The sequence below is a fragment of the Nitratireductor rhodophyticola genome (genome assembly GCF_019891355.1).
Classification (GTDB): Bacteria; Pseudomonadota; Alphaproteobacteria; order Rhizobiales; family Rhizobiaceae; genus Nitratireductor; species Nitratireductor rhodophyticola.
This window is the reverse complement of record NZ_JAHSSF010000004.1, coordinates 1-56,232: the sequence shown is the minus strand read 5'-3', so window position 1 is coordinate 56,232 and position 56,232 is coordinate 1. Positions and strand designations below refer to the sequence as shown.

The 56,232-nt window shown below is 60.5% G+C and carries 50 protein-coding genes and 1 tRNA gene (1 of these 51 only partly in view); 30 read left to right on the top strand and 21 right to left on the bottom strand.

Annotated elements, in window-relative coordinates; translation table 11 throughout:
• A protein-coding gene (locus tag KUG85_RS15640; RefSeq protein WP_223005927.1) for a glycosyltransferase family 25 protein crosses the window boundary here: on the top strand, positions 1–707 show its 3' portion. Its footprint begins 97 nt before the window's first position; the window shows 707 of its 804 coding nt (coding positions 98–804); the start codon falls outside the window, past its left edge; its stop codon occupies positions 705–707.
• A 16-nt stretch (positions 708–723) separates the two neighbouring features.
• Here KUG85_RS15640 and KUG85_RS15635 read toward each other — a convergent pair whose 3' ends face one another.
• Positions 724–1,542 (bottom strand): hypothetical protein, encoded by an 819-nt coding sequence (locus KUG85_RS15635; protein WP_223005926.1) that lies wholly within the window; start codon positions 1,540–1,542, stop codon positions 724–726.
• 58 nt (positions 1,543–1,600) lie between these two features.
• On the opposite strand from KUG85_RS15635, the gene KUG85_RS15630 reads away from it, so the two are divergent.
• Positions 1,601–2,392, top strand: a complete 792-nt coding sequence (locus tag KUG85_RS15630; protein WP_223005924.1) for a glycosyltransferase family 25 protein — start codon at positions 1,601–1,603, stop codon at positions 2,390–2,392.
• Between the two features lie 14 nt (positions 2,393–2,406).
• Positions 2,407–3,162 (top strand): glycosyltransferase family 32 protein, encoded by a 756-nt coding sequence (locus KUG85_RS15625; RefSeq protein ID WP_223005923.1) that lies wholly within the window; start codon positions 2,407–2,409, stop codon positions 3,160–3,162.
• 19 nt (positions 3,163–3,181) lie between these two features.
• Here KUG85_RS15625 and KUG85_RS15620 read toward each other — a convergent pair whose 3' ends face one another.
• Entirely contained in the window at positions 3,182–3,655 is a 474-nt protein-coding gene (locus KUG85_RS15620; protein WP_223005921.1) for an Lrp/AsnC family transcriptional regulator, read from the bottom strand.
• A gap of 389 nt (positions 3,656–4,044) precedes the next feature.
• Here KUG85_RS15620 and trxB point away from each other — a divergent pair, with 389 nt between their 5' ends.
• A complete protein-coding gene (trxB, locus tag KUG85_RS15615; protein WP_223005919.1) occupies positions 4,045–5,019 on the top strand; it encodes a thioredoxin-disulfide reductase in 975 nt (324 codons plus the stop codon).
• A 77-nt stretch (positions 5,020–5,096) separates the two neighbouring features.
• Positions 5,097–5,987 carry a LysR family transcriptional regulator gene (locus KUG85_RS15610; RefSeq protein WP_025030692.1) on the top strand — a complete coding sequence of 297 codons (891 nt, stop codon included), beginning with the start codon at positions 5,097–5,099 and terminating at the stop codon, positions 5,985–5,987.
• Positions 5,988–6,272: 285 nt separating this feature from the next.
• Here the strand turns inward: KUG85_RS15610 and msrP are convergent, their stop codons facing one another.
• The 4 genes from msrP to KUG85_RS15590 all read right to left on the bottom strand — a co-directional run bounded on the left by msrP (position 6,273) and on the right by KUG85_RS15590 (position 12,489).
• Positions 6,273–7,247, bottom strand: a complete 975-nt coding sequence (gene msrP, locus KUG85_RS15605) for a protein-methionine-sulfoxide reductase catalytic subunit MsrP (RefSeq protein WP_223005918.1) — start codon at positions 7,245–7,247, stop codon at positions 6,273–6,275.
• A 130-nt stretch (positions 7,248–7,377) separates the two neighbouring features.
• Positions 7,378–9,423 (bottom strand): elongation factor G, encoded by a 2,046-nt coding sequence (locus KUG85_RS15600; RefSeq protein ID WP_223005917.1) that lies wholly within the window; start codon positions 9,421–9,423, stop codon positions 7,378–7,380.
• 207 nt (positions 9,424–9,630) lie between these two features.
• A complete protein-coding gene (locus KUG85_RS15595; protein ID WP_223005916.1) occupies positions 9,631–11,160 on the bottom strand; it encodes a putative bifunctional diguanylate cyclase/phosphodiesterase in 1,530 nt (509 codons plus the stop codon).
• 126 nt (positions 11,161–11,286) lie between these two features.
• Positions 11,287–12,489, bottom strand: coding sequence for a pyridoxal phosphate-dependent aminotransferase (locus KUG85_RS15590; protein WP_065814849.1), 1,203 nt, complete (start codon positions 12,487–12,489; stop codon positions 11,287–11,289).
• A 182-nt stretch (positions 12,490–12,671) separates the two neighbouring features.
• Between KUG85_RS15590 and KUG85_RS15585 the strand changes: the two genes are divergently transcribed.
• Positions 12,672–13,592 (top strand): EAL domain-containing protein, encoded by a 921-nt coding sequence (locus tag KUG85_RS15585; protein ID WP_223005914.1) that lies wholly within the window; start codon positions 12,672–12,674, stop codon positions 13,590–13,592.
• Positions 13,593–13,596: 4 nt separating this feature from the next.
• Positions 13,597–14,493, top strand: coding sequence for an EAL domain-containing protein (locus KUG85_RS15580; protein WP_223005913.1), 897 nt, complete (start codon positions 13,597–13,599; stop codon positions 14,491–14,493).
• Between the two features lie 40 nt (positions 14,494–14,533).
• Here KUG85_RS15580 and KUG85_RS15575 read toward each other — a convergent pair whose 3' ends face one another.
• The 3 genes from KUG85_RS15575 to KUG85_RS15565 form a co-directional block, all read right to left on the bottom strand.
• Positions 14,534–14,785: a hypothetical protein gene (locus tag KUG85_RS15575; RefSeq protein ID WP_223005911.1), complete on the bottom strand. Its 252-nt coding sequence runs from the start codon at positions 14,783–14,785 to the stop codon at positions 14,534–14,536.
• A 393-nt stretch (positions 14,786–15,178) separates the two neighbouring features.
• Positions 15,179–15,436, bottom strand: coding sequence for a hypothetical protein (locus KUG85_RS15570; RefSeq protein WP_223005909.1), 258 nt, complete (start codon positions 15,434–15,436; stop codon positions 15,179–15,181).
• 181 nt (positions 15,437–15,617) lie between these two features.
• Positions 15,618–16,172 carry a methylated-DNA--[protein]-cysteine S-methyltransferase gene (locus tag KUG85_RS15565; RefSeq protein WP_223005908.1) on the bottom strand — a complete coding sequence of 185 codons (555 nt, stop codon included), beginning with the start codon at positions 16,170–16,172 and terminating at the stop codon, positions 15,618–15,620.
• A 156-nt stretch (positions 16,173–16,328) separates the two neighbouring features.
• On the opposite strand from KUG85_RS15565, the gene KUG85_RS15560 reads away from it, so the two are divergent.
• From KUG85_RS15560 to KUG85_RS15550, 3 genes are all read left to right on the top strand, one after another.
• Entirely contained in the window at positions 16,329–16,958 is a 630-nt protein-coding gene (locus KUG85_RS15560; protein ID WP_255612925.1) for a lytic transglycosylase domain-containing protein, read from the top strand.
• A 169-nt stretch (positions 16,959–17,127) separates the two neighbouring features.
• Entirely contained in the window at positions 17,128–18,138 is a 1,011-nt protein-coding gene (locus KUG85_RS15555; protein ID WP_223005905.1) for an ATP-binding cassette domain-containing protein, read from the top strand.
• The gene (locus KUG85_RS15550) at positions 18,135–18,944 is read left to right on the top strand and encodes an ABC transporter permease (protein ID WP_065814857.1); all 810 of its coding nucleotides are present in this window, start codon (positions 18,135–18,137) and stop codon (positions 18,942–18,944) included. The genes KUG85_RS15555 and KUG85_RS15550 overlap by 4 nt, the downstream gene beginning before the upstream one ends.
• A 1,114-nt stretch (positions 18,945–20,058) precedes the next feature.
• Here the strand turns inward: KUG85_RS15550 and carB are convergent.
• Entirely contained in the window at positions 20,059–23,556 is a 3,498-nt protein-coding gene (gene carB / locus KUG85_RS15545; RefSeq protein WP_223005903.1) for a carbamoyl-phosphate synthase large subunit, read from the bottom strand.
• A 290-nt stretch (positions 23,557–23,846) separates the two neighbouring features.
• Between carB and KUG85_RS15540 the strand changes: the two genes are divergently transcribed.
• Positions 23,847–24,599 (top strand): DUF4336 domain-containing protein, encoded by a 753-nt coding sequence (locus KUG85_RS15540; protein ID WP_223005901.1) that lies wholly within the window; start codon positions 23,847–23,849, stop codon positions 24,597–24,599.
• 25 nt (positions 24,600–24,624) lie between these two features.
• Here KUG85_RS15540 and KUG85_RS15535 read toward each other — a convergent pair whose 3' ends face one another.
• Complete coding sequence (locus tag KUG85_RS15535) at positions 24,625–24,966, bottom strand: ArsR/SmtB family transcription factor (RefSeq protein ID WP_025030705.1); 342 nt, start codon at positions 24,964–24,966, stop codon at positions 24,625–24,627.
• A 172-nt stretch (positions 24,967–25,138) separates the two neighbouring features.
• Here KUG85_RS15535 and KUG85_RS15530 point away from each other — a divergent pair, with 172 nt between their 5' ends.
• The 4 genes from KUG85_RS15530 (at position 25,139) to KUG85_RS15515 (ending at position 29,612) form a co-directional block, all read left to right on the top strand.
• Positions 25,139–26,311 carry an MFS transporter gene (locus KUG85_RS15530; protein WP_223005899.1) on the top strand — a complete coding sequence of 391 codons (1,173 nt, stop codon included), beginning with the start codon at positions 25,139–25,141 and terminating at the stop codon, positions 26,309–26,311.
• A 141-nt stretch (positions 26,312–26,452) separates the two neighbouring features.
• Entirely contained in the window at positions 26,453–27,376 is a 924-nt protein-coding gene (ypfJ, locus tag KUG85_RS15525) for a KPN_02809 family neutral zinc metallopeptidase (protein WP_223005898.1), read from the top strand.
• Positions 27,377–27,421: 45 nt separating this feature from the next.
• On the top strand, positions 27,422–27,937 hold the full coding sequence (locus KUG85_RS15520) for a DUF2937 family protein (protein ID WP_223005897.1): 516 nt from the start codon (positions 27,422–27,424) through the stop codon (positions 27,935–27,937).
• Between the two features lie 163 nt (positions 27,938–28,100).
• Positions 28,101–29,612, top strand: coding sequence for a VWA domain-containing protein (locus tag KUG85_RS15515; RefSeq protein ID WP_223005895.1), 1,512 nt, complete (start codon positions 28,101–28,103; stop codon positions 29,610–29,612).
• A 53-nt stretch (positions 29,613–29,665) separates the two neighbouring features.
• Here KUG85_RS15515 and carA read toward each other — a convergent pair whose 3' ends face one another.
• Positions 29,666–30,865, bottom strand: coding sequence for a glutamine-hydrolyzing carbamoyl-phosphate synthase small subunit (gene carA / locus KUG85_RS15510; RefSeq protein ID WP_065814865.1), 1,200 nt, complete (start codon positions 30,863–30,865; stop codon positions 29,666–29,668).
• Positions 30,866–31,273: 408 nt separating this feature from the next.
• Between carA and KUG85_RS15505 the strand changes: the two genes are divergently transcribed.
• A complete protein-coding gene (locus tag KUG85_RS15505) occupies positions 31,274–31,723 on the top strand; it encodes a GatB/YqeY domain-containing protein (protein WP_065815337.1) in 450 nt (149 codons plus the stop codon).
• Between the two features lie 248 nt (positions 31,724–31,971).
• A complete protein-coding gene (locus tag KUG85_RS15500; protein WP_223005893.1) occupies positions 31,972–34,338 on the top strand; it encodes a heavy metal translocating P-type ATPase in 2,367 nt (788 codons plus the stop codon).
• 22 nt (positions 34,339–34,360) lie between these two features.
• Here KUG85_RS15500 and KUG85_RS15495 read toward each other — a convergent pair whose 3' ends face one another.
• Positions 34,361–36,742 (bottom strand): sensor domain-containing diguanylate cyclase, encoded by a 2,382-nt coding sequence (locus tag KUG85_RS15495; RefSeq protein WP_223006356.1) that lies wholly within the window; start codon positions 36,740–36,742, stop codon positions 34,361–34,363.
• Positions 36,743–36,962: 220 nt separating this feature from the next.
• On the opposite strand from KUG85_RS15495, the gene dnaG reads away from it, so the two are divergent.
• The 6 genes from dnaG to KUG85_RS15465 all read left to right on the top strand — a co-directional run bounded on the left by dnaG (position 36,963) and on the right by KUG85_RS15465 (position 43,534).
• Positions 36,963–38,900 (top strand): DNA primase, encoded by a 1,938-nt coding sequence (dnaG, locus tag KUG85_RS15490; RefSeq protein WP_223005892.1) that lies wholly within the window; start codon positions 36,963–36,965, stop codon positions 38,898–38,900.
• A gap of 359 nt (positions 38,901–39,259) precedes the next feature.
• Positions 39,260–41,257 carry an RNA polymerase sigma factor RpoD gene (gene rpoD / locus KUG85_RS15485; protein ID WP_223005890.1) on the top strand — a complete coding sequence of 666 codons (1,998 nt, stop codon included), beginning with the start codon at positions 39,260–39,262 and terminating at the stop codon, positions 41,255–41,257.
• A 189-nt stretch (positions 41,258–41,446) separates the two neighbouring features.
• The gene (locus KUG85_RS15480; protein WP_065814869.1) at positions 41,447–41,740 is read left to right on the top strand and encodes a GYD domain-containing protein; all 294 of its coding nucleotides are present in this window, start codon (positions 41,447–41,449) and stop codon (positions 41,738–41,740) included.
• Positions 41,741–41,912: 172 nt separating this feature from the next.
• Positions 41,913–42,332 (top strand): secondary thiamine-phosphate synthase enzyme YjbQ, encoded by a 420-nt coding sequence (locus KUG85_RS15475; RefSeq protein ID WP_223005888.1) that lies wholly within the window; start codon positions 41,913–41,915, stop codon positions 42,330–42,332.
• 81 nt (positions 42,333–42,413) lie between these two features.
• Positions 42,414–42,707 carry an HlyU family transcriptional regulator gene (locus tag KUG85_RS15470; RefSeq protein ID WP_065814871.1) on the top strand — a complete coding sequence of 98 codons (294 nt, stop codon included), beginning with the start codon at positions 42,414–42,416 and terminating at the stop codon, positions 42,705–42,707.
• Positions 42,708–42,823: 116 nt separating this feature from the next.
• Positions 42,824–43,534 carry a DUF599 domain-containing protein gene (locus KUG85_RS15465; protein ID WP_255606443.1) on the top strand — a complete coding sequence of 237 codons (711 nt, stop codon included), beginning with the start codon at positions 42,824–42,826 and terminating at the stop codon, positions 43,532–43,534.
• A gap of 4 nt (positions 43,535–43,538) precedes the next feature.
• Here the strand turns inward: KUG85_RS15465 and KUG85_RS15460 are convergent, their stop codons facing one another.
• A complete protein-coding gene (locus KUG85_RS15460; RefSeq protein WP_223005886.1) occupies positions 43,539–44,135 on the bottom strand; it encodes a TetR/AcrR family transcriptional regulator in 597 nt (198 codons plus the stop codon).
• Positions 44,136–44,269: 134 nt separating this feature from the next.
• Between KUG85_RS15460 and KUG85_RS15455 the strand changes: the two genes are divergently transcribed.
• A complete protein-coding gene (locus tag KUG85_RS15455; protein ID WP_223006354.1) occupies positions 44,270–44,695 on the top strand; it encodes a VOC family protein in 426 nt (141 codons plus the stop codon).
• A 62-nt stretch (positions 44,696–44,757) separates the two neighbouring features.
• Here KUG85_RS15455 and KUG85_RS15450 read toward each other — a convergent pair whose 3' ends face one another.
• The 4 genes from KUG85_RS15450 to KUG85_RS15435 form a co-directional block, all read right to left on the bottom strand.
• Positions 44,758–45,192, bottom strand: a complete 435-nt coding sequence (locus KUG85_RS15450) for an FKBP-type peptidyl-prolyl cis-trans isomerase (protein ID WP_065814874.1) — start codon at positions 45,190–45,192, stop codon at positions 44,758–44,760.
• 273 nt (positions 45,193–45,465) lie between these two features.
• Positions 45,466–45,885: a VOC family protein gene (locus KUG85_RS15445; protein ID WP_065814875.1), complete on the bottom strand. Its 420-nt coding sequence runs from the start codon at positions 45,883–45,885 to the stop codon at positions 45,466–45,468.
• Positions 45,886–45,984: 99 nt separating this feature from the next.
• Positions 45,985–47,238 (bottom strand): RNA polymerase sigma factor, encoded by a 1,254-nt coding sequence (locus KUG85_RS15440; RefSeq protein WP_223005885.1) that lies wholly within the window; start codon positions 47,236–47,238, stop codon positions 45,985–45,987.
• A complete protein-coding gene (locus KUG85_RS15435; RefSeq protein ID WP_007007493.1) occupies positions 47,235–47,621 on the bottom strand; it encodes a YciI family protein in 387 nt (128 codons plus the stop codon). Before KUG85_RS15435 ends, KUG85_RS15440 begins: the two co-directional genes overlap by 4 nt.
• A gap of 174 nt (positions 47,622–47,795) precedes the next feature.
• Between KUG85_RS15435 and KUG85_RS15430 the strand changes: the two genes are divergently transcribed.
• The gene (locus tag KUG85_RS15430) at positions 47,796–48,500 is read left to right on the top strand and encodes an orotate phosphoribosyltransferase (RefSeq protein WP_007007494.1); all 705 of its coding nucleotides are present in this window, start codon (positions 47,796–47,798) and stop codon (positions 48,498–48,500) included.
• A 75-nt stretch (positions 48,501–48,575) separates the two neighbouring features.
• Here the strand turns inward: KUG85_RS15430 and KUG85_RS15425 are convergent, their stop codons facing one another.
• Complete coding sequence (locus KUG85_RS15425; RefSeq protein ID WP_223005883.1) at positions 48,576–49,445, bottom strand: dihydrodipicolinate synthase family protein; 870 nt, start codon at positions 49,443–49,445, stop codon at positions 48,576–48,578.
• A 175-nt stretch (positions 49,446–49,620) separates the two neighbouring features.
• On the bottom strand, positions 49,621–51,621 hold the full coding sequence (locus tag KUG85_RS15420; protein ID WP_223005881.1) for an OmpA family protein: 2,001 nt from the start codon (positions 51,619–51,621) through the stop codon (positions 49,621–49,623).
• Between the two features lie 184 nt (positions 51,622–51,805).
• Between KUG85_RS15420 and KUG85_RS15415 the strand changes: the two genes are divergently transcribed.
• The 3 genes from KUG85_RS15415 (at position 51,806) to KUG85_RS15405 (ending at position 53,178) form a co-directional block, all read left to right on the top strand.
• The gene (locus KUG85_RS15415; protein ID WP_223005879.1) at positions 51,806–52,255 is read left to right on the top strand and encodes a YcgN family cysteine cluster protein; all 450 of its coding nucleotides are present in this window, start codon (positions 51,806–51,808) and stop codon (positions 52,253–52,255) included.
• Between the two features lie 52 nt (positions 52,256–52,307).
• Positions 52,308–52,724, top strand: coding sequence for a ketosteroid isomerase-related protein (locus KUG85_RS15410; protein ID WP_223005877.1), 417 nt, complete (start codon positions 52,308–52,310; stop codon positions 52,722–52,724).
• Positions 52,725–52,824: 100 nt separating this feature from the next.
• On the top strand, positions 52,825–53,178 hold the full coding sequence (locus KUG85_RS15405; protein WP_223005876.1) for a hypothetical protein: 354 nt from the start codon (positions 52,825–52,827) through the stop codon (positions 53,176–53,178).
• Positions 53,179–53,276: 98 nt separating this feature from the next.
• On the opposite strand, the gene KUG85_RS15400 is transcribed toward KUG85_RS15405, so the two are convergent.
• Positions 53,277–54,005 carry an SIMPL domain-containing protein gene (locus KUG85_RS15400; RefSeq protein ID WP_223005875.1) on the bottom strand — a complete coding sequence of 243 codons (729 nt, stop codon included), beginning with the start codon at positions 54,003–54,005 and terminating at the stop codon, positions 53,277–53,279.
• 110 nt (positions 54,006–54,115) lie between these two features.
• Here KUG85_RS15400 and KUG85_RS15395 point away from each other — a divergent pair.
• A tRNA-Ile gene (locus KUG85_RS15395) sits at positions 54,116–54,192 on the top strand.
• Positions 54,193–55,326: 1,134 nt separating this feature from the next.
• A partial coding sequence (locus KUG85_RS15390; RefSeq protein WP_223005874.1) for a prealbumin-like fold domain-containing protein occupies positions 55,327–56,232 on the top strand: 906 nt, incomplete at its 3' end.

Below are 56,232 nucleotides of genomic sequence, written 5' to 3'. Positions count from 1 at the left end.
AGGCGGTGGATGCAAAACTGCTTTCGCCGGAGCAACTCAAGGCGGGACGTACGGGGAAACCGCGTTTTTATGAATTGGGAGCGGGCGAGATCGCCTGTTTTCTTTCGCACCGCAAGTGCTGGGAGATCGCGGCGAAAAGCGAGGACGCTTATACGATCGTCTGTGAGGACGATATTTTCCTCGGCGAGAATGCAGCGGCGATTTTCGGCGACGATGGATGGATTCCCGAGGGCGCCGGTGTTGTGAGGCTGGAGGCGTGCAGGCCCAAGACGCTGATTGGAAAGGCTGCGGTCTCTACGGTTGCCGGTCGAAAGGTGCATCCGCTGCGCGTTGCGCGAGCGGGAGCCGGCGCGTATCTGATATCTCGGAGCTGCGCACAAGTATTGCACACCAATTCTCGTGTCTTCTGCGATCCAGTCGACCAATTCCTCTACAGTTCCGGATTGTTCCATAAAAAGAGTTTTGGAATTTACCAGATCGACCCGTCTCCGGCGATACAGGAAGTTTTTTTAAAGAATGACCGTGTCCTAGGAAGTTCTCTTTTTAAAGAGCGTTTGCATATCGAAAGTGGTGTAAAAAAATCATCAATTGTTCGAATTTTATTTAGAAAAATTTGTAGATTTTTTAAAAAAATAATAAAAAAAATAAAAGAAAAAATTGAAGATGTTTTTACAAATAATCGGTGGGCTCGTATCGGTTTTAGGTAGAATTATTATTTTTAAATTAAACATTAAATCGTCTAAAAAGGGTTGCTAGTGGTGAAGCACTCGGCGGACGCTGGGACTTCAAGCCTGCGCTCCTGAGAACCTCATTCCATAGATGGACGGTTTTGGTTCGTTCTGTGCAGAATTCATCCAAATTTCTTGAAGCATCATATAGAACTGGCGCTTCTCGGAAATTGATGGGGTAGAAGACGTCGCTTGGGGCTGCGAGGTCGAATGCATCATGTTTCTTTGCGAGATAGGTTATGGCTTTCGGACCGAATGATCCCCAGGGAAGGGTCGCTGGGCTGATGCTTTTGCCGAGGAAGCGATGCGCGAGGCGAAGGCGTACAGCATCACGAGTTCGGGTCCATGGAGGGATTCCTTGGCGATAGAAAAAGGCTAAAGCCTCTTCCACGATTGGATGTCCCTGCCTCGCGTAAAGAAGCGCCCCGTTTATGTGTGTATTGCTCTCCTTTCCGAACAAGATGTCCTCGAGGAGTGTGATTGGCCTCAAGCATATCATGTCGAGGTCAGCCCAAACGCCAAGGCCTTGCTGTTGCAGCTTAAACCGGAAATAATCCGAGGCTAGAGCGAACGATCCCGTTTTGTGATGGCGTAGCTCTGATATCCTCTGTCTAGGTACGACTTTTTCAGCGTTCGCCTCCTCGACGCCACTGGGAGTGTTCTTGACATGGTCATATGAATGCAGAACGACCTTGTGCCCCGCTTCGAGAAAGCTCAGCGCTGACATGATCTCTATCGGACCAAGGGCACCACCAATCCAGAGCATGTTTACCGGTGGTAGGGTTTGATTTCGGTGTGATATTTCGAGTGTCATATGGTGTGTTGCCTGCACTGGGGGCTTCGCTCTTTTTCAGACTGGCTGGTGAGAGCAAATGGTTATCTATCTGATAAATCTAAGGCGCTCTAGCGATCGTTTGGAGCGCATGAGGGAACTATGTCTGGATGCCGGCCTTGAGTTCACGCGGATGGAAGGGGTTGACGGACCAAAATTGAGCAGTGCCGATATCGCTCAAGTGGTCGTCGGTGAAAGTCGCTGGGGCAAAATAACTGCTGGAGAAGTCGGCTGTTTTTTGAGCCATCGCAAGTGTTGGAAAGCACTTGTTCAGGAAGGTTCTCAATATGCAGTTGTTCTGGAGGATGATCTCGTTCTCGGAGAGAATGCCGTTTCCGTGATGACGGATAGTAGTTGGCTCCCCGAGGACGCCGATATAGTGAAGCTTGAGGCGGCCGATGAACGTGTGTACCTGGATACCTGGGCAAGTGGAGTCATAATGGCGCGCGAAATTCGGCGACTTCGTTCGTCACATTTCTGCTCAGGTGGGTATGTCATTTCCCGATCTTGTGCTCAACATTTGCTTTCTTCGAGTGAAACATTCTCCGAACCTGTTGATGACTTTCTCTTTAACGTTTCATCTCCTCTGTTTGACAGTTTGGTTGTCTATCAACTCGCGCCAGCAATTTGTATACAACAGGCAGCGTTGTTGGCTCCAAATTCGCCTGAAAGGCTCGCATCGTGCATTGAAGGCCGAGAGAAAAAAGTTCGGAGGCGGCTTGGTACCTTCGAACGGTTTACTCTATCCCTTTCCAAAAAGCGCCGTTCGACGGTCAACCGAACTTTGTCTTTGATCGGGAGACGCGAGCGCGTGAAGGTCGGGTTTCGCTGATCATGCGTTCATCGATGCGAAGTGATCTTTCCGGCAATTGGGTAGGCCGCATATTTGCGTTCTGGTTTGGCCGGGCGGAAATGTCGGAGCGTAGGCGCGCCTGCCTTGATACATTCGGCAATTCCGAATGCCGTACGCACCTTGTTACAGCCGAAACGCTTGATAGTTTTGCGGTCCCCACGAAGCCTTTTCACCCTGCATTTCATTTTTTGTCTCCGATCCACCAATCCGATTACCTGCGCGCCTACTTCATGCATCATTTCGGCGGTGGCTACGCAGATATCAAAGCCATTTCTCACTCCTGGATTCCCGCATTTTCTGCGACCGAGAAAGGTCATGTTCTTGGCGCTGGCTATGCCGAGGTTGCCGGCGGTGTCGCCAGGATTCATCAGTCCAAAGCATTGGAGAAGCACTATTTTCTTGATCGGCGAGTTTTCAATCTCGAGATCAACATGCGCTATCGGTACCTGAAACTACGGCGTGGTGTTCTCATCGGTAACGGCGCATTCATCTTCCGGCCGGGGACCGAATTCACGCGGCGTTGGCTTTCAATTGTCGAAAGGAGGCTTGATCTTCTTCTTCCGCATCTTGAAGCCAACCCGGCACGATATCCGAAGGAGGTTCCGGGCGTGGACTATGGAGATGGGCCTTCGCGCTATCCGGTGCCGTGGAGCTTTCTTCTCGGCGATGTGCTCGCGCCGCTCACGCTGCAATATCACACGCGCATTCTGCAGGTGGTGCCTGCTCCGGATTTTCAGAACTACGAATAGCCGGTTGCTGCAAGTGCGCCTATTCGATCGCCACCAGTCCTTCGTCCTTGACCTGGCGGATGGTGAGTGCGGTGCGGACGGTGTCTACATTGGGCGCGGAGGTTAACTGCTCGATCACGAAGGTCTGGAAGGTGGTGAGGTCGGTTGCCACGCAGTGCAGCATGAAATCGGAATCGCCGGAGACCATCCATGCTCGCCGCACGATGGGCCATTGCAGTGTCCGCTGGGCGAAGGTCTTGAGCTCGGTCTCGGACTGGTAATGCAGGCCGATCAGGCAGAAGGCGACCACATCGTAGCCAAGGGCGGGCGAATTCAGAAGGGCGCGATAGCCCTTGATGATGCCGCCTTCCTCCAGCCGCTTGACGCGCCGAAGGCAGGGCGGAGCGGAAATGCCGACCCGGCGGGAAAGTTCCACATTGGTCATTTTGCCGTCGGCCTGAAGCTCGCGCAGAATTTTCCAGTCGATTGCGTCAAGATCGGCCTGTAGCGGCATGATGTTTCCCAATTCTGTTGCAAACGCGCGAGAATCTTTCACGCGCGCTGTCCGAAATTAGGGCAAGGGCTGGGCCAAGCCAAGCAATCCATTCACCGGTAAAGTGGACTATCCACCGCGTTTGGGCGCCTCTCATGCGTGGAAATGGAGGGGAGCGGCATTCGGTAGCTGTTGGAAACCTGTTCCTCGCCTTGCACTTTGGGCCTGTGAATACTTAGATCATGTCACCGTATTGTTCTTGGATGGCAGCCTAGGGATGAGCCCCTGGAGGCCGCTGTCCGATTTTGCGTTTCCGCCGGAGGGCGGTCATGGCGCCTTGAAGTTGATAGTGGCGGCAGGAAGGCGAGAGACCATCCCTGCGGTCCAGCGAGGAAGAAAGGAATTCATCCATGTCACGTCGTCACACGCCCGTTCTCATTGTCGGTTCGGGCCCTGCCGGATACACGGCAGCGATCTATGCGGCGCGCGCCATGCTGAAGCCGCTTCTCGTCGCCGGACTGGAGCAGGGCGGGCAGCTCATGATCACCACCGAGGTGGAGAACTATCCGGGCTTTGCCGACCCGATCCAGGGGCCGTGGCTGATGGAGCAGATGCGTGGCCAGGCGGAGAATGTCGGCGCGGAGATCGCCAATGATCTGATCGTCGATGTGGACCTGTCGTCACGTCCCTTCGTGCTCCGGGGGGATTCGGGCACGGAATACACCTGCGATGCGCTGATCATCGCCACCGGAGCCAAGGCGAAGTGGCTCGGTCTGCCCTCCGAGCAGACCTTCATGGGCTTTGGCGTATCGGCCTGCGCCACCTGCGACGGGTTCTTCTACCGCGGCAAGGATGTTGCCGTTGTCGGCGGCGGCAACACGGCTGTCGAGGAAGCGCTCTATCTCTCGAACCTCGCCAAATCGGTGACGCTGATCCACCGTCGCGACGAATTGCGGTCCGAGCGCATCCTGCAGGAGCGCCTGATGGCGAAGGAGAATGTAACGATCCTATGGGACACGGTGGTCGAGGAGATCACCGGCACGCCGGCCAAGCCGCCCATGCCGGCATCGGCATCGGGCGTGCGGGTGAAGAACGTGCATTCGGGCGCGGTTTCCGACCTTGCCGTCGACGGTGTCTTCGTGGCGATCGGCCATGCGCCCGCTGTCGAGTTATTTGAAGGAAAGCTCAAGCAGAAGCCCAATGGCTATCTTTGGACGCAGCCTGGTACGACGCAGACGGATGTGCCGGGCGTCTTTGCCGCGGGCGATGTGGCCGATGACATCTATCGCCAGGCCGTGACGGCAGCGGGGCTTGGCTGCATGGCGGCGCTGGAAGCGGAGAAATATCTGGCAGCCATGGAAACGAAAAAAGAAGCTGCCGAATAAACCGGGAACGATGCAGCGACAGGAATGGGTGGAAACGCCCATGACGGTAAAAGCGCCTGACAGAGGAGAACGAGGCGTTGGACTGGGACAAGCTCAGGGTTTTTCACGCCGCCGCAGAGGCCGGCTCGTTTACGCATGCCGCTGAAACGCTGCATCTCTCGCAGTCGGCAATCTCGCGCCAGGTGAGCGCGCTGGAACTGGAAGTGGGTGTGCCCCTCTTCCATCGGCATGCGCGCGGGCTGGTGCTGACCGAGCAGGGCGAGATGCTTTATCGCACGGCCCACGATGTGCTGATGCAGCTTGAAAGTGTGCGTGTGCGCCTGACCGAGGCCAAGGATCGGCCGTCCGGTCTGTTGAAGGTTTCCACCACGGTGGGGCTCGGCACGGGCTGGCTGACGGAGCGGCTGCCCGAATTCATCGAACTCTATCCGGACATCGAGCTGCAGCTCATTCTGGACAATGAGGAGCTGGACCTGACCATGCGGCAGGCCGACTGCGCGATCCGTATGCGCCAGCCGCAGCAACCCGACCTCATCCAGCGTAAGCTCTTCACGGTGCATTTCCATCTCTTCGCGTCGCCCTCCTATGTGAACAAGCATGGAAAGCCTTCGTCGATCGCGGATCTGGACAACCACCGGATCGTGACTTTCGGCGAGGCTGTGCCGCCGCATCTGAGCGATATGAACTGGCTGGAAACGGCTGGGCGACCGGAGGGGCAGAAGCGTCAGACAGCCCTGCAGATCAACAACATCCTGTCGATCAAGCTGGCGGTTCAGCGTGGTGCGGGCATCGCCATGCTGCCCGATTATGTGGTGGGTAAGAGCAATGATCTGGTTCAGCTCCTGCCGGAAACCGCCGTGCCGTCCTTCGATACCTATTTCTGCTACCCGAACGTGATGAAAAACCAGGCAAAGCTTCACGCGTTCCGCGATTTCCTTATTTCCAAATCACGGCATTGGGCATTTTGACGCAGTATTTCTCAAGAAATACCGGGTGTTATGCAAAATTGCATGGGTGAATTGCAAAAACATGTGGTTGTTATTTAGGCGGCGATTGCCCATATGAGAAGCACTCCCGGGGGCGTTCTCCTCCCATTTGCCCCCGCGAGTGTTCCCCTCTGGAGGTTTCGCCTATATGGCACTTCCAATGACTAAAGCCGGATCTCCGTGATCCGGCTCTTTTTTTATCTGCCATGGCTTTTCCTGTGAGAGCAGGATCACCGCCGGTGCCCTGTCTCATCGTTTCAGCTGAAATCAGCGATAAAGCGGTTCGCCTTCGAGCCCGCTGTAAAGACCGGCGACCTCCTCGGCGTAGCCGTTGAAGAGCTGTGTCGGCACGCGCTCGCCCGTGTGCAGAACACGTTCTTCCGCCTGGCTCCAGCGGGGATGCGGCACATCCGGGTTCACATTCGCCCAGAAGCCATATTCGCTGGCCGCGATCTCTTCCCAGAAGCTGACCGGTCGCTTTTCGGTGAAGGAAATGCGGCGGATCGACTTGATGGATTTGAAGCCGTATTTCCAGGGCAGGGCGAGCCGCAGCGGTGCGCCGAACTGCTTGGCCAGCGGTTTGCCGTAGGCGCCCGTGACCATGAATGCGAGGTCGTTTGCGGCCTCTTCCATGGTCACACCCTCCACATAGGGCCAGGGATACCAGACCTGCTTCTGTCCACCGGCAATGCCGGGATCGTTAAAGGTTTCGAAGCGGATGTAACGGGCGGACGAAAGCGGTTTCGCCATGGCAACGAGTGCTGGAAGCGGAAAGCCGGTCCACGGCACCGTCATCGACCAGGCCTCGACACAGCGATGCCGGTAGAGGCGCTCTTCGAGCGGCATGCGCTTTGCCAGATCCTCAAACGCGATGGTTGTGGGCTCCTCCACCAGACCATCGATCTCGATGTCCCAAGGGTGGGTGACGAGCGCCTGAGCGGCGCGGGCGATCTGCTTGTGGGAGCCGAACTCATAGAAATTGTTGTAGGTGCTGCTCACGTCTTCAGGCGTGAGCGGACGTTCGATCCTGTAGGCTTCATTGCGTTCCGCGGGATAAAGGGATGCCGTGCGTGCGGCGGCGTCCTCTGTCTCAGCTCTTGCCGTCCCCGGCAGGAAGCCCGCGCCGGCAATCGCACCCAGGCCAAACCCGGCAAGCACTGCGCGGCGACTGGCAAAAACGTTTTCGGGCGTCGCCATGCTTTCGGCGACGGCCCAGCGCGGGCGGCGGTGAATGGCGGGCATGGCGTTCTCCGGCTGGTTTCTGATTTCAGGTCAGGACCTGACCCCAAGGCCAGTGGTAGAACTGCCCGCCCGCGTTTCAAAATCACGGTGCTTCACGATTGCGTGGAAGCCTCCCAGCTTGACGTTTCCCTCACGCGGCCTTGCCCTGCGCGTTCATTGCGGCGTCCGCCAGACGTCCGGTCAACTCCGCCATGTGATCAAAAGTGGCGCGATAGCTGGCGACGCCGGCGGTGGCGGAGCGCAGTTCGATGATCAGGTCGCCGGTCTCGGATGCGGGAATCGTCGCCTGCACCACATCCCAGCCACTCCACCCCGGGCGCGCGTCGAAGCCGAGAATCTGGCCACGCCGCTGCGACAGGATGGCGGTGATACGGGCCGTGGCATCCGATGGCGTGTAGACCTCGATCCTGAGGACGGGCTCCAGCAGGACGGGCGAACATTCGCCGAGCCCCTCCTTCATGGCGAGACGCCCGGCAAGCTGGAAGGCCATGTCGGAGGAGTCGACGGAGTGGTAGGAGCCGTCCGCGAGATTGACGGCAAGATCGATGACCGGGAATCCGAGCGGCCCGGATTTCAGAAAGTCCCGAACGCCGGTTTCCACAGACGGTATGTACTGTTTGGGCACAACGCCGCCAGCGATCGTGTCGGTGAACTCGAAGCCGGCCCCGCGGGGCAGGGGGCGTATGTCGAGAACCACATCGCCGAACTGACCGTGACCGCCCGACTGCTTCTTGTGCCGGCCGCGTCTGGTGGTGCCCTTACGGATCGTTTCGCGGTAGGCAACGCTTGGCACGGCCGTGTCCACGGGGATCTGGTATTTGCCTTCGAGGCGTTCGCGGGTGACGCGCAGATGCATCTCGCCCTGACCGCACAAGACGGTCTCGCCGGTCTCCTGCCTCTGCTCGAGACCGAGCGAGGGGTCTTCCTCGATGAGTTTCTGCAGAGCGAGCGAGAGCTTTGCCTCGTCCTTGCGTTCGCTCGGGTGTACCGCGACCGAATAGACTGCCTGCGGGCTCTCCAGTGCGATGAGGGGCGCAAGCGGCGCTTTGGCGGTTGTCAGCGTATCACCTGTCCGGACACCTTCGAGCTTGCCGAGAGCGACGGTCTCGCCGGCCTCCGCCTTCGCCACCTTGGTTTGTTCGCGCCCGAGAAGGGTGTAGAGACCGGAGACCTTGTCGACTGTGTTGCCGCTGCGCAGTTCCGTGCCGTCCCCGATCGAGCCGCAAAGAACCCGGGAGACGGACAGCTTGCCACCGTGTGGTGTGTGGATCGTCTTCATGACCTGGAGAACGGCTTCCCCGGCATCTTTCAGGCCGAGCCGGTCGCGCGTGGCTTCAACATCCGGCGAATCGTGCCGAATCGCCTTTAAAAGCCGTAGTATGCCGTTGCCTTTCTCAGCCGATCCGATCAGCACCGGTGTTACCGTGCCTTCGCGCAGATCCGCTGCCAGATCGTCGAATATCGCGTCGCGTGGCGGTTCGATCTCCTCGAGCAGTTGCTCCATCAACCTGTCGTCATGGTCGGCAAGCGTTTCCAGCATGGAAAACCGTGCCTCGACCTCGCGCGCCCTGTCGTCGTCGGAAATGGGCGCAATCTCGCTGCTCGCATGCTCGCGGTAGATGTAGGCCCGTTCGAGCGCGAGATCGATGGAGCCGATCACAATGCCGTCCTTGCGCAGGGGGATCTGGCGTAGAAGCAGCGGCGTGTCGCTGGTGGGCTGCAGCATCTTCAGCATGTCGCGCACACCCATGGTGGCGTGCTCGATCTTGTTGAGAAAGATCATGCGCGGGATGCCGAGCTCGTCGAGCCTGTGCAAAGTGAGTTGCAGGGCGGCGATCTTTTTCTCGTCGGGTTCGGTGACGACAATGGCCATGTCGGCGGCTGCCAGAACCGGATCCGCCTCATGGGCGAACTCGATGGAGCCTGGGCAATCCACGAAGGTGATGCTTTCATCGAGAAAGCCGGTGGTGGCGATGTTCGCCTCTACGCTCATCTGATGCGCCCTGGCTTCGGCCGAATGATCACCGACCGTGCCGGATCCCGTGCTCGCCTGTTTCATTATGGCGCCGGTTCGCTCCAGAATGGCTTCGAGCAGGGTTGTCTTGCCACTTGCAAACGGACCGACAATGGCGATGCATTTCGGTCCGCGGCTTCTCTCTCCCGAGCGTTTTCCCATGGCTGGCGGCCTCCTCTCACGCGTTTACCTGCACACGTTTCATGAGCGGCGGCCGGCCTGTGCGGCCGTCGCGCGGTCGTGGCGCGTAGACGGATGATCAGGAGCATTCTCCGCCCTTGAGAGACCCGTTTGCGGCACTCACATGCCGGTGCGCCGACGTTCCCCGTCAAATATCGTCACACGGCTTTGGGATTTGGGCAAGGGCTCTCAGGCGGTCAATGCCAGACGCTCGACATTGTCGCTCTTGCGACGGATCGCGGGCGCGGCCTCAGGCCGTCCGAGGAAATAGCCCTGGAAGCGGTTGCAGCCGGCGGCGCGTGCAAGATCGAACTCTTCTTCAGTCTCGATCCCTTCGGCGACGATTGTGAGACCCTGAATGCGCGCGATCTGGGTGAGGGCTGAGACGAACACCTGGGCAATGCGGTCATGGCCAAGGTTGCGGATGTAGCTGCGGTCGATCTTGATCGCATCAATGGGCAGCGTCTTGATGTAGTTGAAACCGCAATGGCCGGTGCCGAAATCGTCCAGCGCGATGTGGAAACCCATCTCTCGCAGCCGTTCGATGCGGGCGATGATTTCAGGCGTCGCAGCGGTGGCGACGGTCTCGGTGATTTCGAGGACGAACCGGTTTGCTGAAGCCCCCGTCTCACGCAGCACGCGATCGAGCATGTGCACGAGGCCATCGCGCTTGAGCTGTTCGCCCGAGACATTGATGCTAATGCGGTTGCAGGCGAAACGGTCGAGGTCGAGGCACGCACGGCGGAACACCCATTCGCCGACCATGTCAATCAGGTTCGACCTCTCGGCAACGGGGATGAACTCGGCTGGCGAGACCATACCGCGCACGGGATGGCGCCAGCGCACCAGACCTTCCAGCTCGATGCAGTTGCGCTCGGAGTCGGTCAGGGGCTGGTAGTGAAGCTCCAGCTCGTTGAGATAGATCGCGGCACGCAATTCGCGCTCCATGAAGCGGCGCTGGCGTTTTTCCGACAGCATGTCGGGATCGAAGACGGTGATACGGCCGCGACCGGCGCCCTTGCTCTCATAGAGTGCAAGATCGGCGAGCAGGGGAAGCTCCTTGTGGCTGCTCGCATGCTGGGGCGCCACGGCGATACCGATCGATGCGCCGAGTGGTATCTGATGCCCCTCGCAGGCCCGGCCTCTCTGCAGCATGGCGAGCAGTTTCTCGGCACGGGAGCGGCAGCGCGCGAGATCGTTGCCATACATCAGAATGGCGAATTCGTCGCCGCCGAGCCGGCCGATGGTGCAATCGGGGAAACAGTGCTTCGCGCAGGCGACCAGATGTGCCAGCGCTTCGTCTCCGAACTGGTGGCCGAACCCGTCATTGAGCTGTTTGAAATGGTCGAGGTCGACAAGCAGGAGCATGATGCGGCGCGGCTTCGAGAGCGTGCCGATGCTGGTGTTGAGCTCGTCGAGAAACCGCCCGCGGGTGAGGGCGCCGGTGAGAAGATCGTTTTCGGTGAGACGTGTGCGCTCGGCCTCGATGCGCACCGCATCCCTCAGCTGATCGGTGACGGTGCGTTTGAGGTATTCAAGCAGGCCCAGGCCGGCGATGCTGAGCGCGAGGCAGGTGAAAAGCAGCCAGTCCGATACACTGCTTTCGCCAGGCGCCAGAAAATAAGCGGCGGCGGCGAGCGCGGTCGCAGTGATCAGCAGCGTCTGAACGGCGATATAAACACGCTTGCCGTTGCGGCGCACGGTGGAGAGGATGCTCATGACCCCCGATGTCTCCCCAAAACCCTTGGAAAGGAGAGAACAATACGAAACTTAAAGAGGGCGTTAATACTATTGCGCCGCAGAAAGAAAATTTTGCGGCGCAATAGCCGGATATCGAAGCTGCTTCTACTTCAGTGAAGCCGTGAAGCGCTGGATCCTGTTGCATGCCTCTTCGAGAAGGGCCTCGGAAGTGGCGTAAGAGATGCGGAAATTGGGGCCGAGACCAAAGGCAGAGCCGTGCACGACGGCCACGCCTTCCGCTTCGAGCAGTTCAGATACGAAATCTTCGTCGGTCTCGATCGTCCTGCCGGACGGTGCCGATTTGCCGATCAGTTCGGCGCAGGACGGGTAGACGTAGAACGCGCCTTCGGGAACCGGGCATTTGATCCCCCTTGCCTGATTGAGCATGGACACCACCAGGTCACGGCGCCCCTGGAAGATTGCCTTGTTCCTGGCGACGAAATCCTGCGGGCCGTTGAGTGCTTCGACAGCCGCCCACTGGGCGATGCTGCATGCGCCGGAGGTCTGCTGCCCCTGGATCATGTCCATGGCCTTGATGAGCTCGACGGGACCTGCGGCATAGCCGATACGCCAGCCTGTCATTGCGTAGGCCTTGGAGACGCCGTTCATGGTCAGTGTGCGCTCGTAGAGCTTCGGCTCCACCTCGGCGATGGTGTGAAACCTGAAATCGCCGTAGGTCAGGTGCTCGTACATGTCATCGGTCAGCACCCATACATTCGGGTGGGCGAGCAGCACGTCGGCAAGAGCTTTGAGCTCTTCTGCCGTATAGGCCGCTCCCGAAGGATTGGATGGCGAATTCATGATCAGCCATTTGGTCTTCGGCGTGATCGCCTTCTCGAGCGCCTCGGCGGTGAGCTTGAAGCCGTTCTCGATGCTGGTCTCAGCCGCGACCGGCGTACCGCCGCAAATGGAAACCATCTCCGGGTAGCTGACCCAGTAGGGGCTGGGGATGACCACTTCATCGCCGGCATTGAGCGTTGCCATCATGGCGTTGAACAGAACCTGCTTGCCGCCGGTGGCGACAATGGTCTGTTTCCAGTCATAGTCGAGATTGTTCTCGCGCTTGAACTTGGCTGCGATCGCCTCGCGCAGGGGCTGGATGCCGGAGACGGGCGTGTATTTCGTCTCGCCGCGATTGATCGCTTCGATTGCCGCTTTCTTCACATTGTCCGGCGTGTCGAAATCCGGCTCTCCCGCGCCAAGGCCGATCACGTCGCGGCCCTGAGATTTCAGTTCGCGCGCTTTTTGGGAAACCGCGATGGTTGCGGATGGTTTTACGCGTGAAAGGGCGTCGGCAAGGAAAGCCATATTGGAGGACTCCGGTTCCTGTGAGATTTACACTGAGCTTCAGCGTGGTCCTTCATGTCCGATCGCGGAAAGAATCGCAAGCGGCCAGCCGTTTTGCGGCGTTAAACCAGTCGTTAACGGCGAATAAAGGCGTTTGCTGGCATTTTAAGCCCCATGAATGACGAGACTTGAGGAAGCGCAGCATGTCGCGCAGCATCGGCCTCGCCCACATCGCCCGACAGGATGACGGGACGGCTGTGGGCATCTGGGGCGGTTACACATTGAAATCCGCCTTTCAGCCGATTTTCTCCTTTCGTGAAGGCCGTCTTCTCGTGACCGCCTATGAGGGGTTGATCCGCCCTTTTCGGGATGAGCGGCCGGTCGGCCCTGGAACGTTTTTTTCCAGCATTCCCGAGGTCGACCGCTTTCAGGTCGAAGCGCTTGCAAGAACGCTGCATCTTCTCAACGCCGGTGTCAGTCTCAGTGAAACCGCATCGCTTTTCGTCAATTTCGACCCATCGCATTTCGTCGATGCCGCTTCTGCGGCAAGTGCGCTGCGCGATGTTCAGGTTGTTCTGAAAGATTCCGGTATCACGGCCGAGCGCGTTGTCTGTGAAATCACCGAACAGGAAACGGAATCGGACGAGACACTTCTCGGCTTTGTGGAGGCACTCAAGGGATATGGGCACCGGGTCGCGGTCGACGACTACGGAGCAGACAGTTCCGACCTCAGGCGCATAGAGGCACTGGGACCTGACATCGTTAAGTTCGATGGCGCGTGGACGGGCCATCTCCTAGCATCCGCCCCCGGCGTTGCGATGCTGACCGAGATGGTCCGCGCCTTCTCCGAGAAGGGCATTCGCACCGTTTTCGAGGGAATTGAAACCGGCCAGCAGCTTGAACTCGCTGAAAGCTGCGGTGTCTCCATGGTTCAGGGGTTCGCGCTTGCCCGACCGCAACTGGCTCCAGGTGCGTTTGAGGAATTCGAAGCTGCGCGCGAGAGCGAGCGCCGACGGGCACTTGCCGGCACGGCGGACCGCCTGGAGCAGGGCAAGGCCGAAACGACCATGCGCGATGTTTCGCCGAACAGAAGCAAACGCACCTTCGGTCGCCGTGGAACCTAGAAAGATGCCAGGACGATCAGCATCCCCGGCCTGCGGTGCGCTCATCGCCGATGAAATCGGTCTGGAAACGGGTGTGTACGGGGTCTACCGGCTCCGTTCCCTCTATCAGCCTGTTTTCCGGATATCGTCCGGCAGGCTGATACCGGAGGGCCTTGAGGCGTCGGTATTGCCGCTGGTCGACTTCACGCCAGTGAAACCGGAAGTGCTTTTCTCTTCCGTCGATGACGCAGCAGAGGAAGAACTACAGTCCCTTTGCAATCTGATGCATATCGGAAATCATCTTCATACTGGGCAGGAGAGCCTCTCGCTTCATCTTCCGTTCGGGCCGGCATTGCTTCGCGGACCCAAAGCGCTGGATCATCTGGCACTTGCTTTCGCCCGGCTTGCGGAGACGGCCGTTTCTCCGCGGTCACTGGTGTTCTGCGTGTCGGGCACCGGGCCGGATGATAAGGAGATTTCCAGCCGGTTTATCGAGACGATACGGTCGGCGGGCGTTCGCATAGCGGTGGACGGTTTTGGGGCGCAGCCTGACGTTCTGGACACTGTCGACCGGGTTCAGCCGGACATCGTGAACGTCGACGGTTCATGGTTTCGCCGTGTGGCAAACATTACGTCGGCGGTGCGATTGATGCGTCAGATGGCGGAGAATCTCCAGCGCAGTGGCATCAAGGTTTCGATCAAGGGGCTCGAGGACCCGGTCCATCTTCTGGCGGCGATGTCGATCGGTGCCGATCTCGTACAGGGTGACCTGCTTGCCAGGCCAATGGAGGCGGGCTCTGCTATGGATTTGCGCCCGCTGAATGCTGCGCGGGTGTTCCGCGATCCCCGGAAAGTCGTTGTCTCGTTGAGCGAGAGATGGCGGTGTGGCTGGCCTGCGTCTGCCTCGCGGACAAAGTTCTGAATAAACAGAAGCCCGACAAGGCCGGGCTTCTGTCCTGTCGTCAACTCTCGGAGCTGCCGGGTGCAACCGACCGGTGGTCCTGATTTTCACTATAGGCGGCGGCCACGGAAAGGAGATCCGGACCGTTTTCAGGATCCTTGTGGAGGAGAGCGATCCGGGCGGCAGATTCCGGGCTGGAAATGCGCTGCAGCATGGACGCGAATTGTTCGTTTTTCTGAACCTCAAGCGCCGCGCGTCTCGCCCAGGCTTCGATCCTGACGCCGTCTTCGGGCTCTTCGGGCAACCTGTTCATCGAGGAGACACGGTATCTGCTTTCCACGGCGGCAGAGCCGCTTGACGATGTGTGGGACTGGCCCCCGCCGGATGTGTTCGCGGGGGGCTGCGCCTGACCCGAAGAACCGCTGGAGCCCGTGGTTTCCCCATCGGTCGGTTGGGGCTGCGTCGTCCCATTCGACGGAGAAGCAGGGTCCTGGGTATCTGGCTGTCTGACCGGTGGCGTATACCTGTCGATCAGCGGCAGGTTCAATATATTTCCGAGCAACACGAAGCGTCCTCTCCTGGTTCTGGTGCAAATTTGTGCAACGGTTGTGTCTGTTCTTCCGTTGCTACCAGAGAGGGATTTTGAAACGGTGTTCGGGGTTGGGAAAATTCGACACAAATTGCACGAATATTGTGTCGGAATTGTTCAGGCCGCGGCTTTGTCGCTGATGCCGGACGGGGGGTGCGCTTTGCCGTTTTCGTCCATCTTTCCGGCAGCCATCTTCTTGCGCATCGCGCGCAACACCGCATTGAGAAGATCGATGTCGATATAGAACTGCTTCGACAGTTCTGGAGCGATCTGGTCCATCGCAACGCCTTTTGTGAGCAGGCGCTTGACCTCTGCGATCATCGCCGACGGTTCAGTCAGGCGATTTTTGATGCCGTTGTCGGTAGATTGGAGCATGGTATTCCCGCCGATTGAAAATCACGGACGCAACGAACCCAACGCTGGACAGAAATGCCGCCGATAAATCGACCGATTGACGGCAAGATTGTGGCTGTCCCCATTAATCACCGGGGCCATCCGAATCGTGTTTATTATGCGTGCTGCGCGCTCACGTGCAAGGTGCGGGATTCAACTCCCGCTAGAATGAGAAGGCTCCCTGCGCAGGGAGCGCGTTTGGCGAGCGAGCGTTTTCCAGTGCGAGCATCTTCTGCTTTGTCGTGATGCCGCCATGGGCGGAAAATCCACCGATCCTGCCGCCTGCGGCAAGCACGCGATGGCAGGGGATGATGAGGGGGACGGGGTTCTGGCCCATGGCTGCGCCCGTTTCCCGGGTGGCTTTCGGGAATCCGACACTTTCGCAAAGCGCTCCATAGGTTGTTGTCTCGCCATAGGCGAGGCGCCGCATGGCGGTGTAAAGCGCATGGTGAAACGGGCTGACGCCTGAAAGATCGAGAGGCACGCTGGAAAAGCTTTCCTGGCTGCCGTCGAAATAGCGCTGTGCGGCTGCCACAAGATCGGCCATTGCGCCGGCCGGCTGAGCGGCTCTGGAGACCGGCAGGCGCTGTTTCAGCAATCGTTCGACAGGCTCTGCCTCGGGCGTGGGAAGAATGAAGCGCGCAAGGCCCGCTTCGCTCCAGCCTGCACCGCAAAAGCCAAACGCCGTTTCGAACACGTGATAAGCACTGGAGGTCATGGCGCTCCCAACCACACTGTTTTCGGCGTCGCTTTTAGCATGGAAACACTATGGTACAAAGAGTGAACGGGTATTGTCCTGACATGAGATTGCCACGCTTCGCGTAGCACGATAGAAGGCGCGCGGGTGGGGATGATCTTATCGAAGGAATGCGCCTTGCCATTGTTTTCCCGAATGTTCGTTATCGGTCTCGTGATCGCCATGCCATCCATGGCCGGTTGCACAACGACCGGGAGCGATGGTCAGGCCAAAGCCGATGCCACCGAAAGCAGCGCCGATGCGGCGGTTGTTGCGAACAGCCTGGTCGCAGAGCAGGATGCCGCGATCTCCGATGAAGACGTAAGCCCTGAAGCGTTTGCCGGCCAGCGTCCGCCTTCCGCCGCGCTGACGGCACTGGAAGCCGGCGCAAGTGTGGACCCCGTTGCTCCGCGCAGCGCCGAGCTCGATGCGCTGATCGCTCAGTATGCCGGCATCTATGAAGTGCCTGAGCGGCTGGTGCGCAGGGTCGTGAAGCGGGAGAGCAATTTTAATCCGACGGCCCGCAACCGCATTTATTGGGGGCTGATGCAGATTCGTCACGATACGGCGCAGACCATGGGCTATCGCGGCCCTGCTTCCGGTTTGCTGGATGCCGAAACCAATCTGAAATATGCGGTCAAATACCTCCGTGGCGCATACATCACCGCCGATGGAAACGAAGATCGCGCGGTGCGCTTTTATGCCAGCGGTTACTACTACGATGCCAAGCGCAAGGGGTTGCTCCGGGAAACCGGGCTGCGCGACTGAAATGTGGCCTCGGCGGGAGGTGTCAGCAGCGTTCGAGCGCGCTCGATAACCCGGTTCTGACGAACTCTGGATTGGTGTATGTCTCCGCGCTGTCGGATACTGCCTCGCGGATCCGTCTTGCAGTGGTCCGTTTTGCAGTGATGGGAAACGGCTGCCCGGAGGATTGCACATGAACGATTTGAACCCGGTGGGCACCATGCCGGCCGCCCACGACACATTGCCTCTTGCGATTTCCGTGCGCGGATTGGCCAAGCGCTATGGAGATGTCACGGCGCTGGACGGCATCGATCTGGATGTCCCGCGGGGCATGATCTTCGGCATTCTGGGGCCAAATGGCGCGGGCAAGACCACGCTGATCCGCCTGCTCGCCACACTTGCGCGTCCGGATAGCGGGTCCGCAACCGTCATGGGGCACGATGTTGTTTCAGACCCGCAGGCGGTGAGAGGTGTCATTGCGCTGACGGGGCAGTTTGCCTCGCTCGACGAAGACCTGACGGGTCGTGAAAACCTTGTCATGCTCGCCCGGCTCTGGGGCTTTTCAGGCAGTCTTGCCAAGGCGAGAGCGGACGAGCTGCTTGCAGCTTTCGAGCTCTCGGATGCAGCCAGAAAACAGGTCAAATCCTATTCCGGCGGGATGCGGAGGCGGCTCGATATTGCCGCTTCGCTGATCGTCACACCGGGCGTCCTGTTCCTCGACGAACCCACGACGGGGCTCGATCCGAAAGCGCGGCAGGGCGTCTGGAAAATGATCCGCGCGCTCGCTCAGTCGGGCGTAACGATCCTTCTGACGACGCAGTATCTTGAGGAGGCCGATCAGCTGGCCGCGCGTATCGCCGTTATTGATCGTGGCCGCAAAATCGCTGAAGGCACGAGCCGGGAGCTCAAATCGGCCATCGGCTCCGGCTTCCTCCATGTCGCGCTTGCCGACAATGGACGACTGGACGAGGCGGAGGCCATTCTGGAGCGGACTTTGGGGGCGACCGTGCAGCGCAGCGCCGAAGGCGCCCAGCTTTCCGTGGTCGCCGGCTCGACCCGAGCCGCCAACGAAGCGCTTGCGTCGCTGATTTCAGCTGGGATAGAGCTTTCCGACTTTTCTATGGGCTCACCGAGCCTGGACGAAGTGTTTTTCGCACTGACCGGGCAGCCCATGGAGGAAGAGACCGGGGGAGAGGCATCATGAATTCCATGGAAAACGGCCCTGCAATGCTGTCCAGCCTGGCACGGCCACCCCGACCGTCCGCAATTTCCAATGCACTGACCTTCGGCTGGCGGGCGGTGCTGAAATTCAAGCACGTGCCCGAGCAACTGTTCGACCTGATCATGACGCCCCTCATGTTCACGCTGCTGTTCACATTCGTTTTCGGTGGCGCGCTGGCCGGGTCCACGAGCGACTATCTGCAATTCTTCCTGCCCGGCATCCTGGTGCAGACCGTGGTCTTCAACTCGGTCTATTCCGGCATGGGTCTGTCGACGGACCTCTCCAAGGGCCTGTTTGAGCGCTTTCGCTCGCTGCCCATCTGGTCCCTTTCGCCCTTTGCGGGGCTTATGGTGGGCGATGTTCTGCGTCACACCATTGCGGGGCTGATCATTCTCACCGTGGGACTTGTGCTGGGCTATCGCCCGGAAGCGGGGATCGCGGGGGTTGTTGCGTCCTTTGTGCTTCTTATCGCCATTGGCTTTGGTGTCGGCTGGATTTTCATCGTGCTCGGATTGCTGATCCGCACACCGATGACCGTGATGACCATCGGTTTCACATTCATCTTTCCGCTGGTGTTCGCCTCCAACATCATGGTGCGTCCGGAAACGATGCCGGGCTGGCTGGAGGCGTTTGTGGTGCGGAACCCTGTGTCGCACATGACGACGGCCCTGCGGGGGCTGATGAGCGGAACGGCCACAGGGGGCGAAGTGGTGCTTGCGCTTGTTGCGCCGGCACTTTTGACAATCGTGCTGTCACCACTCGTTCTGTGGCTTTACCGGCGCAGTTAGCCGTCGTCTTTTCGAGCGTGGGAATTGAGCGCGCCCCGACAGGGGCGCGCTCGGACTTCATCAAATGAGCCGCGTTCTCTTCCCGTTGCGGGACAAGGTCAAACCCCCTGTCCTGATACTGGAAAAGGAGGCAGTCGACGCCATCAGCGCAACCGCTGAAATGCTTCAGGTGCCCCGGCAGATCGTAGAACGAACCTGCCGGATATTCCGTCCGCTGACCGTCGATCACGGCGTAAAAAGTGCCCTTTAACACCACCGTCGGGATGGACCGGGTGTGATAGTGATACGGGTTGTCCTTGCCGGCGGGGAACAGGACGAAAGCCTCATAGGGGCCGTCGCCTGCCAGGTCGCCGCGGACATTGGCATATCTGATGCCGCCCGAATCCGGGATCTCGATCCACACGAGTTCCGATGCGGGGAAGGAAACGATCTTCTTCTTGAGCGTTGCCAGATCCGAGCAGGCCGCAACCACAGCCAGCAACGCGAAAAGAGGTAGGGCAATTCTCAAAAATGGCTTCATTGCAAAAGTCCTTGGTGCTTAAAATTCACACGGGGCGCTGCAATACCGACCCCGATCTCGTGCTCCGACAATTTGGCAGGCGCTCTGGCTTCTTGAGTGCCGTGCCAATGATGTTGATGTTTAGCCCGGATGTTCGGATTTGATGGCTTTTTTACTATGTAAACCTTTGTCCTCATGGGGGGCGATCTGAGGGTTTTTATATTAAAAACAATATTATCCTGAAAATCATGCAGTCGTTTGGTTTATGGTGGATTGGTATTTCTGTTTACCCGATCGTACCAGTCGAATTGTATCAATTCGGCAATGGGCTCCCATCGCGTTCGCCGTGGCGGCGCGCGTGAGCCTGTCGAAGGGATTGGGAGAGCCGCGAATGAAAGGCACCCGCGGTTGCGGCATTGGTGCCGTTCGCACCTGATATGAGGTGCGGGATTTCAGGGCGAGGCGCAGCCGCCGGGCCGAGACCGCTTCAGCGTTTCATGGAATCGATGAAGCGGTCTGACTGTTTGCTTTTACGCAATTCAGGACGGAAAATCGGTTTCCACTTTTCCTGGAATCGCTCTCAGCGGGGCGGCTGCGCTCGTGCTGATCTGCCGTTCAGATGAAGTAGCTCTGCAGCGGGCGCACTTCGAGGCTGCCGGCCTTCAATGCGACAATGGCTTCGGCGGCAGCTTCCGCACCTGCCATGGTCGTGTAATAGGGCACTTTCTGCATCAGTGTCGCGCGGCGCAGCGATTTGGAGTCCGACATGGCCTTCTGGCCGTCCGTCGAGTTGAAGACAAGCTGGACCTGACGGTTGCGGATGGCGTCCTCGATGTGCGGGCGGCCTTCCAGAACCTTGTTGATCTTCTCGGCCTCGATACCGTTTTCGCGCAGGAAGCGGGCCGTGCCACCGGTGGCCAGAACATGCCAACCGGCATCGGCAAGCCGCTTGACGGCCGGCAGGACGCGGGCCTTGTCGTCGTCTCGCACCGACACAAACAGGGTTCCTTCGCGCGGCAGGTCGACGCCGGCACCGAGCTGCGCCTTGGCAAAGGCGAGCGCATAGTCGGTGTCCAGACCCATCACCTCGCCGGTGGATTTCATCTCCGGTCCGAGCAGCGTGTCGACGCCGGGAAACCGGGCGAAGGGGAAGACGGCTTCCTTGACCGCGATATGACCGAGGTCGCGCGCGTTCGGCATCGTGCCGTAATGGGCGAAGGCGTTTTCCAGCGTCTCGCCCGACATGATGCGGGCGGCGATCTTGGCGATGGGGCGGCCGATGGTCTTGGCGACGAAGGGAACCGTGCGCGAGGCGCGGGGGTTGACCTCTAGCACGTAGATCTCGCCGTTTTTGACGGCGTACTGTACGTTCATCAGGCCGCCGACCTTCAGCGCGCGGGCGAGGGCGGCTGTCTGCTGTTCCAGTTCTGCGACAAGGCCTTCGTCGAGAGAGTGAACGGGCAGGGAGCAGGCGGAGTCGCCGGAGTGAATGCCTGCTTCCTCAATGTGCTCCATGATGCCCGAAACATAGGTCTGGCCGCCGTCCGAGAGGCAGTCTACATCCACTTCGACCGCTTCGGTGAGATAGGTGTCGAAGAGAAGCGGGTTCTTGGACAGAAGCGTGTTGATCTGACCGGTCTTGTCGGCCGGATACTTCTGGCGGATTTCCTCGGGCACGAGGCCCGGCACCGTATCGAGCAGATAGGTCTGCAGCATGGTCTCGTTGTGGATGATCTGCATGGCGCGGCCGCCCAGAACGTAGGACGGGCGCACGACCAGCGGAAAGCCGAGTTCGGACGCGACGACGCGGGCCTGCTCCACCGAATAGGCGATGCCGTTTTTCGGCTGCTTCAGGCCGAGCTTGATCAGAAGCTTCTGGAAGCGGTCGCGGTCTTCGGCCAGGTCGATCATGTCGGGCGCGGTGCCGAGGATCGGGATGCCGGCCTTTTCAAGCGCGTCGGCAAGCTTGAGCGGCGTCTGGCCGCCGAACTGCACGATCACGCCGTGCAGCGTGCCCGCCTTCTGTTCGGCGCGCAGGATTTCCAGCACGTCTTCAGGCGTCAGCGGCTCGAAATAGAGGCGGTCGGAGGTGTCGTAGTCGGTGGAAACGGTCTCCGGGTTGCAGTTGACCATAATCGATTCATAGCCGGCATCGGCCAGCGCGAAGGCGGCGTGACAGCAGCAATAGTCGAACTCGATGCCCTGGCCGATGCGGTTGGGGCCGCCGCCGAGGATCACCACCTTCTTGCGGTCGGAGACGCGCGCCTCGTCGGCGACTGCGCCGGCGAAGGGCAACTCATAGGTGGAGTACATATAGGCGGTGGGCGCGGCGAATTCGGCCGCGCAGGTGTCGATGCGCTTGAAGACCGGGTGGACGCCAAGAGAATGGCGTTTCTTTTGAATCTCTTCCGTCTCTTTCTTCGTGAGCGACGCGAGGCGCGCATCCGAGAAGCCCATGGACTTCAGCAGACGCAGGTTTTCCGCATCCTCCGGCAGGCCATGCTCGCGCACCCGCTCTTCCATGGCGAGGATCGCTGCAATCTGCTCCAGGAACCACGGGTCGATGCGGCACATGGCGTGGACGTCTTCGAGACTGGTGCCGAGGCGGATGGCCTCGGCCACCATGCGCAGGCGGTCGGGCGTGGGCGTGCCAAGCGCGGCGCGGATGGCGTTCTTGTTTTCAGACGGATCGCCTTCCGGATCGTAGCCGGGGATCTCGATCTCATCGAGGCCGGTCAAGCCCGTCTCAAGACCGCGCAGCGCCTTCTGGAAGGATTCGGCAAAGGTGCGCCCAATGGCCATGACTTCACCCACCGACTTCATGGCGGTGGAGAGAACCGGCTTCGACCCCGGGAACTTCTCGAAGGCGAAGCGTGGGATCTTGGTGACCACATAGTCGATGGAGGGTTCGAAAGAGGCGGGGGTTGCACCGCCGGTGATGTCGTTCTCCAGCTCGTCCAGCGTATAGCCAACGGCGAGCTTGGCCGCGACCTTGGCGATGGGGAAGCCGGTTGCCTTGGAGGCAAGCGCGGAGGAACGCGACACGCGCGGGTTCATCTCGATGACGACGAGACGGCCATTCTCCGGATTGACGGCGAACTGGACGTTCGAGCCGCCGGTCTCCACACCGATCTCGCGCAGCACCGCAATCGATGCGTTGCGCATGATCTGGTATTCCTTGTCCGTCAGCGTCAGGGCAGGGGCGACCGTAATGGAATCGCCGGTGTGCACGCCCATCGGGTCTACATTCTCGATGGAGCAGATGATGATGCAGTTGTCCGCGCGGTCGCGGACCACTTCCATCTCATATTCCTTCCAGCCGAGGACGGATTCCTCGATCAGAACTTCGGTGGTGGGAGAGGCATCGAGGCCCGACGAGACGATTTCGAAGAACTCTTCGCGGTTGTAGGCAATGCCGCCGCCCGTGCCGCCCAGCGTGAAGGAGGGGCGGATGATGGCGGGCAGGCCGACGAAGTCGAGCGCCTGGGCAGCCACGCCCATGGCGTGGTTCATGTAGCGCTGCTTGCGGTCGCTCTCGCCGAGGTTCCATTCGTTTTCGAGATCGTCCAGCGCCGTGTCGAGCGCGTCGCCGGAGAACTTCTCCTTGAGCTCCTTGCGCTTTGCCTCATGTTTCTGGCGGTCGGCGTTTTTGACGTCGGAGGCGTTGGCAAGCATCGAACGCGGCGTTTCGAGCCCGATCTTGGCCATCGCCTCGCGGAACAGCGAACGATCCTCCGCCTTGTCGATGGCTTCGGGCTGGGCGCCGATCATCTCGACATTGTAACGCTCAAGCACACCCATGCGGCGCAGGCTAAGCGCGGTGTTGAGCGCCGTCTGGCCGCCCATTGTCGGTAGCAGCGCGTCGGGCCGCTCCTTGGCGATGATCTTGGCAACCACTTCCGGCGTGATCGGCTCGATATAGGTCGCGTCGGCAAGCTCCGGGTCGGTCATGATCGTGGCCGGGTTGGAGTTCACCAGAATGACTCGGTAGCCCTCTTCTCGCAGCGCTTTGACGGCCTGGGTGCCGGAATAGTCGAACTCGCAGGCCTGGCCGATAACGATGGGGCCGGCCCCGATGATCAGGATCGACTTGATGTCGGTGCGTTTTGGCATGAAAGATCACTCGCGCGTGTGAGCCGACGCCGCACGGGCGGGATGCCGCGCGCAGGCCGGGCAAAAATTGTCGGGCTAGGCGCGCCTTATAGGCAATGGGCGGCCCTGACGGAACCCCGAAAATGACGATTTCAACGCTACCAATGGACACGGGCGCCCATCATGGCCGGAAACTTGCGTTCGCAGTGGACGGGTGACACCGTAGTGCGACGTAAAATAGGGCTGAGCAGGCGCGATTCTCCGCGCGAAGCCCATACCTCGAGTATGTTTGAAATCGTTTGGGAGTTGTTATGGGAGCGCCCCGGGAGACGGCAACCTATCCGCCGCTCAACACACTGAAACCGGTGACGGAAGGTGTCTGGATCGTCGACGGACCTACGATTCCGTTCGGACCGCCCGGGCTCAAAATGCCGTTCCCCACACGCATGACGGTTTTCCGGCTTAACGATGGCGGACTGTTCGTGCACTCCCCGACGCATATGACGGAGGATTTGCGTGCCGGGATGGATGCGCTCGGCCCCGTCCGGTACATCGTGGCGCCGAACCGCATCCACTACTGGTGGGTGCCATTCTGGCGGGGGGCATATCCAGAGGCGGAAATCTGGATGGCGCCACGCATCCGCGAACAGGCCGGAGGGCATATCGACTTCCCGACCCGCGAACTCACGGGAGACAGCGGTTATCCCTGGGATGCCGAGATTCGCACCCTGCCAATCTCTGGAAGCTTCATGACCGAGGTGGAGTTTTTCCATATTGGAAGCCGGACGCTCGTTCTGACGGATTTCATCGAGAATTTCGAAGCAGAGAAACTAAACTGGTGGCGGCGCATCATGGCGCGGCTGGGCGGTGTGCTGGCCCCGCATGGCGCGATGCCGCGCGATATGCGGCTGACGTTCGCAAAGCAGCGTCCGGCGTTGAAACAGGCGGTGGAAACCATGATTGGCTGGGCGCCCGAACGCGTGATCATCGCTCACGGGCGGTGGTTCGAGCGCGACGGCACGACGGCTTTGAAACGGTCTTTCGACTGGTTGCTCGACGGATAGCACTGGCGCCGGCGCGGCACCGGGGTCAGACGGCCTGTTCGATCCGCTTTTCGGGTGGGGGCAGGGTGATCGCGGTGGCAAGAATGGAATCGAGAAGCCCCGGAAATCGTGCGTTGAGATCGTCCCTGCGCAGCGAAATCAGCCTTTTCGTGCCGCACGGCTCGACACGGATGACGCCGGCCTCGCGCAGTTTCGCAAAATGATAGGACAGATTCGATTTCGAGCCCAACAGCTTGAACTCCGCGCAGGCGAGTGGTTCGTCACCACGTCTGGCAAGGTCGCCCAGGATGGCAAGTCGTGTCTGATCGCCCAGGACGGCAAGCACATGGGGCAGTGATATCTGATCTACGGTCGGGTGCTGTAACATGTCCTGAACACTAAGCTTTCGCAGGCAGGATGCAAGCCGTTCGCCACGGTGTGGGCGCCTTCCGCCGCGTTGACGCAAAGGCAGGAACCGACAGGATCGACGCGATCGGAGGTTGACATCGGGCAGGTTTGGTTCAAAAGTTCAATGGATTTTGAACTAAAGGATTTTCCCCATGGATAAGCGTCTCTTCCTGCTGGCGCTCGGTGCCTTTGCCGTCAGCACGGTCGCTTTCGTCTTCGCCGGCCTTTTGCCATTGATTGCCTCTGACACCGGTGTAACGGTCGCCGAGGCCGGCTATCTCGTTTCTGCCTACTCGCTTGCCTACGCGATCGGCACACCCATTCTCTCGGCGCTGACCGGCGCGATGAACCGGCGCCGGGTCATTGCCATAGCCATGATGGCGTTCGTCGCGGGCAATCTGACGGCTGCCGCAAGTGGCGGCTTCGGGACGCTGTTTGCTGCGCAGATCGTGATTGGCATGGCGGGCGGACTGTTCGCGGCAACCGCACAGGCCGCGGCCGTCGCGCTTGCCGGCCCGGAACGCCGCGCTGCGGCGATTGCCGTCGTTGTCGGCGGAACCACCTTTGCGCTGGCTTTTGGAGCGCCCTCCGGCTCGCTGCTGGCGCATTACGTCGGCTGGCGTGGAGCCTTTTTGGGGCTCTCCGGTGTAGGGTTTCTTTGCCTTCTTGCGCTCTGGTGGAAGTTGCCGCGCGATCTCGACGGTTCGCACACGCCGCTGGGAGAGAGGCTTTTGGTGATCCGGCGCCCGGGCGTCGCGCGGGCGATTGCGGTCACCCTGCTTTATCTGACCGGAGGGTTCACAATCATCGCCTATCTGGGCCCGATCGCCATCGACGGGGTGGGGCTGACACCGGATTATCTGCCCGCAGTGCTTTTGGCTTACGGATGCGGCGCCATTCTCGGCAATTATGCGAGCGGGCGGCTGGCTGACCGGATCGGCGCGACCCGTGTCGTGGTCGGGTCCATGCTATTTGCTTCTCTCTTCGCCGTCGTTTTCAGCGCCATCATGCTGTTTGTGCCCGACACGGTCGCTGCACCGCTTCTCATCGCGCTTCTGGTGCCGTGGGGTTTTCTCGGCTGGACCTTTCCGCCCGCCCAGGCGAGCCGGCTGGTGGGGTATGCACCGGACGTGGCGGGGCTGACGCTGGCACTCAACGCATCAGCCATCTATTTCGGCATTGGACTGGGTACGCTCATTGGCGGGCGCGTGCTGGAATTCGGGCAGGTCTGGGAACTCGGTCTGGTCGCCGCAGTTTTTCCGTTGCTCGCACTTGCCTTCGTTCGGCGCGGGCGCAGGACGCACGCCGCGGTGTCTGCTGCCTGAGACGCTCGACGTTCCTGCCGGCGATGCAAAAATCGCCGGCAGGACGTTGCCGCCTCCTCCGCGAGCCGGGAAACAACCTCTGGCCTTCTGGTGTATAAGCCGATAACTATCATCTATTGAAGGCAACTGGGAATTGCACGTATGCGCTGGAAGGGTCGTCGCCAAAGCAGCAATGTCGAGGACCGCAGGGGTCGTTCGGGAGGCGGAGGGTCGTTTCCTGGCGGATTTGGCCGGTCCGGCGGGCGTATAAGGCTGCCTATGGGAGGCGGCAGACGTGCCGGCGGCGGCCTCTCCGGTATCATCGTTCTGGTCGTGCTCTTCTTCGCCCTGCGTGCCTGCGGTATCGACCCGCTGGAGATGCTGGCCGGCGGGCCCGGTGGGAGCAACCAGACGACCACCACACAGCAGCAGGGCACCAGCGGTGCCAGCGATGAGATGAAGCAGTTCGTGAGCGTCGTGCTGGCCGAAACGGAAGACACCTGGAATGGCATTTTCGAATCCCAGGGGCTCGACTACAAGGAACCGGCGATGGTTCTTTTCACCGATTCCGTGCGCTCTGCCTGTGGCTTCGCCTCGGCAGCGACTGGCCCGTTTTATTGTCCGGGCGACCAGAAGGTTTATCTCGATCTCGGTTTCTTCGACCAGCTCGCGCGCCGCTTCGATGCTTCGGGCGATTTTGCACAGGCCTATGTGGTTGCGCATGAGGTGGGGCACCACGTGCAGAACGTGACCGGCATTTTGCCGCGCTTCAATCAGATGCGGCAGCGTATGAGCCAGGCCGAGGCCAACGCCATGTCGATCCGTGTCGAGCTGCAGGCCGACTGCTTCGCCGGTATCTGGGCACATTACACGGCCCAGAAAGGGCTGCTCGAAGATGGCGATATCGATGAAGCGCTGAATGCGGCCAACCAGATTGGCGACGATACGCTGCAACGCCGCACCCAGGGTTACGTGGTGCCGGAAAGCTTCAACCATGGCACGTCGCAGCAGCGGCGGACATGGTTTGCGCGGGGGCTCAAGAGCGGACGGCTGGCCGATTGCGATACGTTCAACGAGCCAATCTAGGCCTGGGCCAGTCGTTCCACTACCACGCAAGAGGTGGATCGGAACATGTTTGGACTAGGACGAATACTCGGCCTTGTTGTGGCTGTTGTCTGCGGGGCGGTCACGTCGCAGGCGCCTGAGTTTTCCCAGCAGTATCGACAGCGGCTCAACGGTGCCCAGGACGAGTTGAGAACGGTCATCGAAGCCTTCGATGCCGATGCGGCCAACAACAATCTGAGCCGCGAAAACGCTATTCGGGTCTACGAAAAGACGGGCAGCACCTTCCTGCAGAACCGCGCGGCCTCCGTTCGGACCGCCATCGGCCGCCTGGGCGATCTAGAGCGGCAATCACAGGCCTTTGACGAAGCCATGCCCGTGCTCAGACCTCTGGTTGTAGCGCGTGCGCCCGACGGTTCTGTCCTGCAGGGAGCTTTTCGGGACTTTGAACCGGCCATCCCCATCACGTTGCACGGATTTGTGTGGACCGGCGCGGGCCTGATCCTCGGTTTTTCCATCATGTGGCTGCTCGGCCTGCCTTTCAGGCGGAGGAAGCACTATCCGGCGCGCAATCTTCGCGTGTAGAATTGCAACTACCCGTTTAACGCGTTCTTAAAACCCGCAGACTAGGTTGCCGCCAACAAAAAATGCTTGGGTGGGCAACATGATTTCTCGGTTAGGATGCGTACTGCGCTCCGGCGCGCTTCTGTGTCGGCGTTTCGGTGCCGACAGGTCTGGCAACTTTGCAATGATGACGGCTCTGTCGGCCATGGCACTGGTCGGCGCTTCCGGCTTTGCTCTGGATTACTCGAATATGAGCCGTGAGCACTCGCAGTTGCAGAATGCGCTCGATACGGCGGCGCTGGCCGTGGCGCAAAGGGGAAAGAAGATTTCCGATGCGGAGGCGGAGAGCATTGCGCGCTCCTTTCTCGACGGCAATCTCCCCGCAACATACTATGCGCTAAAGGTCGATCGCGATGGCCGCTCCGTGCGGGTGACGGCCAATGTCGATGTCGACCTGCTCTTCGGTGGGATATTCGGTAAGAAATCCATGCCGGTCGGCGCGACCTCCCAGGCCGATGTCGCTCTGGTCTCTTATGAAATCGCACTGGTGCTCGACACCACCGGTTCCATGGGCGGGCGCAAGCTGCGCGACATGAAAAAAGCCGTCGAGGAAATGATCGACAATATTTCCGCGCAGGTGGACAACAAGGAGCGCCTGCGCTTTGCGCTTGTGCCATTCTCGACCTTTGTGAATGTGGGGCCGCAATATGGCCCGGAGTTCGACGACAAGGGGAAGATGAAGGAGGGGACAGGGGCGCCCTGGCTTGATCTTTACGGGGAGAGCGAGGTTCCCCAACTCGAGCTTCAGACCGGCATCAGCCGCTTCCAGGTCTACAACCGTCTCGGAGTCGAGTGGAAGGGCTGCGTCGAGACACGCATGCGCGATGGCACCACGCGGCACGACGTGGCGGCAACAGCTGCGGACCGTCGGGACCCCGCCAGCCTTTTCGTTCCTGCGTTTGCGATCGATGAGCCGGAAACGGATCGTTCAGAGCGCTTCTATAACGACTATCTGGACTCGTCAGTTGATCCTTTCGACAACACTACTCTCGGCAAAGTGCAAAAGGTCGGAAAATATGGTTTCGATCTTCTGGGGAATGTCCTGGGTGGCAAGAAGCCTAAGCCAAAGCGTGATGCTCCAGGGCCAAACTACATGTGCAGTTCCGAGCCGCTCACGCCGCTCACCAACGACTATGCCATTCTCAAGTCGAAGGTGAGGCAGTTCGAGGCCGATGGCAACACCAACATCATGGAAGGCGTTTCCTGGGGCGCACGCGTCCTCTCGCCGGACGAGCCATTCCCTGCGGGGAATTCGGAGGATGGCCTGGTCAAGGTCATGGTTGTCCTGACGGACGGTGCGAACACGTTTGGCGTTCTGCGCAACCGTCTTCGGTCTCGCTACACGAGCTTTGGCTATATGGTGGAGGGCCGCCTCGACGGGGAGGTCAACGCGAGCTCCAGCAAATCCACCAGGCTGATGAACGACAAGACAATCGAGGCCTGCGATTTTGCCAAGAAGAGCGGCATCGACATCTACACGATCCGGCTCGAGGTCCGCGATACCGGAACGGATGACATGATGCGCACCTGTGCGAGCCGGCCCGATCAGTATTTTGACACACCTTCGAGCCGTCAGCTCAAGGAAGTGTTCGACAAGATCGGCGAGCAGATCGTGAAGCTGCGTCTTTCTTCCTGACCGAAGCAGGCAGACGCAAAAAATGAAGAGGGCGGCCCGAGGCCGCCCTTTGCTTATTCGGCGAGAGCCGGTTCGCCCCGCCGTTCACGGATCAGATTGGCGAAGCGGCGGAAGAGATAGTGAGAATCCTGCGGGCCGGGGGACGCTTCCGGGTGATGCTGGACCGAGAAGACGGGCCTGCCGACGATCGTCAGGCCGCAATTGCTGCCGTCGAACAGGGAAACATGGGTTTCCTCGACACCTTCCGGCAGCGTGTCGCCATCGACCGCGAAACCATGGTTCATGGAAACGATCTCGACCTTGCCGGTGGTGAAATCCTTCACCGGATGGTTCGCACCGTGATGGCCCTGATGCATCTTGACGGTCTTGGCGCCGAGTGCGAGCGCCAGCATCTGGTGACCGAGGCAGATGCCGAAGACCGGGATTTCCGTTTCAAGCAGCTCGCGGATCATCGGTACGGCGTATTCGGCAGTGGCTGCCGGATCACCCGGGCCATTGGAGAGGAACACGCCATCGGGCTGCATGGCGAGGATGTCGGCGGCGCTGGTTCTGGCGGGAACCACGGTCACTTTCGCGCCGAGGCCGGCCAGAAGGCGCAGGATGTTGCGCTTTGCGCCATAGTCGACCGCGACGATGTGGTGGGTCGGCGCATCCTGCGCGCCGAAGCCCTCGTCCCAGACCCAGGGCGTTTCCGTCCAGCCTTGCGACTGGCCCGAGGTGACTTCCTTTGCGAGATCAAGGCCCACGAGCCCCGACCATTCGCGCGCCTTTGCCCTGAGCGCTTCGATATCGAACGTGCCGTCGGGACTGTGCGCGATGACGGCGTTGGCTGCACCCTTTTCGCGCAGGAGTGCGGTCAGTGCGCGCGTATCGACGCCACTGATGGCAACAAGGCCGCGCCGCTTCAGCCAGGCATCGAGATGACCGTTGGAACGATAATTTGATGGGTTCGTGATATCGGCGCGGAAAACGGCGCCGACCGCGCCTGCACGGGCAGCCGGATTGAGGTCTTCAATGTCTTCGTCGTTGGCCCCGACATTGCCGATATGCGGGAAGGTGAAGGTGACGATCTGGCCGGCATAGGACGGATCGGTGAGGACCTCCTGATAACCGGTCAGGGCCGTGTTGAAGCACAGCTCGCCGATTGCCTCTCCGCCGGCGCCCATGCCTTTGCCCTCGATCACCGTGCCATCGGCCAACACGATCAGGGCTGTCGGCCGGCTCGTGGTCCAGGGGGCGGTCTTGGTCGCCATTGGGGTCTCCATCATTCGTGTGCCTGAAGGCGGTCGCGGGCAGGAGGCCGGCGCGCGCTTCAGGTTTCCTTAACATGATCTGCGAGCAGACCGGTTCTCACTTTTTGCCGTCGAACGCAAGGGGGCAGAAGCATGGGGGGCTTGAAAGACGGTCTCGCATGGGCCATATGCCCCAGCGAAATGGATCCGCGACATGGCGCCCGCGATATGGCGAGAGCCGGTGGATTCAGGCCGAAAAGGAAATTGTCCATGCAGGGTGCGGACAATAGGCAAAGGCTGTAAAACGGTCAATCACTCGCAAATAATTATTTATGTCAATGTTTCCAATGACTTATTGGAGCGTTGCCGCTTGCTTCGCGAGTTGGCCGGAGCTATGTTCGTCCTTAGCGACGGGAGACAGGTGTTATGATGCGCGAGAAGCTCGCCAGGGCGTTGAACGACGCCGTCAAACAGAAGGACAAACGCCGCATTTCAACGCTGCGTCTGGTTCAGACTGCAATCAAGGACCGGGATATTGCCAATCGCGGGGCGGGCAAGGATCCCGTGAGCGATGAGGAAATTCTCCAGATTCTCTGCAAGATGGCCAAGCAGCGGCAGGAATCCGCGAAAGCTTTCGAAGAGGGCAATCGCCTGGAGCTTGCCGAGCAGGAGCGCGAGGAAATCTCGGTGATTACCGAGTTCCTGCCCAAGCCGCTTGGCGAAGACGATCTGAAGCAGGCCTGCGCGCAGGTGGTTCATGAAGTTGGCGCAGACGGACTTCGTGACATGGGCCGGTGCATGAATGTGCTCAAGGAGAAGTTCCCCGGGCGCATGGATTTTGGCAAGGCGAGCGGCATCGTCAAAGGCATGCTGCGCTAGATCGCCCTGCGTCCATCCGGATGCACAAAGGACGATCTAAATAATTGATTTAGCATCGGAATAGCTCGAAAACCGGTTTCCACTTTTCGGTCCGATGCGCTACGCAGACGGACGAATCTTTCGAGAAATTTTCAGGGCGGCTCAACCGAGCCGCCCTTTTTGCGTTGGCAGTGGAACGGCTGTAATGCTTGACCTTCCAGTTGCTGGAAGCGTTACGGCAGGGCGAAGCTGGTTCCAGGAGTTGTTGAATGACCCACGACGACAAGCACCATCACGCACTTGGACACCACCATAGCGGAAAAGCACACGCACCCGGCGGGATGACGGCACGCGATCCCGTCTGCGGAATGGCCGTGGATGTGGGGGAGACAGAGCACACCCTTGAGCGTGAGGGGGAGCGGTTCCACTTCTGCTCGGCAGGCTGCAAAGACAGGTTCGAGACCGATCCTGACCGGTATCTGAAGGCGCGGGATGAAGCCGAGCCGGCGCCAAAGGGAACCAGATACACCTGTCCGATGCATCCGCAGATCGTGCGGGATCGGCCGGGCTCCTGCCCGATCTGCGGTATGGCGCTTGAACCGATGGGAGTGCCGACGGGCGATGAAGGTCCCAATCCGGAACTTGTGGATTTCACGCGCCGTTTCCAGGTCAGCGCACTCCTGGCCGTGCCGCTTCTGCTGATTGCGATGGGGCCGATGGTCGGCTTGCCGTTTCGGCACTGGATCGGCGAGCCGGCGGCTGTGTGGCTGGAATTCGCGCTGGCGACGCCGGTCGTTCTCTGGGCGGCGCTGCCGTTCTTCGAGCGGGGCTATGAGTCTTTCGTGAACCGCAGTCCGAATATGTGGACGCTGATCTCCATCGGTGTCGGTGCGGCTTATGCCTATAGCGTGGTTGCCACGCTTGTGCCGGGAATATTCCCGGCTCAATTTCGGGGGGAAGGTGGTGCCGTACCGGTTTACTTCGAGGCATCCGCGGTGATCGTCGCATTGGTCTTCCTCGGGCAGGTACTGGAGCTGCGGGCGCGGGAGCGGACAGGCTCGGCCATCCGCGCGCTGCTCGACCTCGCGCCGAAAACGGCGCGGCGCATCGCCGAAGACGGGTCGGAAGCCGACGTGCCGCTCGAAGACGTCAAAGCGGGCGACAGGCTGCGGGTACGCCCCGGTGACAGCGTGCCGGTGGATGCGACGGTCGAGGAAGGCCGGTCGTCGATCGACGAATCCATGATCACCGGGGAGCCGGTTCCGGTCGAGAAAGCCGGGGGCGATCCGGTGACCGGCGGGACGCTCAACAAGAACGGCACGCTGATTGTGCGTGCTGAACGTGTTGGCTCAGAGACCGTCCTGTCGCAGATTGTCGACATGGTGGCGAAGGCACAGCGCTCACGCGCGCCGATCCAGGGGCTTGCGGACCGCGTTTCCTTCTACTTCGTTCCGACTGTGGTGCTTGTCGCCATACTGGCGTTTATCGTCTGGGCGCTGTTCGGGCCCGAGCCGTCGATGGTGTTCGCCATTGTCTCTGCGGTTTCGGTGCTGATCATCGCCTGCCCGTGCGCGCTCGGGCTTGCGACCCCCATGTCGATCATGACGGCCACGGGGCGAGGGGCGCAGGCCGGTGTCCTGATCAAGGATGCCGAGGCGCTGGAACGTTTTGCCGGGGTCGACACGCTCATCGTCGACAAGACCGGGACACTGACCGAAGGGCGCCCCCGGCTGACGGATGTGATCGCTTCGGGGGAAATGGACGAGGACCGGCTTCTGATGTTCGCCGCAAGCCTCGAGCGCGGGTCGGAGCATCCCCTTGCCGAGGCGATTGTGGCCGGAGCGGAAGACCGAGGCATCACGCTCGAAAAGTCTGACGATTTCGATGCGGTCACCGGCAAGGGCGTAGCCGGTGATGTGGCGGGGCACAGGATTGCGCTTGGCAACAGGGCGATGATGGAAGATGCGGGCGTGCCGGTTGAAAGTCTGGCTGAACGCGCCGACGCGCTGCGTGCCGAGGGCAAGACGGCCATGTTTGTTTCCGTTGACGGAGAAATCGCGGGGCTGGTGGCTGTTGCCGATCCGGTCAAGAAAACCACCGCCGACGCCATCCGCGCACTTCACGATCTCGGCCTGAAAATCATCATGGCAACGGGTGACAACGCACGCACCGCGAAAGCCGTGGCCGAGCGGCTTGGGATCGATGAAGTGCGTGCCGACATGCTGCCCGAGGGCAAACAGAAGCTGATCGAGGAACTGCGCGAAAACGGCGCGAGCGTTGCGATGGCCGGCGACGGGGTGAATGACGCTCCCGCCCTTGCCGCCGCCGATGTGGGCATCGCCATGGGAACGGGCGCCGATGTGGCGGTGGAAAGTGCCGGCATCACGCTGGTGAAGGGCGACCTCAACGGGATCGTACGCGCCCGCGCGCTGGCGCAGGCGACGATAAGAAACATCAAGGAGAATCTATTCTTCGCCTTCGTCTACAACGCGCTTGGCGTTCCGGTCGCAGCCGGTATTCTCTATCCCGTTTTCGGGACCCTTTTGTCACCGATGATCGCGGCGGCGGCGATGAGCCTTTCGTCCGTATCGGTTATCGCCAATGCGCTGCGGTTGCGTACCGTGAGGCTCGGATAGCATTTACCGCAGGGCGAAGGGCTTAAGCCGCGTTGGCGTCGGTGCTTTTCTCTTCTGCCTGGATGTCATCTTCCTGCAGATCGTCGAGCGGGCTCGGGCGTCCGAGGTAGTAGCCCTGGCCGATCTGGCAGAGTTCCTTTGCCAGGAAGCTCAACTCGCCGGACGTTTCCACGCCTTCGGCCAGAACCGGCAGGCCAAGGCCGCGGCCGATGCCCAGAACCGCGCGGACGATGGTGGCGGCCTGTTCGTTCGTGTCCACCTGGCGGATGAAGCTCCCGTCGATCTTGATCTTGTCGAAGGGAAAGGCACGCAGATTGGAAAGCGATGAATACCCGGTGCCGAAATCGTCCATCGCGACCCGGATTCCGAGCGCTTTCAACTGACGCAGTGTGGTAAGCGCGCGGTGCATGTCGCGGACCAGAGCTGTCTCCGTAATCTCGATCTCCAGGCGATGCGGGGACAGGCCGGTTTCCAGAAGAATGCGGTGAACGGTCTGTGCGAAATTCATGCTGTGGAGCTGGACCGCAGAGACGTTGACTGCAATCATCAGATTGCTTTTCCAGCCGGCGGCCGCCTGGCAGGCGGTCCTGAGCACCCATTCGCCGATCGGAACGATGGTGCCGCTGTCTTCAGCAACCGGGATAAAGATGCCGGGTGACACATTTCCACGTTCGGGATGCTGCCAGCGCAGAAGTGCTTCGTAGCCGATCAGTTCGCCATTATCGAGCTTCTTCTGTGGCTGATAGACGAGGTGAAATTCGTTGCGGGTCACCGCGTGACGCAGCTCATGCTCCATGATCCTGCGGGAGCGCGCCTCGAGACCCATGGCGTGCTCGTAGAAGCGGTAGGTGTCGCGCCCTTCCGACTTGGCCCTGTAGAGCGCCGTGTCGGCGTGGCTGATCAAGGTTTCCTGGTCTTTTGCATCGCGGGGGTAAAGGGCGATGCCGATGCTGGTCGACATGAGGCCGTCGCTGCTTGCACGCGCATTCTCGGCCCGAAACGCCTCAAGAATCTTTTCGGCCAGGCTCGCTGCCTCCTTGTGACTGGAGATACCGGGAACGATGATGGCGAACTCATCACCACCAAGGCGCGCCAGCATCTGCCCCTCGCCCAGAACGCTGCCAGCGTTTTCCGCGACCCTGCGCAGCATCGCGTCGCCGGCGGCGTGGCCGAACAGGTCGTTGACCTCCTTGAAGCGATCGAGATCCAGGCATAGCAACGCTATCGATTTTCCATCGGCGAGCGTTGCCATTTCCTTTTCCAACTGCGCCGTGAAGCTGCGCCGGTTGGGCAGGTTGGTCAGCGTGTCGTGCATGGCGAGGCGACGGATGTCGGCCTCCGCCTTCTTGCGTTCGAAGAGGTCGCGTACGGCTATGACGGTGTGCGGTTTGCCGCTGTAGTCGATGGTGCGGGAGAGGAGTTCCACCGGACGGCTCGATCCGTTGGCGTGTTCGAGAGTGGTCTCCCAGATCGGTTCCTCCGCGATGGCGCCATTGCGGTCAATGGTGCCGAAGATCGTGGTGAAATCCATGCCGACCAGTTGTTCGATGTCGCGACCGCACAATCTCGCCAGACTCTGGTTGGCGGTGACGATGATGGTGTCGTCGCATACAAGCAGGCCTTCAAAGGCGGCGTTGGCGAGACCCCGCAGACGGCTTTCCTCCGCGACGGCGCGGCGTTTGTCGCGAATATCGACCCAAAGTGCGACGGCTGTCAGTGCAAAGATCATCACTGCTGCAAGTGTAACAGCGGCCGCCAGCACGGTGGAGGGAACGGAGAACTCGGAAATGGTGATGTTTGGATCGGGAATGATGGAAGCGGCACCCATTGCCGTGAAATGCATGGTGCAGATTGCAAGCGTAAGTGTCAGGCTTGCGGCGACGTTGCGTGCCTGCGAGGTGCGCGCCAGTGCAATCTGGATCGCCAGAGCGCCAAAGACAATGCCAGCCACGAGAGAGGCAACAGCCAGCGTCATGTCCCATTCCAGCCGGCCCTCCACTTCGAACGCAATCATGCCGGTGAAATGCATTACGGCGATGCCTGCTCCGATGATCGAGCCGCCGACAAGATGGTGGTCCAGTGTCGGACGGGCCGTGGCGACGGACATGCCCAGACCGCTACAGAGGATTGCAAGTATCAGCGACAATGCGGTGAGCGGAACATCGTAGGCGGTCGGCATGCCCGGGGAGAAGGCCAGCATGGCCACGAAGTGGGTGGCCCAGACCCCAAAACCGAAGCAGATCGCAGCGACGGTCGTCCACAACAGGCGGGTCTGACCCGCCGACTTGCGCAGATGCCGTAATAGCGTCACCGCAGCAAATGAGGCGACCGCTCCAAGCACGCCAGCCAGGAGAACCAGCCGGAGGTCATGTTCATTGACGATGCAGTTGTATACCGTAAGCACTTGTTCCGCCACCCTAATTGCTTGCAATGCCGGCCTTGTTTTCCGGCCTTGTTCCTGTCAGTGGAGGCAGGTTTAACACGTGCATTTGAATAATCGGTTAAGTTGTATGCGGGGCTGTTGCGCCGCCTGTCATATCAGGCTGTGAATACCGGGAAGAAGCGTCTTCAGGGGTCGCGGTGGCTGGCGATCATGCTTATATGATTGCGTAGGCAGGACCAAAATGCGTTTTCCAAATTCCTTTCTCGACGAACTCCGTGACCGCGTGCCGATATCGCAGGTGGTGGGGACGCGTGTGACGTTCGACCGCAAGAAGACGAATGCGTCGCGCGGCGATTACTGGGGCTGCTGCCCGTTTCATGGAGAGAACACGCCGAGCTTTCACTGCGAAGACAGGAAGGGCCGCTACCACTGTTTTGGCTGTGGCGTTTCGGGTGATCATTTTCGGTTTTTGTCCGAACTGGATGGCATCAGCTTCCCGGAGGCCGTGGAGCGGGTGGCCGACATGGCGGGCGTGCCCATGCCGCAGCGCGATCCGCAGGCAGAGCGCCGGGAGCAACAGCGCGCCTCGCTTTCGGACGTCATGGACATGGCGGCAGGTTTCTTCCAGAGCATGCTGCAGGCACAGCAGGGCGCGGAGGCACGGGCCTATCTGCGCGGACGCGGGCTTTCCAGTGCAACGCAGCAGGCCTTCCGGATCGGCTACGCGCCATCGAGCCGCAATGCACTCAAGGAGTTCCTGGCCGACAAGGGGGTGACGAAAGACCAGATCGAGGCCTGTGGTCTCGTGGTGTTCGGTCCGGATATTCCGGTTTCTTATGATCGCTTCCGCGACCGCATCATGTTTCCCATCGAGGATGCCCGGGGACGGGTGATCGCGTTCGGCGGGCGTGCCATGTCGAAGGATGTGCCCGCCAAATATCTCAACTCGCCCGACACCGAGCTCTTTCACAAGGGAACCGTTCTTTACAACCTCGCGCGGGCGCGCCGCTCGACCGCCAAGGGCGCGGCGGTGATCGCGGTGGAAGGCTATATGGACGTGATCGGGCTCGCGCAGGCCGGCTTCGAGAACGCCGTGGCGCCGCTCGGTACCGCCCTGACCGAGAACCAGCTCGATCTTTTGTGGCGCATGTCGGGGGAACCAGTTCTGTGTTTCGATGGGGATGAGGCGGGTCTGCGGGCTGCATGGCGTGCGGCAGACCTTGCGCTGCCGCTGGTCCAGCCGGGACGCAGCCTGCGGTTCGCCCTCCTGCCGCAGGGCAAAGACCCTGACGACCTGGTACGGGAGGAGGGTCCGGACGCCTTTGCCGCAGTTCTCTCAGGTGCGCGGCCGCTGGCCGACATGCTTTGGATGCGCGAAACTTCGGGCAAGGTGTTCGATACGCCCGAGCGGCGCGCCGAACTGGAGCGCAATCTGCAGGCGCTGACGGCGCGGATCGGCGACGAAAACCTGAAGCGCCACTACAGTCAGGACATGCGCGAGCGTGCGCGGGCCTTTTTCGGCGGCAATCAGTCTCAGCGCGGCGGACAGCGCGGTTTTCGCGATGGTGGCGGTGGGGGACGAAACCGCGGCTTTGGCGGGCGCCCCGGCGGGGCTTCGGGACGGCTGGCGGTCTCCGAGAGCCTTGCCCGGTCCGCATTGGTGCGCAGCTCGACGCCGACCATGCCGCTCCGGGAGGCCACGCTTCTGGTTTCGCTGGTGAACCACCCGGCTTTGATCGACGAGTATTTCGATGCGCTCGACCAGATGCTGCTGGCGAGCGCGGATCTCGGCCGGTTGCGCATGGCGATCCTCGATGCGGTGGCGCACAACCCAACGCATGATCGCGAGCTTCTTCTCGAAAAAATCGAGGCAGACGGGCTCCTTTCCGTCTGGAAGCAGGCGGAGGCGCGGGTGAAATCCGCCTATATGTGGCCGGCGCTTGAAAATGCGGCGCTGGATGACGCTCGGGAAGCCTTTGCGCAGACCCTCCACTTGCACCGGCGCGCAGGCTCTCTACATAAGGAGCTTAAAGCGGCTGAACTGGCGCTGGCCAACGACTGGAATGAAGAGGACGCCCGGCATCTGGTGGAGATCCAGGCAGAGCTGAGCAACCTGCAGGCAACCGAAGCGCTCATAGAAGGCTTCGGCATTCTATCGGGGCGTGCGAATCGATCTTGATGACCAAGTGGCATCGTGGCGTGTCCAAGACCCGCCAAAACATAAAAAAGCATCAGAATCGCTGTGTGATTCGCTTTTTTGACACGAATCACGGCGCTTCGGCTTGACCTTGCGGCGGAATGCAGGAATCAGGATCGATTCGAGAATATGCCGTGCTGCCGCGGAAAAGCGGGCAGCACGCAAGAGCAAGATACCGAAATTGGACGTGACAGGGAGTCCACCTAAGTATCAGGGTTAATCCGGCATTAACGCGGCCAGCGCTAGACCACGAATCAGGTTGCGAGATGCCGCGACGGACAGCCGTTGCAGCGGCGGCGACGGGGTGGCATGGACCCCCGCTCGGTTGGAGAAGGCAAAGCATGGCGACAAAAGAGAAGGAAGAGGTCGAAACCGAACGCGAGGGCTCAGACGGCCCCTTGCTCGACCTTTCCGACGACGCAGTCAAGAAGATGATCAAGGCCGCCAAGAAGCGCGGCTATGTGACGATGGACGAGCTCAACGCCGTCCTTCCTTCCGGCGAAGTCAGTTCCGAACAGATCGAAGACACAATGGCGATGCTCTCGGATATGGGCATCAATGTGGTCGAGGAAGACGAAGTTGCGGAAGACAACGATTCCAATGACAGCGAGGAAGGCGGCGAGCTGACCACGCAGTCGGGAACCGCGGTCGCGACCACGACGAAAAAAGAGCCGACGGATCGCACCGACGATCCCGTGCGCATGTATCTGCGCGAGATGGGCTCGGTGGAGCTTCTTTCGCGCGAGGGCGAAATCGCCATAGCAAAGCGCATCGAGGCCGGCCGCGAGACGATGATCGCTGGGCTCTGCGAAAGCCCGCTGACCTTCCAGGCGCTGATCATCTGGCGTGACGAACTGAACGAAGGCAAGATTCTCCTGCGCGAGATCATCGATCTCGAGGCGACCTATGCGGGGCCTGAGGCCAAGCAGGCGCCGGTCGTGCAGCGGCCCGACGAGGAGAACAAGCCGGCGGCCGAGGAAAAGCACAAGCGCACACGCGGCGACGATGTCACCGATGTCGGCGGCGAGGGGCAGCCCGAGGAAGAGGACGACGAAGAGGATGAGGCCAATCTGTCGCTGGCCGCGATGGAAGCCGAACTCAAGCCCGGCGTGATGGAAACGCTGGACTTCATCGCCGACACCTACAAGAAGCTGCGCAAGCTGCAGGATCAGAAGGTGGAATCGAGCCTGGCGGACGCCGACACCCTGTCGACCAGCCAGGAGCGCCGCTACAAGCAGTTGAAGGGCGAACTCATCACCTCGGTGAAGTCGCTTTCGCTTAACAATGCGCGTATCGAGACCCTGGTCGAGCAGCTCTACGACATCAACAAGCGCCTGGTGCAGAACGAAGGCCGCCTGCTGCGGCTTGCCGAGAGCTATGGTGTGAAGCGCGAGTCCTTCCTGAAGGAATATCAGGGCTCGGAGCTCGACACGAACTGGACCGAGCGCGTAGCAACGCTTTCCGGCAAGGGCTGGAAGGAGTTCTCGAAGAACGAGGCGAAGGCGATCGAGGATCTGCGTGCGGAGATCCAGAATCTTGCGCAGGAAACCGCGATTTCCATCGGCGAGTTCCGGCGCATCGTGAACCAGGTGCAGAAGGGCGAGCGCGAAGCCGCAATCGCCAAGAAAGAGATGGTCGAGGCCAATCTGCGCCTCGTGATCTCCATCGCCAAGAAGTACACGAACCGCGGCCTTCAATTCCTGGATCTGATCCAGGAGGGCAATATCGGCCTGATGAAGGCGGTGGACAAGTTCGAGTATCGGCGCGGCTACAAGTTCTCCACCTATGCGACGTGGTGGATCCGGCAGGCGATCACCCGTTCGATTGCCGACCAGGCGCGCACGATCCGCATTCCGGTCCACATGATCGAGACGATCAACAAGATCGTCCGCACCTCGCGCCAGATGCTGCACGAGATCGGCCGTGAGCCGACCCCGGAAGAGCTGGCCGAAAAGCTGGCCATGCCGCTCGAGAAGGTGCGCAAGGTGCTCAAGATCGCCAAGGAGCCGATCTCGCTTGAAACCCCGGTGGGTGACGAGGAAGATTCGCATCTCGGCGACTTCATCGAGGACAAGGGCGCGGTTCTGCCCATCGACGCGGCCATTCAGGCGAATCTGCGCGAGACGACGACGCGCGTTCTGGCCTCACTGACCCCGCGCGAAGAGCGCGTGCTGCGCATGCGCTTCGGCATCGGCATGAACACCGACCACACGCTGGAAGAAGTCGGCCAGCAGTTTTCGGTGACGCGTGAGCGTATTCGCCAGATCGAGGCCAAGGCGCTGCGCAAGCTCAAGCATCCGAGCCGCTCGCGCAAGCTGCGGTCGTTCCTCGACAGCTGATCGCCAGCACATTCTAAATGATGAAGCCGGGCCTCGTGCCCGGCTTTTTCCTGTCCGGATGGTTTTGATTTACCCCGAATTCCAGGCTTGCGGCCTGAAGAACAGCGGAGCAGACTTGGTGATGGCGGTGCGGGCGCTTTGACCGGCGCGGATGCCCCTTGCGGACTCCCTGCCGGAGGGAGGTGCGATATGACCACCTACGTCATTCTGCTCAACTGGACCGACCAGGGCATAAAGAGCGTGAAGGAATCGCCCAAGCGGCTTGAGGCCGCAAAGGCCGTGCTTTCACAGATGGGCGGAACCCTCAGAGCGTTCTATCTCACCATGGGCGCCCATGACATGGTCGCCGTCGCGGAGGCTCCAGACGACGCGGTTGCGGCGCGCTTTGCGCTCACCATCGGCATGGGTGGCAACGTTCGTACACAGGTGATGAAGGCGTTTCCGGAAGCGGCCTATATCGAGATCATCAGTTCGCTTGGCTAATGCATGTCGCTTTCAAATGAATTCATTTGAAAGACAACGAACATGCATCATTTGAAAGTGTTACAGCGTCCTTTGCGCGTCTTATAAGACGCGCGGCGCTGTAGGATCAGTTCTCAACCCAGCTTTCCCGGTTGAGCTTGACAGGTTTGCTCTCCGGGGGCACGACGGCATTATGCAACAGACGATCCTCTCCGTTTCGACTGCAGGGACGGGGCTCTATGAGTTCACCGACAGGGTCGACCGTTTCGTGAGGGAGGCGGGCGTCGATGCCGGTCTCCTGACGCTGTTCGTTCGGCATACATCCTGTTCGCTGATCATTCAGGAAAACGCCGATCCGGATGTGAAGCGGGATCTGCAGGCCTTTTTCAGCAGGCTCGTGCCGCCATCCACCGATGCGTCCATGTCGTGGGTGGTTCACCGCATTGAAGGGGCCGACGACATGCCGGCCCATATCAAGGCGGCTCTGACACAAACCTCCATCGGCATACCGGTCATGAACGGCCGGCTGACGCTGGGCACGTGGCAGGGAATTTATCTGTTCGAGCACCGGGTCCATCCACACAGGCGCGACGTGGTTCTTCACCTTGCCTGAACAAGCTGTGTTCTTCCTGTTTCGCCGGCGTGCGGGTGAGGGTAAAACGCGATAAGCTGCGACAACAACGGGAGTAAGCGCATGTCATTTCTAAAGCGCCTGTTTGGAGGTGGAGCGGGCACATCCGAGGCGGGTGAAGGCAAGCCCATGGGGGATGCGGTGGAGCACAAGGGATTCATGATCCAGCCGACGCCCTTCTCCGAGGGCGGGCAGTTTCAGACATGTGCGGTGATCTGGAAAGAGGTGGATGGCGTTCGCCGGGAGCACCGTCTGGTGCGTGCGGACCGCTTTCCAAGTGCTGATCTCGCCGCGGAACAGGCTATCCGCAAGGGCCGTCAGGTCATCGACGAACAGGGCGATCAGATTTTCGGCTGACCGGAAGTGGAACTCTCGAGCTCCGCCCCTCTCTCAAAGCGCTGGGTGACTGGACCATCGGCACCGGTTCGGTCAGACTTGCCGTTCGTGGTCAACAGGGCTCAAAGGCTTTCATATTGACACTCGCTGCATCGCTTTTTCCCATTTTCTGCTGGGGGTTCTACACCGTCTTTGCAAGCTGGCTGGAAAAGCGGCGGCCCTCGCTTTCTATCATCATGGGCGCGCAGCGCCATCGCTGGGTGCGCAATGCGGTGCGGCGCGAGACGCCGATGGATGCAATCCTTTCGGGCAATCTCATGGGGGCGGTCTCCTTCTTTGCTTCAACCACCGTGCTCATCATTCTGGCCTTGATCGCGGTGTTCGGCCAGATCAGCGCCGTGGTGGAAGCTGTCTCGGTCATGCAGCCTGGGCAGGACATTTCGAAAGCGGCCGTTGAGCGGCACCTGGTGCTGTTCCTCGTGATGTTCGTGATGGCGTTCCTGTCTTTCACGCTGTCGCTGCGGCAGTTCAACCATTTCTGCATCATGCTCGGGGCGGCGGACGAGGCGGATGAATGCGACCCTGAGGAAATCTACGTCATGGCCGCGCTCAACACGATTGCGGCGCGCAATTTTAACCAGGGCATCCGGGCCTATTACTTCTCACTGGGCATGATTGCCTGGTTCGTCTCCGGTTGGGCGGCCATTGGCGTCAGCGTTCTGCTCTTTGTCTCGATCCTCTACCGGGAGTTCTTTTCAGCGGCACGCGAACTCGTTGCCGGTCTCAAGGTCGAGGTTCCCAACCCGGCGCGGGATGCCGGGGGCAGGGCGGGCAAGGAGAAGAAATGAGCGCCTACGAGGCCGGAGCCAGCCCCTCGATCAGGCCGGTGAGGCCCGCCTGATAGTCAGCGGCGTCCGCACCGGCATCGATCGCCAGTGCCGCCCGGTCGAATGCCGCGCCCAGCAGGCCAGTTAATGCGTCGAGAGGCAGTCTGCGGATCTGCCCGGCCTCGATGGCCGCCTGTAGTCCCTCACGCAGGGTCCTGTTGCCGTGGCGGTTATCGATTTCATCCATTCCGCTTCTGCCAAGAACGGCAGGCCCATCAAGCAGCAGAAGGCGTGTCCGCCCGGGTTCGGCCATCGCCTTGAGATAGGCTTTCCCGCCTTCGATCAGGGAGGCGGTGGCTGACGGAGAGCCGACCGTGTTTCGCTCGATCTCCTCGGCCACAGCCCCTGCTTCGCGCTCGGCGACAGCGGCGAACAGGGCCTGCTTGTCGGCAAAGTGGTGGTAGAGCGCGCCCCGCGTGACGCCGGCTTCACGGACAATCTCCGGTGTTCCCGTTTCCGCGTAGGATTTTTCCACGAAAAGGCGTCGGGCGGCCTGAATGAGCCTGTCACGGGTTTCCTCACTGCGTTCGCGGTTGGTGCGGCGGGCGGATTCCTGTTGCATACATGCAGCCTGTATGTTAATTGATGATACATGCAGTCTGTATGTTTATAGCGGAGACTGGCGATTGCAAGCGTTTTACCAGTCGCAAGAAGCAGGACATGCAGTTGCGCGCAACGCCAACAGGAACCACGCGGATGAAAGTCACCAGCTATTACCCGGTCATCATGACAGGCAAAGTCGCCGAAACAGCAGCGTTTTACTGCGCGCATTTCGGCTTTCAGCCCGCCTTTGAGGCGGACTGGTATGTCCATCTCCAGTCGAGGAACGACCCCAGCGTCAATCTTGCCATTCTGGACGGAACGCACGCGACGGTGCCGGAAAGCGGACGGGGGCAGGTTTCAGGTCTGATCCTGAATTTTGAGGTAGAAGATGTGGATGCCGAATATGGTCGGCTGAAAGGGGCGGGGCTTCCGGTCCTGCTGGAACTGCGCGATGAGGCGTTCGGCCAGCGTCACTTCATCACCGCCGATCCAAACGGTGTGCTGATCGACGTCATCAAACCAATCCCGCCATCCGCGGAATTCGCCGAACAGTATTCGTCGGACGCGATCCCGCAGTAAGACCGCATGGCGAACCCGGGAGCCGCGGTGCCGACGCACCGGCGGCTTCCGTATTGTTCTATTCAGGCAGCGACGATCTCGACGACTTCGATGTCGAAGATGAGATCGTGTCCAGCCAGGGGATGATTGGCGTCGACGGTGATTTCATCATCACCCACGCCGACCACCGTGAGGGAAATCTGATTTCCGTCCTGGGTGGTAGCCTGAAGGTTGGAGCCGACCTGCACGTCGAGCTCCGGCGGCAGCGCCGAGCGGGGCACGACCTGCACCTGGTTTTCGTCACGTGCGCCATAGGCTTCCGCTGCGGGAATGTTCAGGGTACCGCTCTCGCCCTGCTTCATGCCCTGAATCTGCCGGTCGAGACCGGGAATGATCTGGCCGCTGCCGACCTTGAACTCGAGCGGTTCGCGTCCGGCCGAGGAATCAAACTGCGTGCCGTCGGCCAGCTTGCCCGTGTAATGAATGCGCACGACATCGCCGCTTTTGACCTGGCTCATGTCTGTCTCTCAATCGCTTTTGTGTGAGAAGATGTTGACGCGGCATAGCGCTCTGCGTCGGCGAAGAGGGATGGGGCAACGCCTCTCGATCCCTTGCCGACACAGACTAGTGTGCGGGAGGTGTTCCTGTAAAGCGATCGGGGCAAAACGGCCGGGGATGTTTTGGTCCCCGGCCGCCCATCGCGGCGCGGAAAGGCCCCGGGGCTTGGGGAGCACCTGGGAAAGGGCCATGCGCCGCGAGAGAAGGTGAGCCAGCGTTCCCGGGACGCGGGGTTATTTCCCGACGATGGCCCAGGTCACGCCGAACGGGTCGCGGAGCTGGCCGTAGCGATCTCCCCAGAACATGCGTTCCAGAGGCATGACGACTTCCATGCCGGCACCGACTGCACGCGCCCACCAGCCGTCGACATCTTCGACTGCGAGGGTCAGCGTGTATCCGGCATGGTCGCGCAATTCCTGTCCATATTCCGGATAGGCGTCGCTCAGCATGAGCGAACCGCCGTGAATATAGAGATGAATGTGCATGGTGCGGCCGTTCTCGTCTTCCGGCTGGCGGAAGACTTCTTCGGCAGCGAAGGCCTGCCTGTAGAATTCGGCGGCCTTGGAGGCGCCATCAACCATAAGATAGGGGACGACGCCGCCGAGTGTCTTCGGCATTTCCTGTTCATCTGCAACGACATGTGTTTCGGACATGATTTTCTCCTGATGGCAAGGCCCGGATATCGGGACTTGTCATCAGGACGAATGGCGACCGGCGGACCCGACAATCTGTCTGAATTTTTTCAGCGGTGTTCAGATGGCCCGGGTTTTCACGGCCAGCCGGTCGAGGTGCTGGCGGATGTGCGCGGCTTCGGCCGGCGTGCGGGCGAGTGCGATGGCACGGTCGAACGCTTCGCGCGCTTCTTCCGTGCGCCCGATCTCGCTCAGATAGGCGCCGCGCACGCCGTGGAAATAGAAATAGCCTGACAGGCGCTCGGCCAGAGGGGCGATCAGCTGCAACGCGGCCTCAGGCCCCCGGATTTTCGATATGGCAACGGAACGGTTGAGCGTGATGACGGGTGAGGGTGTCTGGCTTTCGAGCATCTGGTAGAGAAGATCTATCTCCTCCCAGTCGGTTTCCTCAGGCGTGCGGGCGCGCGCGTGAAGTGCCGCAATCGCCGCCTGCACCTGATAGGGCCCCGGCCGTCCGTGGCGCAGAGCCTTGTCCACCAGGGCCAGACCCTCCTCAATGCCGGTGCGATTCCAGAGCGTGCGGTCCTGGTCGTCGAGCAGAACGGCATTGCCATCGGCATCCGTGCGGGCGGCGCTGCGGGCGTGCTGGAGAAGCATCAGGGCGAGGAGCCCCATGATCTCGGGCTCGGAGGGGAAGAGCCGCAACAGCAGGCGGGCAAGCCGGATCGCTTCATCGCATAGCGAGGCGCGCACGACGTCCGCGCCGCTGGTCGCCGAATAACCTTCGTTAAAGACCAGGTAGATCATCGCGGCGACCGAACCGAGCCGCTTAGAGCGCTCGACGGCGTCGGGTGCCGCAAAGGGAACATTGGCCTCGGCGACCCGGCGTTTGGCGCGGGTGATGCGCTGTTCCATCGCCTTTTCGCCAACCAGAAAGGCGCTCGCAATCTCTCGCACGCTCAGACCTGAGACGATGCGCAATGCAAGCGCCACCTGCTGGGTCGCGGGCAGGTCGGGATGGCAGCACACAAACATCAGCCGCAGGATGTCGTCCCGGTAATGCGCATCGTCCAGCCGCTCGGCCATATCGGCCTCGGCATCCTCGAGATCCGATATCCTGTCTTCGGGCGGCAATGCGGTGTTGCGGCTGTCGCGCCGCACACCGTCGAGTGCCGCATTGCGGCCGACGAAAATCAGCCAGGCTGTCGGGTCGCGCGGCGGACCCTTGACCGGCCAGTTCTTCAGGGCCCGGAGACACGCCTCCTGGAAAGCCTCTTCGGCCCGGTCGAGGTCGCGGAAATAGCGCAGGAGCGCGCCCATTGCCTGCGGGCGCGCGCTGGTCAGTGCATTCTCGATCCAGGCCAGTTCGGTCATTTGGCGGACGGTTCCCTTTCAGGCAGGTTGCCTTTCTCAAAAATCTGTACCGGACGGATCTCGAAGGTCACGCTCTCGCCTTCCTTCATGCGTTTGGCGAAATCGACAACCTCTTCCAGGTTCTCGCAATCGACGACGTAGAAGCCGAGTAACTGTTCCTTGGTCTCTGCGAAGGGGCCATCGAGCACCAGGTGCTCGTTGCCGGAAGCGCGGAGCGTCGTTGCCGCTGAGGTGGGCATCAACCGGATTGCCGGCCCCATACGGTCCGTATCGACAAGCTCCTTCTGAACCCGCCGACGCTTGGCAAGCACTGCATCGTCCTCTTCCTGGGACCAGGACATGACGACGTCTTCATTGTGATAGCAGAGAATTGCGTAGAGCATTCCGGTTCCTTTCTCGATTGGAAGACGGCGAACCTTGCCGCATTCCGACACGATGCGTCGAGAAAATTGTGGGACGGATGGTGCAAAGCCATCCACCGGAATATTGTCGGAAAAACTTCCGCCCGGCGTTCAATCCTGATAGCTGAAAGCCGCGTCACCAAACGAGAGCCAGCCATGTTCGCCAACACATTCCCCGACCGCGCCCTGATTGCCGAGACCGTGGCCAAGATGCTGATCGAGATCAAGGCGGTTCATTTCCGGGCCGATGAGCCCTACACCTTCACATCGGGGCTCAAGAGCCCGGTCTATATCGATTGCCGGAAACTCATTTCCTACCCGCGTATTCGCTCGGCAATCATGGATTTCGCGGCCTCAGTCGTCTTGCGCGATGCCGGCTTCGAGAAGTTCGATGCGGTGGCCGGTGGCGAGACGGCGGGTATCCCGTTTGCCGCCTGGCTCTCCGACAAGCTCGGCCTGCCCATGCTCTATGTGCGCAAAAAGCCCAAGGGTTTTGGCCGGGATGCGCAGATCGAAGGCAATCTGAACGAGGGTGCGCGGCTGCTCCTGGTGGAGGATCTGACCACGGATGGCGGCAGCAAGCTGAAATTCGCCGAGGCGGTGCGCAAGGCGGGCGCTGAAGTGACCGACACATTTGCCGTGTTCTACTACGGGATTTTTCCGGATACGCCCAAGCGGCTGGAGGATGCGGGCATGCGGCTTCACTATCTCACCACCTGGTGGGACGTGCTGCAGGTTGCGCGCACGGAGAAACTGTTCGACGAGAAGACGCTCGATGAGGTGGAGAAGTTCCTGAACCAGCCGCTCGAATGGTCTGCGGCCAATGGCGGCATCTCGGAACTGGGTGAGAAGGCGGGCTGACGCGCAGCCATTCGCTTCGCACGGTGCCAGTAAAAAGACGGCAGTTCCGCAATGCGGAGCTGCCGTTTCGCTGTTTTAGAGAGGGATTTCGTCCAGGGCCGCTTTCTGCGCGTCGGTAAGCGGCATATGCGGCGGGAGCGGCAGAGCGAAGCCGGTATCATCGTGCAGCCTAGCCGTCAGGTATTTTACGGCGGGAATGAGCGGCTGCGCGGAAATCGCGGTGCGGGCGCTCGACGCGGCTTCAAGCGCGTCGTCGTTGGTGGGCTCGGCCCATAATTTGGCGACGAGCGGCGCGGTCACGCTGGCGGTGGCCGAGATGCAGCCGGCATAGCCTTCCGCTTCTGCCCTGGAAAGTGCGGCCTCGTTGCTTGGGAAGACATCGAAACTGTCGATCCTGGCGAGTTCCGATGCGTAGTCGAGATCGCCCGAGCTATCCTTGGCTCCGGCAATCCGGTCGGGAAAGGCCTCTTTCAGACGCCGGGCGAGAGCCGGCGAGAACGTGAGGCCTGTCATCTGCGGGAAATTGTAGAGATAGATGGGAATGGCGCTGCCGGATGTGGCTGCGACAAGGCGCTTGAACCAGGCGAACAGGCCATCGTCGCTGACGCCCTTGTAGTAGTAGGGTGGCAGAACGAGCGCGGCGGCAAAACCCAAATCGTGCGCACGGCGGGTGAGCGCTATGGTCGTCTCCAGATCGGGGGTTCCCGTGCCCACCATCAACCGGGCGCGATCAAGAGTACTGGCGGCGGCTTCCATGAGCGCTATGCGTTGACCGGCTGAGAACGAATTGGCTTCGCCTGTGGTGCCAAGGACATTCAAGGCGTGGCATCCATTGTCGAGGGCCCATTCCGCATGGCGCAGGAATCGTGCCGTGTCGGGCTCGCCGTTTTCTGTCACGGGGGTGGGAACGGCGGCGATAACGCCGCCCAGGCGCTTCGAGGTCACGGGAGAACTCCTTTGAACATATCTGTCGATCTCTAAAGCATTCCTGTTCTGGCTGGAAACTCCAGAAGCGATTGTACGCAATGCCAGAACGAAAACCCGGCCGGAGGAGGGAACGTCCGGCCGGGCTCCTTTCGCCTGCCCTTTCTCAAGGCACCAGGCGCAAAGCGCTCACGGGTTAGTTGGCACTGGCGACGGGGGCGACAAGCGGGGTGATCCGCCGCAGGGCCACGCGCCGGTTTTCGCGCTCGCGCTCCTGGGTATCGATCTTCAGATAGCGTTCTCCATAGCCCTGCGTCACAAGGTTTTCAGGCGGGATGCCAAACACATCCGTCAGAGCGCGGGCAACGGATTCGGCCCTGCGATCTGACAGCGCCAGATTGGCCAGGTCCGAACCGACCGCATCCGTGTGGCCTTCGATCAGGAAGGTTTCGGCCGGGTTCTCGTCGAGCATGCGCTCGATCGCCGTGGCGATTGCCTCGAGTTCGTCTATCTCGCTTTCTTCGATATCGGCCGATCCGAAAGCGAATTCGATCGTGTCGAGATCGACACGGCGCACCATGTCGCGCACGCGGGCCGAACGCTTCACCTCTTCAAGCGAGTACATGCGCCGAACCCGTTCGACTGGCGGCTTCTCCAGGAAGGTGTAATAGCGGTCGGGATCCTCAACCTGCTCGGCCTCAAGAATGTAGTCGCTGACCGGGATCGTCAGCCGGAGCGGGGGCAGGTCGCGGGCCGGGTCGCGCCAGCGGTCGACCGTGTCCAGCCGCTCGTCCGGCACGAAAACGAGAACCTGCTCACGCCCGTCCGGCGCGATGCGCACACGGCGGATGACATCGCCATAGCGGTTGCGGACGGTGATCAGGCGGACGCCATTGGGTCGTGTGACAACCTCGCGCACGCGACCGCGCGGCAGCTCTTCGTAGAAAACCTCGTCATCGTCACGGATGAGACGGTCGCTGTCCTGGCTTTCAACGAACACCTGATTGTTGATCTGGATGATGGTGCGGTTGTCGTTGAATTCACGCACCACCTCGGCATCCTCGCGCCGCTGGCGAAGTTCACGCTGGCGCTCGCTGCGTTCCTCCCGGGTGGCGCCCATCTCGATGCGCTGACCCTGCTCTTCAAGGATATTGCGGATCTCGGTGCGAAGCGTTTCCGGGTCGACAGCATCTGCCTGTGCCTCGGCATCGCTTTCGGGCGGAGGTGCCCTGCGTGCTTCTGCAGAAGCTTCGGCGCCGTCTGCCTCAGGTGCTTCGGTTTCGGAGCGGGGCTGTGCTTCGCCACCTGCTTCCGGCTCCTTTGCACTGTCGAGAACCGGAGCAGCGTTTTCAGGCAGAGGCTCGGAGCCCTGCTGTTCAGGCCGGGCACCTGCCTCCGGTTCTTCCCGCGCATCCTGCGGCTCCTCCGTATCGGTTGCCGGCCTTTCTTCATCAACCGGTTCCGTGGTTTCGGGTGCCTGCGGGACAGCTTCGCCCTCTGCCTCGGGCTGCTCGCCGGCGGTCGGAGCGGCCTTCTCCGTCTCTGTGACAGGCGGCTCGGCAGTGGGCGCCGGTTCTTCAGCGGCTTCATCTTCAGGAGGCGAAGGTGCGGGTTCTTCCGATGCTTCCGTTTCGGCTGGGGCTTCTTTCGGTGCCGCTTCGGGTTCGGATTCGACACGCTCATCCTCAGCAGGAGCATCCTTCGCTGGGGGCGCTTCTTCCTCGGCCTCTGGTTTAACCGGGGTGGGAGCCTGCTCTTCCGGTGCTTCGGCTTCGGCAGGGACTTCCTCTGGCGCAGCCTCGCTCTCCGGCTCGGTCGGCTCTTCCATCGCTGGAGCGCTTTCCGTGTCTTCAGGTGTTTCGACCGGGGGCTCCGCGGGCGCTTCCTCCCCGGCGGCAGGCTGGCCGGGTTCCGGTTCGGGCGCCGGCGGGGCGGCTTCTGCCTCCGGTGCTTCCTCCGGCTCGGCTGCCGGGGCGGCTTCTTCTTCAGCCGGCGCCTCTTCTTCCTGAGCTTCGCCGCCGCGCTTCTTCAAGAGCGCGCGCCAGGCCTCTTCCGTCATGCCTTCGGGCTTTTCGGCCTGTGCAAGCACCATGCCGGCAGAACGCTCGGCTGCAAGGCTCCGCTGCATCGCCAACGGCGTGGCGGCAATTAGCAGGCCAAGGGCGGTTGTCGTCATGATCCGCTTTCGCGTCGACATAGATTTTCTCCTGTGTGCAGGCGTCCCATCGCCGGCTTAACCGCTTCGATGACGTTCGGTTCCCTTTTCCGCGCGATTGATACCGGAGCGTGTGAAACCATGGCGTGATGGTGGCGGGCGCGCGGCGGAAATGCGGCCTGAAACGGCGCTTGACGCGCGATGCGTGGCGGTCCAAAGCTCGATCATGACGACAAAAGAATTCTGGAAGACCAAGACGCTCGCGGAATTGACCGACCGGGAGTGGGAGGCTCTATGTGACGGCTGCGGCAAATGCTGTCTCGCCAAGCTCGAGGATGAGGAGACCGGCGAGATTTACTGGACGAGTGTGGGATGCCGCCTTTTCGATGGCAGCACATGCCGGTGCAGCGACTATCAGAACAGGCTGAAGCGCGTTCCGGACTGCGTGCGGCTCACACCCGACAATGTGGGAACCATTCCCTGGCTGCCCAGCACGTGCGGCTATCGCCTGGTGGCGGAGGGGAAGGAATTGCCGTGGTGGCATCCACTTGTTTCCGGCGATCCCAACACGGTGCACCAGGCCGGCATCTCCATGCGTGGTCGCGTGAAGGCGAGCGAGGACGAACTGGCCGAGGTGGAGGATTATTTCGCCTTCATCCTGGATGAGGAACCATAGACGGGATGCGGGATTGTCTTCCGGAACGAGCGATGAACGAGGAGCGACGAGCATGTCCAGAGAAGAGGCGTCCGGCCTGGTGCAATCCTATCTGGATGCATTGAACGCCAGTGATCACGATGCAGCGCTGGCGCTTGTCAGCGAGGATGTCGCGCATGATCCCTTTGACGGGGAGCGGGAGATTGGCCGCGAGAAACTGCGCTGGCGTCTTGGGCTTGCGGCGCGACATTTCGATGAACGCCTTGCCGACATTGCTGTCATGAGCGCGCCGGGCGGTGTGCGTGTGGCAGCGGAATTCACCGTCCGCGGCACCTATCGGGCAAGGGCGGACGGTCTGCCGGAAGCTACGGGACAGACCTATGCGCTGCCGGGTGGCATGTTCTTCGAAATCGATGGCGGCGAAATCACGCGCATCACCGAGCAGCGCAACAGGACGCAATGGCTTGCCGCTTTGTCGGCGGGTCGCTGAACACGGTATGAACGGCACATTCGCGAACCGTTCAGGCGCGGTTTGACATCGTGATCTCCATGAAGGGGCGTGAGGGTCCCGAACCAGCAAGGAGAGCACCATGTTTCAGAAACTGAAGATCGCCACTCTTTCCGCAATGATCGGGCTGGGCACTCTGGCGGCAGCGCCCGCCACGGCTCTGGCGGACAGTCTCTATTTCGGCTTTGGTATTGGCGGTCCGTCGGGCGGTTATGTCTATGGCAATAGCGGACGTAGCCATCGGGCCGAACGTCCTCGCCGCCATTATCGTGCCTGCTCGCCGCGTCAGGCGGTTCGCAAGGCGGAGCGCATGGGGTTGCGCCGTGCCCGCGTCGTGAGGGCCAACCGCAACATCATCCGCGTGGCCGGACGCACCCACTGGGGACGTCAGCACGTGGTGTTTGCCCGTGCGCCGCGCTGCCCGGTGATTCGCTGATCGGATCGGTTCCGCATTTCCTGGAATTCTCCATCCAGACACATAAAAGCCGCCGGCATTCGCCGGCGGCTAAAATGTTCCCCGGCGTGATGCCCGGCTTATCTGTCGAGCTCGAAGGTTACGTTGACCTGCACCTGATAGGTGTTTTCGCCGGCTTCTACTGGAACTGCATCTGCGGAAGCCTGCATCCGGATGGCCTTGCCGGCATAGGGCATCGGCGGACGTTGCTGCATCTGCTCGGAAATCTCGACAATGTTGCCCAGTTCAACGCCAGCGGCCTCAGCGAGTGTCTTCGCCTTGTCCAGCGCGTCTCTTACGGCGCGCCTGCGGGCTTCGGTGATGGTGGCGGACGGATCGTCGTTGGTAAAGCTCAGGCCACCGCCCTGATTCACACCCAGGGTGACCGACCGATCAAGGATGGCGCCGACTTTGTCGAGGTCGCGGATGCGTACGGTCAGCGTGTTGCCGACCTCGTACCCGACGATGCGTGGCGTCTTCTCGTCATTCTTGTCGTTCGGATAGACATAGCGCGGGTTGATGGACAGGCCGCCCGTCTGCAGGTCGCGCGCCTCGATGCCGTCTTCCTTCATCGCATCGATCACGGAGGTCATCGCTTCATTGTTCGCGTCGAGCGCGGCGCGCGCCGTTTCGGCTTCGCGCACCACGGCGATGGTCAGGATCGCCATATCGGGACTGATGGCGGCTTCTCCCTCTCCGGTCACGATGATTCGCATGTCTTTGTCATCGGCGTGAGCCGGGGCTGCGGCAAACAGCGAAGCAGCAAGCACGGGAGCAGCGAATGCGGCGGGGAAGATGGATTTGGTCATGGAAATCTCCTTTTGCGATGTCCCGAAAGGGCACCTAGCGATGGATTGTGTATCGATTGCGGCAAGATGGCTTGTGCGACGGCGAAAAAGCAATTAATCCATCGCGCACCGGGCCTGTAGCTCAATTGGTTAGAGCCGGCGGCTCATAACCGCTTGGTTGGGGGTTCGAGTCCCTCCGGGCCCACCATCGACCACATTTGTGGCCGTGCTGGCGTTCTTCCGGTTCTCTCGAAGATTCATCTCTTAAAATTTGATACTGATATTTTTTTCCGGTTTTTTTATCATAACCGGTTAATTTACTATTAATTTTCATATTTCCTAAGATTTGGTGCCTTCGGTGGAGAGAATATTACTAAGATTTATATTTTTTCTCTTAGTTTGTCTTTTTTCGGATTCTGCCTTCTCTCAAATAGGCATCGGTTTCCGGGGGGACGGTAACTATGTAGGCACCATCGGATCTAACAAGGGGTCGGTTGAGGCTTACAAATGCCCTGCAGGTACGATCCTTCGCGGGCTCCACCACGTCGATGCCTCCATGAGTTCCCCGGGTGTGCAGTCCAGGGGCATGACAGCACAGGTCGGGCTCTACTGTGCGTCGATATCTGTGCTCCCCAACGGGACCGTGGCGACGACTCAGACGACTGCAAACGGCACCCCCGCTGTGCTCGGGCATGGGTATCCATATAAGGGCACGACCCAAGATGGCTACTGCCCGTCCGGCCAGATCATACAGCGGCTTGGCGGCTATGATCGCAGAACGGCTCCGCGGGCATTCTGGGCTTCAAGCCTGCGGATGGCGTGCCGACCATTACAATTAGGAGCGTCGGACTGGGTTTCGGTCGACACGACCGCAACTGCGGAGGAGAAGACTGTCGGCGTGAATGAAGGGAACGCTAGGCACTTTTTTCGTGGCTGGTTTTGCACAAACACTACCAATCGTGCCGCTTCTGGCATTCACAGGCAGGCTGGCGGGCGGGGTTACGATGGCATCAACGTCTATTGCGGGCAGTTGGAACAATCCCGACACTCGGCTCTTCTGACATTTTCCGATTTCGCCTGGGATCAGACTGTCGGTGGGCCCGGCTGGCTGATTAACCTCACGAAGGATGATGTCCTTCTGGATAACGGAAATGGACAGACGGGTGAGAACGCCGATCCATACACATCCGCCACAGGAAACGATCCGACAGAGTATAGTGCAAGCAGCGAATTGTACGTTCTGCCGGGTGACGGTTACGGAGCGACAATCTCACAGAGACCCACTGGTGTTCTGGAGAATTCCTTCGCACAAATAGGTAGTTGTGTAGACAAAATTACGCATGTGGATCAGGAAGACCGTAGCTGTTCTCTCACGATTGCCGGTCGCCCCGACCTTTCGATTGCCATCTCCACGCCGACGGGCGTCTACAATGCACCCGGCGATACGATGAACATGACGGTGAGTGCCACCAATCTGGGCCCCGGTACCGTCGAAGCCTCGGATGGGTTTGCCATCAATATTGCCGTGCCGACAGGATGGACGGCCAGCCCGGTTGCGGGATGTACGGTTTCCGGGCAGATGGTGTCCTGCGCGGTGAATACGCCGCTGGCACCCGCGGCCGTCCCCGGAGGGGCAGGTGGCGGCATCACCTTCACCATCCCGCTTGTGGCCAATTCCGATGCCGTCTCGGGAAGCCATCCCATCATCGCCTCGCTTGATCGGTCTGTCCCTGACGGAGACGGCGATCCGACAAACGATGATTTCGAAACGGCCAACGATCAGGCACAGGGCACGGTCGAGTTTGTCAAACTGCCCAGATTGACTGTCCGCAAGACGACTTTTGACGACTTGGGCAGCTTTACTTTCACTGGCAACAATGGCTGGCAAAGCCAGACGATCACGACCGTGTCAGAAGGCGTTGCGGAGCGCGGCGATACGCAGATCCTGTCAGAAGTCGGCGTCGAAACGGTCATTTCCGAGACCCTACCGCCCAACTGGGTTCTCGATGACGTTATCTGCCTCGGGATGGGATCCGGGGGAACGGTCTCCTTCGACGATAATTCCTTTACGCTCTCATCCGAGGCGGTGGCTGTCGACAGCGAGATTGACTGCACGGTGGTCAATCAAAAGGTGTTGCTTAGCACGTCCAAGGTATCGGATGTGGGCGATGGAGTGGGCGTTCAGGCGGGCGATACGATTACCTACACGCTGACAACCATGGTGACAGGCGGGACGACAACGCAGGAT

Excerpts from the sequence above, each read along its gene's own strand:
- KUG85_RS15420 (WP_223005881.1), bottom strand. The coding sequence starts at position 51,621 with ATGTCGACGCGAAAGCGGATCATGACGACAACCGCCCTTGGCCTGCTA.
- KUG85_RS15470 (WP_065814871.1), top strand. The coding sequence starts at position 42,414 with ATGTCATTTCTAAAGCGCCTGTTTGGAGGTGGAGCGGGCACATCCGAG.
- KUG85_RS15515 (WP_223005895.1), top strand. The coding sequence starts at position 28,101 with ATGATGACGGCTCTGTCGGCCATGGCACTGGTCGGCGCTTCCGGCTTT.
- KUG85_RS15410 (WP_223005877.1), top strand. The coding sequence starts at position 52,308 with ATGTCCAGAGAAGAGGCGTCCGGCCTGGTGCAATCCTATCTGGATGCA.
- KUG85_RS15430 (WP_007007494.1), top strand. The coding sequence starts at position 47,796 with ATGTTCGCCAACACATTCCCCGACCGCGCCCTGATTGCCGAGACCGTG.
- KUG85_RS15635 (WP_223005926.1), bottom strand. The coding sequence starts at position 1,542 with ATGACACTCGAAATATCACACCGAAATCAAACCCTACCACCGGTAAAC.
- KUG85_RS15405 (WP_223005876.1), top strand. The coding sequence starts at position 52,825 with ATGTTTCAGAAACTGAAGATCGCCACTCTTTCCGCAATGATCGGGCTG.
- dnaG (WP_223005892.1), top strand. The coding sequence starts at position 36,963 with ATGCGTTTTCCAAATTCCTTTCTCGACGAACTCCGTGACCGCGTGCCG.
- KUG85_RS15445 (WP_065814875.1), bottom strand. The coding sequence starts at position 45,885 with ATGTCCGAAACACATGTCGTTGCAGATGAACAGGAAATGCCGAAGACA.
- KUG85_RS15565 (WP_223005908.1), bottom strand. The coding sequence starts at position 16,172 with ATGACCTCCAGTGCTTATCACGTGTTCGAAACGGCGTTTGGCTTTTGC.
- KUG85_RS15455 (WP_223006354.1), top strand. The coding sequence starts at position 44,270 with ATGAAAGTCACCAGCTATTACCCGGTCATCATGACAGGCAAAGTCGCC.
- KUG85_RS15540 (WP_223005901.1), top strand. The coding sequence starts at position 23,847 with ATGGGAGCGCCCCGGGAGACGGCAACCTATCCGCCGCTCAACACACTG.
- carB (WP_223005903.1), bottom strand. The coding sequence starts at position 23,556 with ATGCCAAAACGCACCGACATCAAGTCGATCCTGATCATCGGGGCCGGC.
- ypfJ (WP_223005898.1), top strand. The coding sequence starts at position 26,453 with ATGCGCTGGAAGGGTCGTCGCCAAAGCAGCAATGTCGAGGACCGCAGG.
- KUG85_RS15570 (WP_223005909.1), bottom strand. The coding sequence starts at position 15,436 with ATGCTCCAATCTACCGACAACGGCATCAAAAATCGCCTGACTGAACCG.
- KUG85_RS15505 (WP_065815337.1), top strand. The coding sequence starts at position 31,274 with ATGCGCGAGAAGCTCGCCAGGGCGTTGAACGACGCCGTCAAACAGAAG.
- msrP (WP_223005918.1), bottom strand. The coding sequence starts at position 7,247 with ATGCCCGCCATTCACCGCCGCCCGCGCTGGGCCGTCGCCGAAAGCATG.
- trxB (WP_223005919.1), top strand. The coding sequence starts at position 4,045 with ATGTCACGTCGTCACACGCCCGTTCTCATTGTCGGTTCGGGCCCTGCC.
- carA (WP_065814865.1), bottom strand. The coding sequence starts at position 30,865 with ATGGCGACCAAGACCGCCCCCTGGACCACGAGCCGGCCGACAGCCCTG.
- KUG85_RS15550 (WP_065814857.1), top strand. The coding sequence starts at position 18,135 with ATGAATTCCATGGAAAACGGCCCTGCAATGCTGTCCAGCCTGGCACGG.
- KUG85_RS15620 (WP_223005921.1), bottom strand. The coding sequence starts at position 3,655 with ATGCCGCTACAGGCCGATCTTGACGCAATCGACTGGAAAATTCTGCGC.
- KUG85_RS15435 (WP_007007493.1), bottom strand. The coding sequence starts at position 47,621 with ATGCTCTACGCAATTCTCTGCTATCACAATGAAGACGTCGTCATGTCC.
- KUG85_RS15475 (WP_223005888.1), top strand. The coding sequence starts at position 41,913 with ATGCAACAGACGATCCTCTCCGTTTCGACTGCAGGGACGGGGCTCTAT.
- KUG85_RS15625 (WP_223005923.1), top strand. The coding sequence starts at position 2,407 with ATGCGAAGTGATCTTTCCGGCAATTGGGTAGGCCGCATATTTGCGTTC.
- KUG85_RS15480 (WP_065814869.1), top strand. The coding sequence starts at position 41,447 with ATGACCACCTACGTCATTCTGCTCAACTGGACCGACCAGGGCATAAAG.
- KUG85_RS15580 (WP_223005913.1), top strand. The coding sequence starts at position 13,597 with ATGCCAGGACGATCAGCATCCCCGGCCTGCGGTGCGCTCATCGCCGAT.
- KUG85_RS15530 (WP_223005899.1), top strand. The coding sequence starts at position 25,139 with ATGGATAAGCGTCTCTTCCTGCTGGCGCTCGGTGCCTTTGCCGTCAGC.
- KUG85_RS15450 (WP_065814874.1), bottom strand. The coding sequence starts at position 45,192 with ATGAGCCAGGTCAAAAGCGGCGATGTCGTGCGCATTCATTACACGGGC.
- KUG85_RS15415 (WP_223005879.1), top strand. The coding sequence starts at position 51,806 with ATGACGACAAAAGAATTCTGGAAGACCAAGACGCTCGCGGAATTGACC.
- KUG85_RS15630 (WP_223005924.1), top strand. The coding sequence starts at position 1,601 with ATGGTTATCTATCTGATAAATCTAAGGCGCTCTAGCGATCGTTTGGAG.
- KUG85_RS15555 (WP_223005905.1), top strand. The coding sequence starts at position 17,128 with ATGAACGATTTGAACCCGGTGGGCACCATGCCGGCCGCCCACGACACA.
- KUG85_RS15585 (WP_223005914.1), top strand. The coding sequence starts at position 12,672 with ATGTCGCGCAGCATCGGCCTCGCCCACATCGCCCGACAGGATGACGGG.
- KUG85_RS15535 (WP_025030705.1), bottom strand. The coding sequence starts at position 24,966 with ATGTTACAGCACCCGACCGTAGATCAGATATCACTGCCCCATGTGCTT.
- KUG85_RS15520 (WP_223005897.1), top strand. The coding sequence starts at position 27,422 with ATGTTTGGACTAGGACGAATACTCGGCCTTGTTGTGGCTGTTGTCTGC.
- KUG85_RS15595 (WP_223005916.1), bottom strand. The coding sequence starts at position 11,160 with ATGAGCATCCTCTCCACCGTGCGCCGCAACGGCAAGCGTGTTTATATC.
- KUG85_RS15440 (WP_223005885.1), bottom strand. The coding sequence starts at position 47,238 with ATGACCGAACTGGCCTGGATCGAGAATGCACTGACCAGCGCGCGCCCG.
- rpoD (WP_223005890.1), top strand. The coding sequence starts at position 39,260 with ATGGCGACAAAAGAGAAGGAAGAGGTCGAAACCGAACGCGAGGGCTCA.
- KUG85_RS15600 (WP_223005917.1), bottom strand. The coding sequence starts at position 9,423 with ATGGGAAAACGCTCGGGAGAGAGAAGCCGCGGACCGAAATGCATCGCC.
- KUG85_RS15590 (WP_065814849.1), bottom strand. The coding sequence starts at position 12,489 with ATGGCTTTCCTTGCCGACGCCCTTTCACGCGTAAAACCATCCGCAACC.
- KUG85_RS15575 (WP_223005911.1), bottom strand. The coding sequence starts at position 14,785 with ATGAACAGGTTGCCCGAAGAGCCCGAAGACGGCGTCAGGATCGAAGCC.
- KUG85_RS15500 (WP_223005893.1), top strand. The coding sequence starts at position 31,972 with ATGACCCACGACGACAAGCACCATCACGCACTTGGACACCACCATAGC.
- KUG85_RS15460 (WP_223005886.1), bottom strand. The coding sequence starts at position 44,135 with ATGCAACAGGAATCCGCCCGCCGCACCAACCGCGAACGCAGTGAGGAA.
- KUG85_RS15400 (WP_223005875.1), bottom strand. The coding sequence starts at position 54,005 with ATGACCAAATCCATCTTCCCCGCCGCATTCGCTGCTCCCGTGCTTGCT.